Origin of the sequence: Dyadobacter sp. CY323 (assembly GCF_021390245.1) — a bacterium.
Lineage (GTDB): Bacteria > Bacteroidota > Bacteroidia > Cytophagales > Spirosomataceae > Dyadobacter.
Genome location: NZ_JAJUXH010000009.1, coordinates 115,344 through 173,014, shown reverse-complemented (window position 1 = coordinate 173,014; position 57,671 = coordinate 115,344). Strand labels below are relative to the sequence as shown.

Below are 57,671 nucleotides of genomic sequence, written 5' to 3'. Positions count from 1 at the left end.
TTTCCTTTCGCGAAGGTTCCGTAACTGTATAATCTCACGTACAGCAGTCGGTGGAGTGACAGATTCGTGGACGAAATAGCTTCTGATATCCGATTCAAGATTCAATACATAATCAGCGAGCTCGCGATCCGCCGACATCATCTGCTTCACTTGTTCCTGTTCTTCATTTGTGGCAAAACCGAGTAAATGCGATTCTAAAATTCCACTTTCGATAAATTCCTGTGTTTTCAAAGTGTGTTCTGATTATGCGTTGCGATACGATTTGAAAAAGTCATGAAAGCTCCGGAGAACTTCTGATTTGGTAATATTCAGTTTCTTGGCAACTTCATCGGGAGTAAATCCCTGACGGAAAGCAAGTTCGAATATATTTTGAGGTGATAGGGAATCGGCATCGACGGCATCTTCCTCATTTGCCGGAACCAGTGCTGTGAGCTTGCGTTTTGCTTCCACTGCCTTTGCCCTCGCCAGCTTGATCACGCATGCCGCAAAGGTAAACGGGTAACTGTTGCAGGATTGTAACTGGGGGGAAGAAAATACGCTGACCAACACTTCCTGGGCCAAATGCGGCTGTGGCAGGATCTGTAGTATGATTCCATAAGCCATAGCTCCAAATTTATCATATATTTCGAGGGAGGACAGGCTGTTATTGCTAGCTAACGGTTGTGGACTGACCCCGTTGTTTATCCTTTCTAATTCATTCATACACGACAATTAATTAAAGCACAATATTAGTGAATCGGAGAGTTTCAAGTGTCTGAGTTTTAAAGGTTGTAGACTAATAGTCGCGAAAAGTAAACCTGTGTATGGTAAATTTAATAGAATAACCTTATTAATTGCTATTGATAATTTAAAAGTCTGACATGATATCCGGGGAAATCATAAAAACGTCGAATCGAAATTGTCCGGTTTTTTGCTTTTAAACAATCTCTGTCAATCATTAAATTTGCGGGATGAAAGAGAAAATCGCAGTCATATTCGACATGGATGGCGTCATTTGCCATACCAATCCGTACCATTCAAAAGCATTCAGAGAGTTTTTCTCGAGACGCGACCTGGCGCCGACAGACGAGGAATTCGCGCAGCATATGTTTGGGAAAAGCAATAGTTATATTCTCAGCCATTTCCTTCAACGTGTTGTGGAAGGCGAAGAATTGTTGCAGATGGAGGATGAAAAAGAAAGTCTTTTCCGGCAGATTTATGAACCTTACATTAAGCCGATTGAAGGTATTGTAGAATTCATGGAGGATTTGAAACAACACGGCGTCGAACTGGGTGTTGCAACTTCCGCTCCGCACGCAAATCTGGAATTAATATTAAGTAAAGTACCGGTTCGCTCACATTTAGGTTCGATCCTGGCAAGTGAAAATGTAAAAAAGCACAAGCCGGATCCTGAGGTATATCTCACATCCGCAAAAAATCTGGGAGTAACCCCAGACCAATGCGTTGTTTTCGAAGACTCTTTTTCAGGTGTTACCGCTGCGCTGAACGCAGGAATGCGGGTAGTAGGTGTTCTCAGCTCGCATTCAGCAGATGAATTACCACCTTGTAATTTTTATGTTGAAAATTACAAAGACCTGTCTTTTGCCAAAATCCAGGAATTGTTTTGAATGCACTAAAGAGTCGTTGAATCTTTGACCTTCACATCAAACGCGCCCGTCATCACTTTTTCGTTGCGTTTTACCTGTAGGAAAATGCGGTAACGTCCATCTCTCGGAAATGCATAAGGAAACGAAATGCGGTTGCCATGCTCCATTCCGTTCATTCCAGTTCCCGTGCTGTTGTACATACCCATTTCAGTCATCAGGAATTCTTCGCGTTCCAGGGTTGACATCGCTTTTAACCGGGCGAGATGTTGATCAACACTATCTCTGAAGATCGCAGGAGATGGTCGTTTGACCACTTTTGCAGTATCGGCAATGCGGTTTTGAAAACGTGTTCCGGCTGCCATGGCAATGGAGCCAGACGGATGCAAATGGATATAAACGGAACCATCCGACCGGATCACGGCCACGTGGCCCGTCATTCCCAGGTAAGGTTCAGGCAGGCATGGGCTACCATCGGGATTAAAGATCTCAAAATTGAGCTGATACGGTTTTCCTGCCTCAAGAGCTTTGTCGGGCTTGCCTTCCCAAATGGCATAGGAGCCGTCTTTGAAAACAGTTTTAGTGCCCGGCTGGCCGCAGATCACCACATTTTCATCCATCAATGAAGCTTTTCCAGGGAGGTCGATCGGGTCGGTAACTACATAGGTATCTTCTCCGGTCAATTCGGAAGTTGTCAGGAGATTTTCGTTTGGAGCGCCGATTACCAGCGTATCTACGATCGTCTCGGCGAACCCGGAAAACTGAACAATGTCTGAGTAAGCAATGTATTTTCCTGCGGGTAACTTTGGTAAAAGTGCTTCAAATGTGACGCTGTCTTTCCGTTCGGGATGGATGTGGGCAAATGCGTCGAGCCCGGGCATACGGATCAAAAAAGTGTGCATCAGCTTTCCGTGATCAGGTATCAGCGTACTGAGCATACTTCCGCGTGACTTTTTGTCCCATTCGCGCGTGTCTATTTTTAGCTGGAAAATCCGCTGATCTGAATTATCCAAAACTGCCGCATTTCCTTTAATTGGTTTGTAAAGCCATTGTTTGTATTCAGCAGCCCAGCTATCCCACCAGCTGCTTCCGCCATATAATATCAATGTACACACAAGGACAGCAATGCCCATGTTAATCCGTTTTTTTCGCTTTTGTGAAACGGTTAGTACTTCGCCGGGTTTCAAAAGTCCGTCACCGACACTGGCCCCGATGGTAGTGATCATCAAAAGAAAAAGAATGACACCGAGTATGCTCAATCCGATCCCAAGTTGTTTGGGCATATCTCTTTCTGCGGTGGAAACAGCCACAATGGGAACAATCATCTCGCCTTTTCCATTTGCTCCCTCAATGGTGAACTGGGCGCTCGACGAGCCCCATTCCATTAACCAGATTACTCCCTGAAACTGGCCCTTCTGATCCGGTACCTGGGCAAGTTCGTCTGCAGATGGCGCACCTTTATCACCGGAATAAAAATAAACCGGACGTGCGGCAACCCGGGTAACACCGGGATTCTCGATGAATACCGAAACTTTTGCGGTACCGGGGATTACATCCGGGGGCTGAATGCTCACCAGGACTTTGTAGGGTCCGGCTTGTCCCTGCATTTGTACGCCCGAACTTCCCACGTGAGCCTGGGCAACGGAACAAATCAATAAAAGTGCGAGAGATAAAAACGTTTTCATCGTTGAATTTTATGCATCCAATTGCCCCAGGCAAGGCCAATGCGGGTGGAAATTAATGTTGCGATCAAAGCGATACCTAACCCTTTTGACAGTGTGCCGAAGTCTTCCAGCATCCACGGGCCAAATTTGTACCGGTACTCCCATTCCGGCGGATTTCCAAAATACCAATAGTGACTTCCAAAAAACCAGTTTCTCGCATAAGGTGATTCCATTAAAAAACCACCGAAAAACCATTGAACTACAAAAAATACGATGAGGAAAGCGAAGCCGAGAAGGGGTGTCAACTGCCAGTCGTTCAGGTAACCGAAACGATGTCTGAGCAAGTCCATGGCGAAGGCTGGTAAGATTAAAAGCAATGGAAACTGAAAGCCCTGATAATGATCGAAATGATTTAGAATGGGGCCGAGCTTGGGTTCGGCCGGGAATAATGGAATGATCCATAATGTGAGCAGCATCAAAATCGTGTAAACGGCGGCTACGGCAGTTATCGTCCATTTATGGTTGACAGCTTTACCGACTGCCATTAATAAGATAGGAAATGCGGCTCCCGAGAAAATGTAAAAGCTGGACCGGCGAACCCGCATTCGCCCCAATTCTTCTGATATCAGTGTATACCAGATTGTCAGCAGGAAACCGGCAGAGAGTGCAAAAAGCACGAACAAAACGGAGTTCAATGCTTTTTCCTGATTGGTGGTCATGTTTTTTAAAAACTTAACCTGATTTTTAATCGCGATCACACTGATCATCGCACCAAACTGGATGCCTATAATGCCGAGGATCAGCACGGTATGCGGCGGGGAAAGAATGGTCACATCCAGACCATAAGTGTTGTGCCACCAGTCATCAAACGGGGCCGAAGTGAGCATGGATAATGCGCCCCACACGCAGAAAAGCGAGCCGAGTGAACTGTAAAAAAAGCCCCAAATCTTAACGCTTGTTGCTTTTTCTTCTTTACTGCCCCAAAATGTCTTTCTTAAAATCTCATAACCTGAAAACAAACCTGAAACAACCGCGCCGAGGTAAATGACCAGGTGTGGAGGAGATAACAATCCGTCCCGGCCGATGCTCAAATGCCAGCAAATGTCCCAGATTAGGCCTGTGATGACGCAGAACGAGGCAAATACAGTTGCGAAAATGTACACCGGAATGCGGGGGCTACTTTTCGCGAGGTGCATTCTTGCAGTGTCCGTCGGTGGGGGAGGGCTGAGGGTCGTCGACATGATTTGATCGTCAAAATGGACGCATTGCTTTTACAAAGCGACCCTTAAAATAAGTAGAAAATAGATTATCCTCCCTAACACCGCGCGAAGTAGAAGCATGAATAAAAATGATTTCCTGCTGACCTCTCACATCGGTAACAATTCCTGCGTGTGAAACGTATCCTTCCTTACCGGCTTCGGGAACAAAAAAGAGCCAGTCTCCGGCTTTAATGTCTTCTAATTTAGCTACTTCCTGGCCAAATTCCGATTGCTGCCAGGAGATCCGCGGCACTTTTACGCCCACTTCGGAATAAACCGAGCAGATGAGCCCGGAGCAGTCAATGCCGTTTTTATCATTACCACCCGACCTATATGGAGTGCCTGTGTACGTCCGCGCGACCTGAACGACTTGTGGAATGGCAGCTGTTGAAACAGATCCCGGACGAGCATATTGAGGTTTTGTTGCGGCAGCTGGCTTGCGCACCGGGGCTTTGGCGACCGGCCTCCGGTTCGTCAACGTTTTACGTGTTCCCGGACGCGAAGAAGTGGAGCGCTCCGGCGCTTTACGCAGCGTGTCGCAGGAAAATTGAAGGATGGCAAATGAAAGAATGCAAATGATTGGTAAAAAAGAAAAGGGAATCTGCTTCTTCATGCGTAAGCGGCGAATGGAATATGTTATCTCAAAAATAGCAAGAAAATTTAGCTCAAAGGAATCAAAACGGCTGCGCTGCCTGATTATTCAACTGCTTTTGGCGTGAAAAATTGTAGCAAATGTTATGTCTCTGGCTGCTTTGTAAGTAGTTTTGCGACTGACTGTCATACCGTTTAAATCTTATTTCTGCGAATGAAAATTATTTGTGTAGGCCGGAATTACACCGAGCATATTGCTGAACTGAACAACGAAAAACCAGATGCGCCGGTTATATTCCTAAAACCTGAAACGGCGCTCGTTCGAACCGGAGATCCGTTTTTCTATCCGGATTTTTCAAAAGACGTGCATCATGAAGTGGAGCTGGTCGTGAAGATAAACCGGGTAGGCAAGAACATTGAAGAAAGGTTTGCGCACAAATATTACGACGAGATTGGTGTTGGCATCGATTTTACCGCGCGTGATCTTCAATCGGAGCTGAAAAGCAAAGGGTTGCCCTGGGAATTAGCAAAGGCATTTAATGGTTCCGCGCCGGTTTCGGAGTTTGTGCCGGTGAGTGATTATGCAGACATTCAGAATATTAATTTCAGTCTGGATATAAATGGAGAAACGCGGCAGAACGGGAATTCTTCGATGATGCTTTATCGGATCAACTACCTTATTTCGTTTGTTTCAAAATATTTTATGTTGAAAAAAGGCGACCTGATCTTCACAGGCACGCCCAAAGGTGTTTCAGCAGTGAAAGTTGGTGACAAGCTAACCGCATCCATTGAAGGCAAGAAGATGCTCGAATTATTCGTTAGATAAACCATATCGCCAAACTTCACGATAGTCCCCCAATCATACACTTTTTTCATGCATCATCACTTTCGGGCTGGTGTCCGTTTCGGTTTCATTTTGTTGGTTTTAGTAGTTTTTGGTCAATGGTCAATTGCTCAAAAACAATCTTATCCAAAAGGGTATTACCAATTTCCGATTCGTCCGGGGCTGGCTAATTCACTGGCAGGCGGCTTGGGTGACCTCCGATCCAATCATTTTCATGCCGGCTTGGACATCCGCACGCAGCAGCGGGAAGGGTTGCCTGTGTATGCGGCTGCGGAAGGGTATGTTTTCAAAGTCGCGGTGCAGCGAAGTGGTTATGGGAATGTGATTTTTCTGCGGCATCCAAATGGGCAGACCACCGTTTATGGGCATTTGTTGAAATTCGGCGGTGCATTAGGCAATTACGTCCGGGAGGAGCAATATAAAAAACAGACTTTTGAGATTGAACTGTTTCCGGAAGAAGGAAAATATGCCTTTAAAAAAGGAGAGGTTATCGCACTTTCAGGCAATACCGGAGGATCGGCCGGGCCGCATTTGCATTTCGAGATCAGAGATTCCAATAATAATTACCTCAATCCCCTGTATTTTGGATTTAATGAAATAAAAGACGTTACCCCGCCAAAATTCGTCAACCTTGCCATCCGGCCCATGGACATTAATGGTCGGGTTAATAAGCAATTTGATCGTAAAATATATACGCCGGTAAAATTGGCTGACGGTTCGTACCGGTTGACAGAGCCCGTATCAGCGACCGGATTAATTGGTATTGAAATGGTTGCTCATGACCAGATGACGGGCACCGGGTTTCGGTACGGACTTCAATGCATTGAGATAAAGATGGATGGCAGTGAGCTTTTTTCATATAACATGGAAATTTTCCCCGCCACTCCAACCCGCGATTATAATAATCTGATCGACTACGCAACAGAGCAGAAAACGGGGCAGAGGTTTTTAAAATGCTACGTCCCGGATGGCAATAACTTCAATCTCTATAAAACAGATTCGTATCGGGGGAAACTCAATATTACGGACACATTGACCCATGAAGTGCGGATCAGAATATCGGATTCGTATGAAAATTTTTCAGAGCTGATATTTAATGTAAAAGGCGAGCCGCAAAATCCGCCGCTGCCGGTGCATGACATCGAAGTAAATCCGGAATGGGTCGCAACCGATGTGCAGGAAAATACGCTTGTCGTAAAAGCGAAATATTACAAGAGCTCCATTCCATTTGCTACTTATTTTGCAGATGGTAAGGAAATAAAAAAGGAACCTGATTTCTACGCTGCAGAATCCGCCGTTTTTCTCACTGATCTGAGAGAATACCGGCCCGATTCGGTTAAAGTGAATGCGACAACCGTAAAAACCTATCTGAGAAGTCCTGTTTTTCCGGGTAGTCCGGCCAGTTACAGGTCGGATAAATGGGGGATTGATTTCCAGGCGACTAGTCTGTTCGATACGCTGTTTTTGACGGGTCAGAGAAATTTTAATGCACTTACGATCAACCATCGGGGAACTGCGTTGAATGATCACGTCAGTGTCTCTTTAATACCCGAAAAAGTGCCGGACAACAAAGAAAAAACACGTGTGTATCGCTATCTGGACGGTTACTACCGGTTTTTAGGCGGATTATGGTCCGGCGATACGATCAAATTTGACACGCGTGAACTTGGGACTTTCGTAATCCAGGAAGATACACTTCCGCCCAAAGTCAGGTTGGTAGAACATAGCCAACACAGGATCCGGGGATACATCAGCGACGCCGTTTCGGGCATTGGCCACTTTAAAGCGCTCGTTAATGGGGAATGGGTTTTATTGAATTACGATTATAAAAAAAGCTATATATGGTCTGAGAAACAGGATGATAGCCTTCCTTTCGAAGGTGAACTTATGCTTGAAGTAACAGACAGGGCAGGAAATAGCACTATCTTGCGAACAGAATTAGTAGATCCGGTTGTTGTACGTAAAAAAACCAAAGCTACTAAGCAACGCAAAAAATAAAGTATGGAACTTCAGGTGGGCGATCCGGCACCGGCATTTAAGTTAAAGAATCAGGATGGGGAAGAAGTAAAACTTTCCGATTTCAAAGGAGAAAAAGTGATTCTATACTTTTATCCAAAAGACAACACACCTACCTGTACCACACAAGCCTGCAATATCAGGGATAACTATCAGTCGCTACTTAAAAAAGGTTATAAAGTACTGGGAATAAGTACCGATGATCAGAAGTCACATGTAAGGTTTATCAAGAAATATCAGCTACCTTTTCCATTGTTGTCAGATACCGATCATGAGATGGTGAATGCATATGGCGTTTGGGGTGAAAAAACGACTTTTGGGCGTACCTATATGGGGCTATTGCGCACGACATTCGTCATAGATGAAAACGGGCTGATCCAGGAAATCATCAGGAAGGTTGAATCTAAGAATCACACTGATCAAATTTTGAGGAATAGTTAATAATAATCAGTCATTTAAGAATTCGGAATTGAGGGACATTTACATGGTTCTTCTCGTTTCGGAGCCAATTGACCAAGCATAATCAATAGAAAATAACAATGGAAATTGAACAATTAGAAAAGGTTGCTTCGCAGGTCCGCCGGGACATCGTCCGAATGGTGCATGGTTGCCAGTCGGGTCACCCGGGAGGTTCCCTGGGCTGCACAGAATTATTTGTGGCACTCTACTTTGAGCGCCTGAAATTGAAAGAGCAGGATGGAAAGCCGGTATTTGACATGAACGGCACGGATGAGGATATTTTCTTTTTATCAAATGGACATATTTCGCCGGTTTGGTACAGTGTGCTGGCGCGTCGCGGGTATTTCCCGGTTGAGGAGCTTGCTACGTTCCGTAAACTGGATTCGCGTCTTCAGGGCCACCCTACCACGCACGAACATCTGGAAGGTATCCGGATCGCATCTGGCTCACTGGGTCAGGGGCTTTCGGTTGCATTAGGCGCTGCGCAGGCAAAAAAGCTGAATGGCGATAAAGGTCTGGTGTATGTATTGATGGGCGATGGCGAGCAGCAGGAAGGTCAGGTTTGGGAAGCGGTAACATTTGCTCCACATGCGCAGGTTGATAACCTGATCGCATTCATTGATTTGAATGGACAGCAGATCGACGGCCCGACAGTGAAGGTAATGAACAACCGTGATCTTGGTAAAAAATACGAAGCTTTCGGCTGGGAAGTAATTTCCATTGAAGAAGGCAATGATATGGCTGCGGTTCTGAAAGGACTTTACGAAGCCAAAAGCCGACTGGGCCACGGCAGGCCAATTTTGGTTTTGTTGCACACGGGAATGGGCTTTGGAGTCGATTTCATGATGGGTAGCCACAAATGGCATGGTGTTGCGCCGAATGACGAACAATTAGCGGCGGCATTGGGACAGTTGGAAGAATCTTTAGGCGACTATTAAAAGAATTAACTCATAATGAAAAAATACACTTTCACTGAAAAGAAAGATACCCGTTCAGGTTTTGGTGCCGGAATGCACGTGCTGGGCCAGCAAAATCCAAATGTGGTTGCACTTTGTGCGGACCTGGTAGGCTCTTTAAAACTGGAACCGTTTATCAAGGAAAATCCGGACCGGTTTATACAATGCGGAATTTCTGAGGCGAATATGATCGGAATGTCTGCGGGTCTGACGATCGGCGGGAAAATCCCTTTTGCCACCACATTTGCCAATTTTGCAACGGGCCGGGTTTATGATCAGATTCGTCAGAGCGTAGCCTATTCGAACAAAAACGTAAAAATCTGTGCATCTCATGCAGGTCTTACCCTCGGTGAGGACGGTGCTACGCACCAGATTTTGGAAGATATCGGAATGATGAAGATGTTGCCGGGAATGACGGTAATCAATCCTTGCGATTTTAACCAGACAAAAGCGGCCACGATTGCGATTGCTGAGTATGAAGGCCCGGTTTACCTGCGTTTCGGTCGTCCGGTGATCCCTATTTTTACCGATGCTGACCAGAAATTTGAAATTGGAAAAGCATGGATGGTGAATGAAGGTACGGATGTGAGCATTTTCGCGACCGGGCACATGGTTTGGGAAGCGATCCAGGCGGGTGAGCTGCTGGAAGCGGAAGGTATCAATGCGGAAATCATTAATATCCACACCATTAAACCACTCGACGAGGAAGCTATTTTGAAATCAGTCGAAAAAACGGGTTGTGTTGTTTCAGCAGAGGAACATAACCGTATTGGTGGGCTGGGCGATAGCATTGCACAGGTTTTAGTAAAACATAGACTTGCTCCCCAGGAATATGTAGCCGTAGATGATAGCTTTGGAGAAAGCGGTACCCCGGCTCAGCTTATGGAGAAATACGGGTTGACGGCTAAACACATTGTGGAGGCTGCAAAACGCGCAATCGCGAGAAAATAGGCTACGATTTTTATACTGATCTTTAAAAAGATCCATTGACATAAGTCCTGCGGAAAGGTGAAACCAGTGTTCTTCACTCCGCAGGACTTAAGTTTTATTTGCCCTGAACAAAAAAATAAATTATTATTGACTTGCATTGATTTGGGTTTTAAAACGACGCATTGACGTTTTTTTCAATCTAAATTGAATATCAGGATAGTACGGATTAAATGTCTGACGAGGAATTATTAGCTCTTTTTGAAAATCCCGAAACGCGCCGGAACGCTTTCAACCAATTGGTGCGCAAGTATCAGCAAAAGGTGTATTGGCTGATTCGCAAGATGGTTGTGGACCACGATGATGCGAATGATATCACTCAGGATGTTTTTTTGAAAGCGTGGACTGCATTGGAAAACTTTCGCGGGGATTCCAAACTGTATACCTGGCTTTACCGGATTGCAAGTAATGAAGCGATCAATTTTCTTAACAAAAAACGCAGGAAATTTTTCGTGCCGATTTACGATGTGGAGAATGAATTGAGTGAAAAACTGGAAGCTGACCCTGATCTGAGCGGCGATGCGATACAGCTCAAACTACAGAAGGCATTATTAAAATTACCAGAAAAGCAGAGACTGGTTTTCAACCTGAAGTATTTCGAAGAATTGCCTTACGAAGAGATTTCGGAGATTACCGGAACGTCGGTTGGAGCGCTAAAAGCCTCATATCATTGGGCTACGAAAAAAATTGAGGATTTTTTAAATAATACGGATTAAACTATTGACGATTGCCTTGGTCAAACCTTTACAAGTTTGGAAATATAATTAATCATGGACAAAGAACGTATACGGCTGGATGATCTGAAAAGAAAGGTACCTTTTTCTGTACCTGAGGATTATTTTGACAAATTGCCTCAGACCATACTTTCCCGAATCCCTGCGGAGCCTGCCAAAAAACCTGTATTTGACTGGGGATGGCAAAGGTGGACGAGCCTTGCTGCGGCCATGGCGTTGATTTTGGTGCTGGTGTGGGTGACCGTCCCCGAGCGTCAGGGATCACTGGGTCAGGAACCGTTGAGCGGGATCAGCAATGCGTCGATCGTCAATTATCTGGAGGAAGAAAACATAAGTTATTACGATTTGAGCGAGCATAAGGTAGTTCAAAAAGCATTTGATACGGATTCGACGGTGCTCAATTACCTTGACGGGCTGGACGACGAGGTTCTTCGTCAGCAAATTCAGGAATCTGTTTTAGCATCAGAGACAATATGACCCTAATGAATAAATAATATGGACATTAAATTATTAGCCAATCAGTATCGTAAGGTCTTTATCATTCTGTTTGTCACTTTTAGCGCGGTAACTTCAGTTCAGGCGCAGCACAAGTCAGAAGAAGAGATAAAGAGGATTCAGGATGCAAAAGTGGCCATTATCACGAATCGCCTGAATTTGACAGCTGAACAATCGGCTGGGTTTTGGCCGATATATAATGAGTACTCTCAGAAAAGAAGGGAAATTCACCGCGCTCAAAGAAAGATCATCAATGATAAAAAGGCGGATGGGAAAACAGATGATCAGGTGTTGAATAACCTGAATGAGGTGCAGGATTTGAGACAAAAGGATATTGACCTTGAAAAGGAATATCAGACTAAGTTTTTAAAAGTGATTTCTGCGAGTCAGGTTATCGAGCTGTATAAGGCAGAGCGCACATTTAACGATATGTTGATCCAGCGGCTTAAACAGCGATAATGTAAAGACTTCTAACCTGCTTTTTCGACTTACTACAAAATAAATCCCGCAACTGGCTTTACCGGTTGCGGGATTTTTATATTAATGACCGCCTACTACTTCAACGTTGTTGATGCCTTTCGTCTGGACCGTGATATTTCTCAGCGGGGCTGAGTGTTTCTTGAAATCCTGAATGATCTCAAGTACATCATAATCAATGTTCAGCGATTTGCTGCCATCGATCACCACCGTCGAACCATCGGGCAATTTATCGAGTGTGGCACTGATGCTCCCTTTGTTGAGGAAGGTTACTTCCTCGGAAAGGATCAATGTAATCACGTCTCCGTCACGATGCTGTTCTTTAATGTAGTGGTACGAATGCTGGTAATTTTTCCTTAATATAAAGTAAATCGCCACGACCATTCCGATACCGATGCCTTTTAGCAAATCGGTGCTCAAAATTGCAACGATGGTAACAATGAAAGGGATAAACTGCTCCCTGCCAAGACTATACATTCCTTTGTATAATGAGAATTTGGACAGCTTGTAGCCAACCATCAACAGAATCGCAGCCAGGGAAGCGAGTGGAATGAAATTCAGCAAATGCGGAATAAACACCGCAGAAAGCAGCAAAATAGAACCATGAACAATAGTACTCATTCTTGTACGACCGCCAGAATCGATATTAGCGGAGCTTCGTACAATTACCTGAGTGATTGGCAGGCCGCCGATCAACCCGGAAGAGATGTTGCCCATCCCTTGTGCGATCAGCTCGCGGTTCGTAGGCGTATTTCGCTTGAATGGATCCAGCTTATCAGTCGCTTCGACCGAAAGTAATGTCTCCAGACTCGCCACAATCGCCAGCGTAACGGCAACCGTATATACTTCGACTCTTCCAAAAGCGGAAAAATCGGGTGTTTTGAAAAAAGTCAAAAACTCACTGGCGCTCGATGCTACCGGTAATTGTACAAGATGGCCGCCGGAAAGCTGCCAGGCAGGAATCAGCGCTGCGAAAGCAATGTTCAGTAAAATGCCGATCATTACAACAAACAGCGCACCGGGTATGAAGCGAAAAAGCTGGATTTTCTTCATGAACGGCCTGTCGAAAAGTATGAGCAGACCCAAAGAAATGGCAGAAATAACAATGGCGCCGATACTACTGTATTTCACAGCATTAAGCAGCTCGGTGAACGTATTCTGCCCGTCTTTCTGATCGAATGCTTCGTCTCCCATGAAGTCGGCATCATAACCTAGCGCATGAGGTATTTCCTTTAAAATAAGGGTAATACCTATGGCGGCGAGCATCCCTTTTATAACTGAAGATGGGAAGTAATAACCAATGATCCCGGCATTCAGAAAACCTGCGACTACCTGTAGCATTCCCGCGAGGACTACGGCAAGCAGAAAAGCTTCAAAGCTGCCCAGGGTATCAAGCGCGTTCAGCACGATTACAACGAGCCCGGCAGCTGGCCCGGCTACTCCAAGAGATGAACCACTGATTGAACCGACGACAATCCCGCCGATCACACCAGCAATTATTCCCGAAAAAAGGAGGTCCGAGCGCCCGGTGGATGCCAGGGCTATTCCCAGGCAAAGCGGTAATGCCACCAGATACACGACAAGCCCGGATGGGAAATCGTATTTAATATTGGACAATATATTATTCTTATTCAATGACATACGATTAATTCAGATAGTCGGAGTTATAGACTTGCTTTTTAGACTTGTTCAGATACTTTCGGCAGTTCGAATCGATAGACGTCATCCATACCGCCTGTATTGTCAACTGTGACATTCAGATCGTTCAAAATACCGTTTTTGATATCGTATACGATGCCGTGCACCTGTAGTTGCTGGCCGTTTGCCCAGGCGTTTTGTACGATGCTGGTTTTGGCGAGATCGTGAACTTGCTCGTGCACATTCAATTCTACCAGCCGGTCACTTCTCTTTTTGAGGTCGGTAATGGCATTAAGTTCATTCTGGTGCAGACGATAAACATCTTTAATATGACGTAGCCAGTTATCGATCAAGCCTACCTGCTTGTGTCCCATAGCAGTTAAAACTCCTCCACAGCCATAATGGCCGCATACGATGATATGTTGGACACCCAGTACATTTACCGAGTAATCGAGTACGCTCAGCATACTCATATCTGTGTGAATCACCATGTTAGCGATATTGCGGTGCACAAATATATCGCCGGGCTGAGTGCCGGTTATTTCGTTCGCCGGTACCCGGCTGTCTGAACAACCGATCCAAAGAAATTTGGGGCTTTGGCCGTTTGCCAAGTTGGTGAAGAAATCAGGGTTTTCTTGAGTTGTAGCTGCAACCCATTTTTTATTTTTTTCGAAAAGCTCGTTATATGAATTGATCATGATCTGTTAAAATTTTGAAATGACACGTGCGGCATCATGCATCTCCGATGAAAAATTTCATCAGGACAGGCATGCCTTAACTAGTAATGCAAAAATAAATCAGATCAATTCGGGGGGAGGCGACAAGAGATTGTAGAAAATCTCAGTATGCGCGGCAGTACTGTAAGAGAAAGAATTTTTAAGTGGAATGGCTAAGCAGAATTTACCGAAATCCACACTATGCGGGATCAACAACAGGTCGTCGCTAATCTTCTCAACTTCTGTTTTTTCATTATCACAGGTGCCAGAATCACAAAGCACTGACGACTTCTCCTTTGCCAGCAAGAGGCTGGCAACACCTGTGGCTTTACAGATTAGGAAGGCCGTGAGCAGTATGAGACAAAGGGATCTTAGCAACTTAATACAGAATTTAAAGAAACATTAGGGGAACACCCAACTGGCCTAAAACGTTCGCCCTATACGAACTTATTGTCCGGGCGAGTTACTTTTTTTACGGTTTAATGTTTGTATAACAATAAAAAAAGGGTCGTTTTAAACAACCCTCATTTATTAATTTTCCAGCCTTTTTCGTGATTTTCCAGCCAACGACCCACCAGAAAGGCGGAGCTTAGCAGAACAATATAAAAGGCAATCATTATGATGGTCATTCCCATAACTGTATTCAATTAATCTAATTAGAGACGGACAAAAATAGCTAAAAAATGACTTCGTGAAACCAGGGTAATAAAATTTTAAAGAACTCCTTTTGTCGATGGCATAAAGTCAAGTGCCTTCAAATCTCTTCTGACAGCCATTTTTATGGCCTTGGCAAACGCCTTGAAAATGGATTCAATTTTATGATGCTCATTTTGACCTTCTACTTTAATGTTCAGATTTGAAAGCGAAGTATCTGAAAATGATTTGAAAAAGTGAAAGAACATTTCTGTTGGCATTTCCCCGATTTTCTCACGCTTGAAATCCGCATCCCAAACGATCCATGGTCTACCTGAAAAATCAATCGCAACCTGGGCAAGTGCCTCATCCATAGGTAACAAGAAACCATAACGGTTAATCCCACGCTTGTCACCGATGGCCTGGCGATAAGCTTCCCCCAATGCCAATGCGGTATCCTCAATTGTATGATGCTCGTCGATGTGCAGATCACCTGCGACGCGGATCGAAAGATCTGCGCCGGAATGTCGCGCCAGCTGATCGAGCATATGATCAAAAAAACCGAGTCCGGTATGAATGTCAGACCGGCCGCTTCCATCGAGGTTAAGGTCTATTTTAATCTGCGTTTCTTTGGTATTTCGTTCAACGGAGGCGATTCTGGAAGGCAATTTTAAATGTTCGTAAATGCTGTCCCAGTCATTCGAGATTAATGAAGTTGCCGCATTCATCTGATCGGACATCCCTTCTTTTGGCAGAGAATCAGCCAAAAGAATTGCCTTTGCGCCAAGGTTTACCGCTAATTGCACGTCAGTAAGTCTATCGCCGATCACATAACTGTTAGCAAGATCGTAATCTGTTGAGAAATAGGTCGAGAGCATGCCTGTTCCTGGTTTCCGGGTTGGAAGATTGTCTTCGGGAAAGCTGCGGTCAACGTGTATTTGAGCGAATTGTATATTTTCACCGGCCAGGGTTGCAAGCATTTTGTTATGCGCAAGCCAGAACGTATTTTCTGGAAAGGAATCGGTACCCAAGCCATCCTGATTAGTTACCATAACCAGTTCGTAATCCGTTTCTTCAGCTATTTTCCGAAGGTTTGAAATTGCTTTCGGCAGAAATTCAAGCTTTTCAAGAGAATCAACCTGAAAATCGGTAGGCGGCTCAACAATGATCGTTCCGTCGCGATCAATAAATAGTACTTTTTTCATTAACTGATTTTTGGAATATATGCATTGCAGGTCCGGAAGCGAACCGGTCTGGGGTTGCAAAGTTCGCAAAGTATATGGATTTGTAAAAAAATATAAGAAATCAAGGTAATGAACAAATCGTAACTTTGTATTTTAAAATTTGTGATAAAACATGTTTACAGGAATTGTAGAGTCAATCGGTGAGGTGGTGCATATAGTGTCCGAAGGTACTAACAAGACTTTTACCCTTCAGTCGCCGATTGCGACGGAATTTAAAATTGACCAGAGTATCAATCACAATGGTGTCTGTCTTACGGTAGTCGGTGTGGAGCTTGACCATTATCGCGTGACGGCAATCGAGGAAACGCTGAGCAAAACCAACCTGGGAACGCTCTTGCCGGGCAGTAAAGTCAATCTGGAACGATGTATGCCGGCAAATGGCCGGTTTGACGGTCATATTGTTCAGGGTCACGTGGATCAAACCGGAACATGTACTTACGTTGAGGAGCGTGACGGGAGCTGGCTTTACGATTTTGAATATGATGCTTCAACCGGGAATATAACAGTAGAAAAAGGTTCTATTTGTATCAATGGCGTCAGTCTGACCGTTTTTAATTCCAGGGAGAATGCGTTTCGCGTCGCGATTATCCCTTATACCTATTCTTTTACCAATTTTCATGCTTTGAAAGCGGGTGATTCTGTGAACCTTGAATTCGATATTTTAGGAAAGTATATCAAAAGAATTCTTGGCTCATATACGGCATAGTGTATTTGGTTCTTGGAATATTACGTTTATTTTTACCCTTCATTAAGTTTCGCGCACAAGTACATTCATGGCCAAAATAAGTACACAATCCAGAAAGGACCTTCTAACACATATTGGAATTATCGTCTCGCTCCTTTTGGTTCTTTTTCTGGGATTCTTTTTTGTCTATCTCCCTTTCACAACGAACCACGGTGAGGCTATTACGGTACCAGATTTGAAAAAGAAAAGCGTCGAAGACCTTGATGACTTTCTGGGGGACCGGGATCTTCGGTATGAAGTGGATTGCACATTTGTGACGAATGTACCGGCTCTAACCATCATATCGCAATATCCGCTACCCGGCTCAAAAGTGAAGGAAGGCCGGAAGATTTACGTCACCGTAGTTTCGAGAACCGCGCCGCTGATCAAAATGCCGAAGCTGACCGACATGACGCACCGGAGTGCTCAAATGCTCCTTAAAAGTGTGGGATTGGAGGAAGGAAATATTTCCTATGTGCCTGATATGGCTCAAAATGCAGTGTTGAAACAAATGTATAATGGCAAAGAAATCCTGCCCGGACAACCCATTGCAAAAGGCGCCAAGATTGATCTGGAACTCGGTGAAGGGTTAGGGACGGCGCAGTTTGAGGCTCCTTCGGTACTTGGAATGCCACTGGATGAGGCCAAGATCGCTATAATCGGCGCAGGTCTGAAAGTAGGGCAACAAATGATCGTACAGGCTGAGGAAGGTCAGGCACCGGGATCGGTCGTGAGGCAAAATCCGGACGCCGGCAATAATGTGAGGATCGGAGATGTAATTGATCTCTGGGTCACTCCGCAAGCAGTTGAACCAACTGAGAATGAAAGTGATCAAGGGCAACAGTTTTAATTTTTTCATCAACAATAAACGTATACTGATTCTGTGGATGCTCATCCTGTTTCAGTTGCCTGCAGTTTATGCCCAGTTGAAACTGGTACCTTTGGAAGGTTTGCCCGGTGAGGACGATGGATATTCTTTTTCAGGTGAAGATCTTTTACGGACAGACGCTGCATTAACACTTCCATTTTTCGAAGATTTCTCCACGGTAAAATCCGCAACTCCGGGTACAAGAAACTGGCTCTCCGGCGGTGGGGTTTACATTAACAATACTCTTTCTGGTTCTCATCCTTCCCTGAACATCGCAACGTTTGATGGTCTGAATGCGGGAGGAACTCCTTACAATCTGGTCAATCCATTAACTCAGAATTTTACAGATACACTAACTTCTCAGCCGATTAATCTGGCTGGCAAAACCGTTGCCGATTCAGTTTATTTAAGTTTTTACTGGATGGCGAAAGGTTTGGGTGAATTGCCCGATTCCAGTGATTTTTTCCAGGTGGAGTTTCTTTCTAAAACGGCTGGTTGGGTGACGGTATGGAATCAGGCAGGCTTTAATCTTGATACCCTATTTCACCAGAAATTCATCAGGATCTCCGATCCGGGGTATTTTCATGACGCATTTCAATTTCGGTTCCGTTCCTATGGCCGCAATTCCGGGGCTTACGATACCTGGCAACTCGACTACATTTATCTTAATGCAAAACGATCTGTAAAGCAACCTTACCTATTTGATGTTGCCATGAGGAAACCTGTTTCGCCGCTTTTGAAACGATATACTGCGATGCCCCTCAGGCAGTATCGGGTTAATCCTGCATTAGCAACTTCGGATTCAGTCCGAACGGATATTGTGAATCATTTCAATAATTTCAATATCCTGACGAGCACTTTTACTATTACGGATGCGCAGAGGGGGACTGAATATTTTAGAAATGTGCAAAGATCTATTTATGTAGAATCTCTGAAATCAAAAAGCTTGTCTGTGAAACCGGCAGCGTTGAATATTAATGCGACTTTGGATAGTATTAATCTTTTAAGTAAGTTTTTCGTGATCACCACGGATACGATTCCGAATGTGAACCTTAAAACCAATGATACAATTACAGCCAGGGTCGCATTGACAGATTACTATGCTTTTGACGATGGCAGCGCAGAGTATGGGGTGCAGGTGAATCAAAAGTTGGGAAGGGTGGCAGTCCAGTATATTCTTTCAAAACCTGATACAATAGGAGGCGTCAGGATTGCTTTGGCTCCTTTCAATAAAGATATTGCTGGACAAAGTTTTACAATCCAGATCTCTAATAGTAAAAATGGGCGTCCTGATCAGGTGATTTCGCAACGGTCGGTAGCAGTCAGCTATCCAAACGTCCGAAACGGCTTTATTGATTATCAATTCGCTAATCCCGTGGCCGTGGCAGATACTTTTTACGTAGGTTGGCTGCAGATAAACGAGCAACCGGTTACGGTAGGATTTGACCGAAACTCAATACTTGGCAAGAACGCTATTTTTTACAACCTCGGAACCGAGTGGGCCAGGGAAACCTCATTGAATGGAAGCATTATGATCCGTCCCTACCTTGGAAAAAACGCGCGGGGTGTCATAACGGGTATTGAAACAAGCAGCCCGGATTACTTCTTCCCCAACCCCAGCAGCGGCATTATTAACTGGAACAGCAATTCATTAAAAAGGATTGATGTTTTCAATGTGCAGGGAAATCAGATTGACACTATTTTACCTGATGGAAATATAAAAGCAGCATCTGTTTCTCATTTAAGCGCCGGGATTTATTTCCTGAAAGCCAATGATGGGAAACGAAATTTTGTCCAAAAGATGTTAATTGTCAAATAGCATTAAAAGCAACAAATTCTACTAATATGGATATTACAGTTGAGGAATTAAAAGAGCGTCTCGAAAAGGGGGAAGATCTGCATTTTTACGATGTACGCGAAGAACATGAATATGAAGAGGATAATCTTGGGGCCATTTTAATCCCATTAGGTGAGCTCCCGGATCATCTGAACGAGCTTGAACCGCTGAAGAATGAAGAAATTATCATCCATTGCCGTTCCGGAGCGAGAAGCGGCAAAGCGGCCAAGTATCTCGAGTCTCAGGGATATTCGAATGTCCGTAATGTCTTGGGTGGAATCTTAGCCTATCGGGAACTGGAAGATTAAGTTCTAAATGGCAGTTTATAAATCTTTGTAAGCTGCCATTTACTTTATTAAGTGTTTCCGATTCGCTGCTCAATATAGGATAGCACCCCCTCATAATCGTCAGCCTGAAACCACTCAAAGTTTCCCTGATGCCGGAACCACGTTAGTTGACGTTTTGCATAACGTCGCGAATTCTGCTTCAATAGCCGCTCCATCTCAGCCCCGCCATATTCTCCGTCCAGATAGCCATAAATTTCCTTGTAACCGACTGTTTGCAGCGCATGGTGTGATCTGTAAGCAATAAGGCTTTTCGCTTCTTCAAGCAGGCCTGCACGAAGCATTTCATCCATTCTCAGATCTATTCTTTGATACAGTTCCGAACGATCACGATCCAAAGCAATGCAAATGGACTCAAAAGGTCTGGTTAAACGTTTTTTTTGCTGAAACTGGCTAATGGGAAGTCCGGTGGTCAGGTAAACTTCGAGTGCTCTTAACACTCTTTGCGGATTAGCGATTTCCTTCGTTGCCGCAAATTTCGGATCTATGGTCCGGACTTCATCCTGAAGAGTGGCGAGACCTTCGGAAGCCAGCCTTTTAGTCAGGGAATCACGCAGCCCTGGCAGAGGTTGGGGGAGGTCATCAAGACCTTCAAGTACAGCTTTTACATAGAATCCGGAGCCACCTGTCAGAATTACATAATTGTGTTTTTCGAAAAGTAATTCGAGCAATTTCAAAACATCTCTTTCGAAATCGCCCGCACTATAAGTTTCGGTAATGGAGTGTGAGTTAATGAAATGATGTGGAACCTTGTCCAGTTCATATTGAGAAGGCTTGGCAGTTCCTATATTTAGTTCGCGAAAAAACTGGCGTGAATCGGCTGAAATAATTTCTGTTTTTAATTTCTCTGCTAGCTGTATTGAGAGGGTGGTTTTCCCCACTGCGGTAGGCCCGGCAACAATGATCAGATATTTTTTTTGCTGGTTTGGCATTGTGCGGTTTTTATTTCAATTTTAGTTGCTGCAAAAATAGAACTCACGGGATAGTTGCACCACTATTTCTTATAATTGCGTATTAACTCTTACTTATAGCTTTCTTTTAATTCACAATTTAAACGTTAACAGTTATGTTCAAAAGATTATTACTTTTTGCCTGGATCGGGTTGATGGTTGTTCTGGTAAGTGGTTGCAAAGGGGAACAGGGGGACGTGGGGCCAGCTGGGCCAAAAGGAGATGCAGGCGCAGCCGGACCTGCCGGCCCAGCGGGACCAGCGGGGGCGGATGGACAAGATGGCACGGGCGGTGGGGGGGCAGCGATACTGTCGATTGGTGAAATCGGGACTACGGCAGATGGTGGAGTTGTGGGCCGAATTGGAATTGACAGCTTGTCTGCCGAAGAAGACGAATTCTATAACAGCGCTGTTGTCATGGTGTATGTGAAAGTGCAGGGTGTTTGGTGGCCTTTACCAGGTACAGTAATTTTTGATGACGAAAAGGCGAGCGACTTCACATTTATCCACGGTATCCAACAATCTACATTTTTTGTTGATATCATCAATGTGAGGTGGTACGAGGATGTGCAAACCGTCCCAATGCGCACATTTGAAGATATCCGCATTATCCTTGTGCCAGGTGCTCTTGTAAGAACCTCTGCTGAGACTGATTGGAAAGATTACAACAAAGCAGTTGAAGCACTTGGTTTGTCTGAAAGCGACGTTAAAACCGCTAAGAGATAATTTGATGAGGAAGTAATATTCGGGGAAAAAGTCAATAAATACAAAAAGCACCTCTAAAGGTGCTTTTTGTATTTATTGACTTTAGATTTATGGAATTAGTACTCCCACAAACCATGTTCCAACTCCATCAATTCCTGCTCATAGTTAAGAGATTTAATTAGTGCCTCTTTTTCTCCACTATAAATGTCCAGGAATCCCTGATCTTTTGCATTTGAGAACTTCGTAATCCGACCATAAAAAAGTCGAAGATCAAATGCGTCAGCCAGGTTTTTATTCTGAGCTGTGTTATGGGTGTTATACCAAATGTATTTCTTTGGGTCACTTCTGAAAAGCCTTTCAGCGTCTTTCCAGCGGAATGATGCAACTGGTAATTCCAGGCCAGTCGCAGTTTGTTCAGAAGGAAGAATGATAGACACTGTTTGCACATCATTGTAAAGACGTGATCTCTTCTTGTCGAATGTCCAATCTTCTCTTAACTCAATGATACTAAGTTGCTCAGGGAAATATTCTTCTTCCGTAGAAGCGACCTGGGTTTCAAACGACGTGGAATCAACTTTTGGCTGTTCCACAACCGGTGGCTCTTCCTTGGCTACCTGATTTTTGGTACCTTTTTTTGTGGTTTTCTTTTTAGGAGGTCCCCATCCATCATCTTCCTGCGCTACCTCTTTTTTAGCATCCTTTTTGGTATTACCCCATCCGTCATCGGCAGCAGCAGCTTGCTTGGCAGGGTCTGCTTTTGGTTTTGCTCCCCAGCCATCATCTGTTTTCGTCGCTTCTCCAAAACCTGCGGCAATCTCTTCCGCAGATAATCCGGCTGTCTGATTCGGAATCAGAATACGCTTATGCAATTCGTCAGCCGTAATTTTAGTAGTGCATGAATCGTTGGTGTAAGCATCGATTAAGCCAGCCTTAGCAGCTTCCAATAGGTAACGGGTGATTTCGTTGTTTTTCGAAAACATCGCTATGTTTTGCTTTTCTTTCAAATCAACCCTTCTCCAAAGCGTTCTTTTCATCATTACATCTCCGTCCGCAATCGGGCGGGATGAGAATTGATTAGCAGTCGAATCTTCCTTTTCCTGAGCAAACGCAGCCCCAGTTCCCAGCGATAGGGAGATTAAGGACCATGCAATCGTTTTTCCGTTCATTCTTGTCATAGCATACAAAGTTGTATTGTCCAATCAACGACTAAAATTGTGAATTAGTATAGCGGAACAGTTCTGTATTGATTACCCATTTCCACTTCATTCACAGCACCTTTGAAGTTCTGGCGTTCCACCTTCAAAATCGTGACTACATACCTGTCGCCAGGCTGAGCCTTCTGCGCCAGAGATGAGATAGATCCGCCTCCACCTTTCAAAGTAACACCATCAATACGCCTGTTATTTCTGGCCAGCGAAATCTCAACTTCCGAAACTCTGAATTTAGCGTCTTCCGGCGAGAAGTTCTTGAAACTCTCATCTGGAATTGCAATAACCTGGATGCTTCTTGTTCCACTTGCAGGCGCACCTTTTCTTTCATCAAAAGTGGCCCCATTCACCCGTATTTCAAGCGAAGGTTTAGGAACCTTATTCACACGGAATGGCTCCGAACCTAAAACATTGCCCGCGTTGCTAACTGTAATGTTCAACTGCGCACGATTCGGCACGATTGTAAATTTCCCTTTTTGCCCACTTTGAATAATCTCACCGCCGTCTGTTGAAAAGCTAGGAGCCCATAGTGGCCCCAAAGCTGGACTTTGAATGCTTAATTTATTAGCACAGCCAAGATACAATGGAGGCAACGTTCCGGTCTCTATCTGGTACGAAGGTTTCACTACGAAATACTCCTGATTCATTGTATAAGTAGTATCGCGGCCAGAAGGTGTTGGGATTGTAATTCTTGCCTGCAATTCACGCTTCGCTAGACCCTCTGCATTGTATCCGCCGCCTTGCGCAGTGAATTCAATAAGACCAATACCATTTTCAACTTTTACCGGAGATCCATTAAGGCTCATTTTCGGTGTGATCCCGGATGCAGATGCTGCTATGAACATTTGCCCTTTAAACTTGGTACCTGCAACTACTGTCTTCGCATCAGCACTCACCATCGCCAGAACCCGGTCGAATTTGACGTCTGCAGCTCCCACCTTACTTGCAAGATAATTAAGTACTTCACCTTCCATACGGCGAATATCTGTCTGCTTCTGGCTTAAAACGGCCAATGCAGCAGCAACGGGAGTAGATTCGAAATTTAATTCAGCAAAATCCTTATTCCTTTGTTCCTTATTACCTTTTATAACCTGATCTTCTTTTCCATCAAGTGCAAGATTTTGGAACTTGTTAGGAGATAATTGATTAAGCTGAGCAGTATAAGCATTCAGAGTTTGTTTCAACTTATATGCTCTGCCGTTTTTGCCGACACCGATCATCATTTCTGCAACCTTCGCTTCTTCTTGTGGGTTTTTTATACCACCTTCTTCATTAAGTCCGCCACCTGCCTTCGCGACAATTTCCTGTTTTACGGAGTTAATTTCGTTGGTAATGTCGGCAGAATATTTACGTACTTCTTCCGCTTGCTTAATTACAGCAACATCAGCCGCACGGTTTCCGGACTTCTCAACCGCTTTCTTTATTTTAAGTACTGTTTCTTCGTTTATTCTATTAGCTGCTCCGGAAGATAGTTCCAAAGAATTGTTCAGAAGAATGAATTTTTCTATAATGGCTGAACTTACCTGCAATGCGAGCATCGCTGTAAGTACCAGATACATCATTCCAATCATCTTTTGACGGGGTGTTTCTTTTCCACCTGCCATATTGTTCAGTAATCAGTTATCAGTGATTAAATAATTTATTGATAACAAACATTAATAATTCACTTGATGGACTTACTAGCTGCTTGTTAGGGATTATTAGGCATTACCACCGCGCATCGCTGTCAGCATATTACCGTAAATGCCGTTTAGAGATGAAATATTAGTGGTCAGTTTAGACATTTCATTTTTAAACACTTGCGATTCTTTTGTTGCATCGGCCATGTTTTCCATTGCAGCAGTCAAGTTGCCATAGAAAGCGTTCATTGCTTTCAGGTGTTTTGTTGTGTCCTGAAGCTCGAGTTCATAAACGGCATTCAGAGCACCCATATTTTTAGTGATTTGCTGGAACTGCTCGCGATAAGATTGGGCATCCTTTGTAGCATCAGCCATGGAGCTCATTGCATTAATGGCAACACCGTAAGACTTGTTCATATCATTGATCGCCGTTGAAGCATTTTTTACATTTCTTGCGTAGTCATTTGTAGCGACTGTGGCATCTGTAATGTCAGTGATCTTGCCAACTGTATCAGATAGGTTTCTAAATCCTTTACCCAGGCTGTCGAAGATTTCAGGTGAAATCTTAGCATTGTCGAGCATGTTGTCGAGCTTGGCCGTAACATTGCTGCTTTGTGTTGAACCACGCGTGATTGCTGGTCCATTGTAATCATCGGCGAGCTCCGGATAAACGCGCGTCCAATCCGGATCTTTATCGTTTGATTGAGTCAGAGTTTGTAATGCATAAAGAAGGAATATAAGTACCTCGGTACCAAGACCGGCAGTAAGTAGAGGTCCTCCAAAATCCCAGTGTTGAATCTTTGCCAACGCTCCCAAAATTACAACGGCAGCACCCGCACTATATATTGTTGGTACTAGTTTATCCCAAAAAAAATTAGGTCCGCTATTCTTAGCCATACGAATTGAAATCAGTTACAGTGAAAAATTAATGATGAATGAAAGTGTTATTTGTTTTGAATAGATCGTAAAAAAGAAGCAGTGTCTAAACGCTGCTTCTTTCATAAAAATTGTATGTTCTAGCGACGACGAGCACGCGCACCACCACGGTCGTTTACATTGTCCATTACGCAGCGGAACCCAATGAAGGCACGACGTTCGGTTTCATATTCGAAAGTACGGGTACCAGTCTGAAGATAATAAGCGATGTCTTTCCAGGATCCTCCTTTTACAACCTTACGAGGTTCGTCGGGGTTGTTATATTGTGGGTTCATATCCCAAACAATTGCGGTAGCATTGTCCGTGTACGCATCCGAAGTCCATTCAGCTACGTTACCAGCCATGTTATACAAGCCAAAGTCATTTGGATTATACGCATTTGCCGGACCTGTATATGGATATCCGTCAGCATCGTAATTACCACGCTGCGGTTTAAAGTTTGCAAGAAAGCATCCTTTCGCATTCATAGTGTAAGGATTTCCCCAAGGATACTTGGCCACAGCCCGACCGCCACGTGCCGCCCATTCCCATTCAGCTTCAGTAGGAAGACGGAAACCTGTGGAATTGAACTGTCCCTCTTTGTTTTGAAAATCATGGAGGAGATTTGTACGCCATTTTGAAAAGTATTCAGCGCCTGTCCAGCTCACACCAACAACCGGGTAAGTGTCGAAACCTGGGTGCTGGTAATAATATTCTACGAATGGATCACCGTTGGAGTAGGCAAAGTCTTTTTTCCATACCGTTGTGTCAGGGTAATATTTAGACATAATCTCTTCTTCCCCTAAAACGGACACGGAGTCAACAAGCAATGCATTAACAAACTGGCGATACTCATTGTTGGTAATTTCAGTATCATCCATAAAGAAAGAACTGATCGTCACCCGCCTGTTCATATTGTTCATCGAAGAGGCTATATCTTCATCAGCCTGGCCCATTACGAAGGATCCGGAAGGTATTACCACCATACCCGCCGGTGTTGTTTGTTTGAAACCCTTGCGGGCTGTTGCGGTGATCTCACCATTGGCAATGCCGCTTTCTTCTTTTCCTCCCTTGCCAAACTTACTCTTGATAAATCCGCAACTCTGCATGAGCATAAGAGCGGCTATCAAAAGCAGACTTTTGACTCCATCCCGATAGAACACTTTCACATTCATAGTGTTTTTGTAAAATTTGAATAATAAAATGTTAGCCTAAAAACGTCGACCAATGATATATAGTATAACCTGAATAAAAACTAAAAATCAATTTTGAGCAGTGCGATTTCAAAAAAAATCAGGAGAGAAAACCATGCCTGAAGAGTTACGAAATCAATCAATTATCGTCTTAACGTAAGAAAAACGGAAATGGTATAAGGGACATTTATTTTACAAATATAAATTAAAGTTTCGCAAAGTGGTCAACGCTTATTCTCAAGTGACTTACAAAAAAGTCACATTGCGTGCGGTCTAATGGCTTTTTTAATAATTTGAAGATGCAATGTCATTTTAGCTTGAAGTAATTAAGCTCTGATCAGAAGCGAAAGCGGGGTGTTCTTATGATTGTCTTTTTACCAAATTTCGGAGATGGTAATGCGTAAGAAAGCATCACTTCAAACGAGGAAGGCGCTTTTGCACGATCGCCTCCAATCACCATATCATACGCTCCCGAAAGTCTTAAAGATTGATCGGTTAGCAAATATACGCCGCCCATAATGATGAAGTAAGTGTCTTGCTGTCTGTAAGTTCCACCAATCCAATAACGCTTATTATAGGTGACAGTCGCACCACCTTCAACCGATACCGTACTAATGTCGGATTTTACCAGAACAATGGGTTGAATGTCCAGCAAATAACCTAATTCAATATTTACCCCGGCATTGAAATACAGCGTTCGCGGCAGGGGATTAGTCGCAGTTTCAGAACCCAGTTGATATTTAGGTTTCAGAAAATGGTTTAGAGAAACTCCCGCATAAAATGCTTCGTTTTCATATCGGGCACCCACTGCAAAATCAGGATTAATTTCTGAGATTACACCTGTCTGGATCAATGGATCATCCGGGTCGCGCGCACGCAGTTTTCCATAATCGATCGCCTGGCGGAAAAGTCCCGCACTTGCTCCGACCTGGAAATTACCGCCTGCAAAAGGGATATGATACGCTGCTGAAATTTTGAAATCCTGATCCGTTCTCGGTCCACTTTTATCATTAAGTGCATAAAAGCCTATACCGAAATTTTTGAATGGCATGCTGAATGAAAAGAGTTGCGTCGACAGCGCGCCTCCTGTATCATCTATATTGGTACCTTGGTAGCCAGCATATTGTGTCCGATGTGTTAATTGGAATTTAGTCAATCCATCAGCACCGGCCGCGGCGGGATTCAGGTAAAGCTGATTGAGCGAAAAAAGGCTGAACTGGGCATCTTTCTGAGCATCAGCAACTAGAGGAATTATCAGCAAAACGGCGAACGCCTTTATGTATTTAATACTTTTAATAGTAAACGTAAAAGTCATGCTGCTGGGTTGGTTTGAAGAACTTGCCGATAGTCTCCGGATTTAATTCATAACGCATATTGCTTAAAAAAATTGATAAAAGCATAAAAAAGCCCTGGAAAATTTCCAGGGCTTTTTTATGGGTAAAACTCGCCTAAATCTGGTTCGCTTTCCGGATATACAGGTCAAGCGCCCCGGTCATCGAAGGTGCATTTGGAAGTGGCGCCTGAATGTCACAGATCAGACCAGCATCTTCCACCGCTTTGGCAGTAGTTGGTCCGAATGCGGCGAGACGAGTGGAGTTTTGTTTGAAATCAGGGAAATTGTCAAATAAAGACTTAATTCCGGATGGGCTGAAAAATGCAATAATGTCATAGTAAACGTCTTCCAGATCTGATAGATTCGCCGAGCCCGTTTGATACATTACTGCTTCGGTGAAGCTAAATTCCTCGGTGTCAGCAAATTCGGGAATGTCGTTTTTGCGTACGTCCGAGCAAGGATACAGGAACTTCTCCTTTTTGTGCTTCCGCATAAGTTCGATCAGCTCAGCAGCCGTTTTCGTGCCTGTGAAAATCTTCCTTTTACGTATTACGATGTACTTCTGGAGATAGTTAGCCGTTTGTTCTGAAATGCAAAAATATTTCATTGTTGCAGGAACTTCGATCCGACCTTCGTTGCAAATCCTGAAAAAGTGATCGATTGCATTACGGCTTGTAAAGATGACAGCCGAATAGTCCAGAATGTTGATTTTTTGTTTTCGAAAGTCCTTGTAAGAAATTCCGTCAACTTGTATGAATGGCCTGAAATCTACCTTAATGTTGTATTTTTTAGCCAACTCATAATATGGTGAATTCTCGTCTGCGGGTCTGGATTGACTAACTAAAAGGCTTGTAACTTTCTTAAGTCTTTCCTGATCAAAATTGATGGTATCACTCATGTAAAATCCTCATTAGTTTATTCCCTTCCTTGTTTTCTTAGTTATAATGCAAATTTCATACTAACAATGAGTGGGATTATTTCAATGACGCAAAGGTAAGAAAATAAATAGAGATTAATCAATGAACCGGAAGGCTTGGTCACCACATACAAAGCGACAAATCGGGCCAGATAGAATATTGAAAAGGGTAGGAGGATGTAGGACTTTCCGTCCGCAAGCCAGTTAACATGGTTGAAGCTCAATGCGAAAACGACCAGAAACAATAGTGAATAAAACAGGTAGGAGGATTGCACTATTTTGATAAAAATAATATCGACGTGTTTATCCAGATTGAGCATATTTCCAGCAAGTACCATACAGATATACTTGGTATAGGTCAACACAAAAAAGATGATCGAGAGAATCAGGAAATCTCCAAGAATTTGCAACGTTGTCGATTTGTCGGACAAAATAGTACTGACTGCAAACAGGTTAAGTTTATTCGTGGATAGGTAAACCGCGATAAAAGCCATCAGCATGGCACTGGTAATAACAAAGAAAATAGTGGTATTGCTGTATGGCTTATTGATCTTGGCGAGCTGATCCCGCGGGTCGCTATTGAAAAACTCGATTGGATTTATCAAACGTATGAATGACAATGGGTTGAGGTTAAAGACCCAGGCATTTATGATCAGAATGAGGATTAATGCGATACCGGCAAAATTACCAAATGGCGAAGATGCGATCGGTCTAATGTTGATGAAATTGGAACGAGTAGTCGTGGAAAGTGCCTCGTCACTACTTTTTTTCTCGTGACAGAGCAGGACGGTTTTGTCCAGAATTCCGGGATTACCGTACAATGTCACCAAAAGTTCTTCTTTTTTGTAAATCCTGTAGAGGCTATCGATAGACAACTCCTGCCACGTATTTACTTCAAGCTTGTTCTGTAACGCCCCCTCAATGAAAAGATAGCTTTGATTTTCCGCTCTGACCAGTAAAGTATATCGTCGGTTTTTGAGGAGATCGATGTATAGACTCACATATTGCGTCCCCTCGTTGATGCCCTGCGAAAAAGGCACATAGTTTTTATATTGGCTATTGTATACGAGCCAATCATTCTGGTAATCGTAAACAGGAAAGAACCTGGGAGGAGGATTGACTTTCACCGCCGCCTCAGCAAATGAACCAGCAAAAAGTAATGCTGAAAAAAAAGCCCAGTAAGCTGCGGAAATGATGGACTTCATTGGTACAAAAAAGGGCGGAGTTTCCCCAGCCCTCTGATCTTTTTATACGTAAGTAATATTATTTTCTTCCTAGTGCCAGAAGCATCGTTTCTCCAATCAATGCAGGTGACTCAGCTACAAAAATACCCGATTCTTTCATAATCCGGATTTTCGCTTCGGCTGTGTCATCGGCACCACCGATAATTGCACCGGCATGACCCATACGACGTCCTTTTGGGGCAGTTTGGCCAGCTATAAACCCAACCACAGGCTTTTTGTTACCGGTTGATTTTACATAATGAGCAGCTTCTGCTTCCATGCTACCACCAATTTCACCGATCATCACAATCGCCTCAGTTTCAGGGTCGTTCATTAATAATTCAACGGCTTCTTTCGTAGTGGTACCGATAATAGGGTCGCCTCCAATACCGATCGCAGTTGTTTGTCCCAATCCGGCGCGGGTCAGCTGATCTACGGCTTCATATGTAAGTGTTCCCGATTTTGAAACCAAACCAACAGTTCCTTTTTTAAAGATAAAACCTGGCATAATACCTACTTTGCATTCCTCGGCAGTGATGATTCCAGGACAGTTTGGGCCAATCAGGCGACAGTTTTTACCTTTGATATATTCTTTCGCCTGCATCATATCCTTTGTTGGGATACCTTCTGTGATACAAACAATGACTCCAATACCAGCGTCAGCAGATTCCATGATAGCATCAGCGGCAAAGGCCGGCGGCACGAAAATGATTGATACGTCTGCTCCGGTTGCGCGCACTGCGAGATCCACGGTATTGAAAACAGGTCTTTCCAAATGAGAGAGTCCGCCTTTACCAGGAGTTACGCCACCTACCACGTTCGTACCATATTCAATCATTTGCTGGGCATGAAAGGACCCTTCTGAACCGGTAAATCCCTGAACTATAATCTTAGAATTTTTATTAACTAAAACGCTCATATTGGTAAATCAGTTTTTTTGGTAAAAGTAGAACGAAAAGCACGAAGTAGCAAAATGTAACCAGAATTTGTAAATTGCTTTTTTGACAATCTGATGGGTGTTTATGGATATACTTAACAATCCTCACATATTTTCCAACGTCGTCTTAAGTTTCACCAGCCTGTTCATTTTTTTTAAATATTTTAACCATCAACCAATCATTGCCCGCTGGCTTTGGGGGATATTTTTGGTTAGTATTTCTCTGGTTGCACTTACTGATTCTCTTGTTTATGCCGGGGCCGGATTTTTGGAAAATACCAGAACGATCTTAGTAGCCGGGGAAATGACGCTCGGGGCACTTTGCCTTGTTTCAGCATCCTGGTGCCTGATTATGCGTTATAAAGGCGGTAACTTTTTGTTATCGGCAACCATATCCCTCGGTCTGTTATTATTTTATTGCATTACCTGGTTCAAAGTCGAATATGTTGGGCTGATCATCAAATCCCTCTGCATATTGGTCACGTTACTGATCTCCTGCGTGGGACTGGCCAGCAAGCAAAAAAGCGCACTCTGGGTTGTTTTTTCCATGATGCTTCTCGCATTGTCTACAAAATCCGGGAAGTTGCCGATCCCGATGGATCCGGTAGACATCAATCATTATATGATGGTATTATCGGTAATCTGTGTCGGATTAGCCGTGCGCGACCAGTATAAAGTGCTGTTCTGACATTAGTTTTCAAACAAATGTTAATGAATTGCTTTTTAAAAAATCCGTGTCGTAAATTGCACCCATCAATTATAATCAAACAAGTTTACTAATACTCAGAATATGAAAACGACCAAGTATGGTGTAATGCTTCTTGCCGCTGTTGTGGCGTTTGGAGCCGTTACAATGAACCCTGTTGAAGCTAAATTACCAACTGGCAGAGCAGTGGTTAGCGATGTGAAGCAAGTAAAAACCATCGTGATAAAAGGAAGTGATGCAATGCAATTCGACCTGAAAGAAATCAAAGTGAAGGCCGGACAAAAAGTAAAACTTACGCTTACACATTCAGGAAAACTTCCCAAAGCTGCAATGGGACACAACTGGGTACTTTTGAAACCTGGTGTTGACATTGCTGCGTTCGGTTCGAAAGCTGCTGCTGCAAGAGAAACCGAATACATTCCTAAGTCGGAGGCGGCAAGCATTGTTGCTCATACCAAACTTGTGGGTGGCGGAGAAAGTGATACTGTTGAGTTTACAGCACCAGCAAAAGGAACATATACATTTATTTGCAGCTTTCCCGGACATTATGCATTGATGAAAGGAAGCTTCATTGTTGAGTAAGAAATAGTTTAGTCAATAAAAAACGGCGTCGGATTTTCCGACGCCGTTTTTTATTGACTGCTTGTTAGTCAGATCTCTGCCAATTGCCTTTCAATGAGATCAACGATCTCCGGGCGGTCCCATTGCGACGCGCCAATTTCTTCTGCGAGGATTTTTCCTTTGTAAATGATATAAGTTCTTGGAATTGCATTCCCATCCAATGCAGCCGGATACGGCCCGCTGAATTGATAAAATGGCAAATTATACCCTTTCCTTTCGATAAAAGGGTTTACTGTCTCGGCATCTTCGTCCGAGATAATGTAGAATGCAATTTTTTCATGCGATTTATATTTATCGTAAAGCTTTTGAATGCCAGGCATTTCCATATTACAAGGCCCGCACCATGTTGCCCACACGTTCATGAAAATCAGCTTGTTTTCATCCATTGACACCGGCTTTCCATGCAGGTCTCTCAGAGCGTCAAGGTAAACGGATGAAGATCCTTGTTGTTCGTCTGCCGATACCACGTCGGATTGCCGCACGGTAGGTTTGAAAAATGCCAAATAGACTGCCGCAAAGCCAATCACGAGCAACACGATGACAAAAAATTTCTTGGATGTCGAATTCATGAAGCGAAAATTAAGTGAAAACCTGATAAATTTTGTCTTTCGTAAGAGAGTAAAAGTACCCATATTCTGACGAAAGAGTTATAAAAACTTCTTTCAAAATAGGCGTTTCCTTTTATTGATGCTGAAACGGAATTTGAATACTTTTATGGAATAATTGTAACAAATAACGGATTTGAGGAAACGGTTTACATTCATGAAAGTTCTATTTCGGGGCATTTTTCTATTTATAACATGCTTCCTGCCCTACCAAATCATTGCGCAACGTTCAGCTGCGGAATTCTTCGAAGAAGGAAATACAAAAGCAGGTACGGGCGACTTCAACGGGGCCATGCAGGCCTACACATCGGTCATTTCAATGAATGCCGACCATGCTCCGAGTTATTTTAACAGGGGATTGGCAAAGGCAAACCTCAAAGATCACCGAGGGGCAATACTGGATTACGATAAGGCCATTGAGCTAAATCCGCGAGAGGCGCTTTACTTCCAGAGCCGCGGTGTCAGCAAAAGTTTGCAAGAGGATTTTCGCGCGGCAATTGAGGATTATTCCAAAGCGATCGAACTGAACCCGGAGGAGCCAAAAGCCTACTACAATCGTGGTGTGAGCTATGCAAAACTGAAAAACCATCGGAATGCATTAATAGATCTCGACCGCGCGCTTTCTCTTAATCCTGATGAACTTGCTGCATTATATGCGAGGGGAAATTGTAAACAGGATTTGCAGGAATATGCAGGTAGTCTTGCGGATTTTACCAGAGTGATTGAGCTGAGTCCCAAACGAACAGGGGCGTATGCCGGTCGGGGCCTTGCGAAGCTGGAACTTGGTGACTATCAGGGTGCAGTACATGATTTTACGCGGGCAATCGAACTAAGTCCGAATGACAGCGAATACTACACGAACAGAGGGTTTGCAAAAAACAGGATTGAAGATTACCAGGGAGCGATCATTGATTTTGATAAAACCATACAATTGAATCCCGATGACTATCAAGCGTATTATGGCCGGGGTTTTTCAAAAGGTAAACTCAATGACTCAAGAGGCGCGATTGCTGACCTTTCGAAATCAATAGAATTAAAAAATGCGTATGTCGGTGATCCCAAGAAGATCGTTTACTCCGGTAAAATAAACCGGGACAAACTGGATGAACTGCGGGATCAGGTGAAGGAAAACATTAAGATCGATAATCTGACGCACGAGCGGGCCGAGGCGTATTTTATGAGAGGTATCAGCAAATCGAAGGTGGGAGAAATTAAAGGTGCAATACAAGACCTGACAACTGCCGTGGAATTGAACCCTACCTACTCAAATGCATACTTTTCCAGGGCAATGATACGCTCACAAAGTGGTGATCAAATGGGCGCCGTACTCGACTTCACAAGCTCAATCAAACTTCGTTCTGACTACCCGGAAGCTTATTACCTGAGAGGCATTTTGAAAAACAGCCTTGGGGAAGTAAACGATGGTTGTATGGATCTGAGTAAAGCGGGTGAACTCGGGTATCAGCAGGCGTATAAGGTGATTTCTAGTTATTGTAATTGATTTTTGTGAGATGTGAGATGTAAAATGTGAGATGTAAAATGTGAGATGTAAAATGTGAGATGTGAGATGTGAGATGTGAGATGTGAGATGTGAGATGTAAAAGGTGAAGACTAGCCTAACATAAAATCACCTCACATTTCACATCTCACACAAAAATCCAGCTTACGCTTTTTTCAAATTCTCAGCTACTTTATCCCAATTCACTACATCCCAGAATGCTTTGATGTAATCGGGGCGCTTGTTTTGATAATGTAGATAGTAAGCATGTTCCCAGACGTCCAGGGCCAAAATAGGGGTTCCTTTGAAGTCCGACACATCCATCAATGGATTATCCTGATTTGGGGTAGAACCAACTGAAAGCTTACCACCCTTTGCAACCAGCCACGCCCATCCTGATCCGAACCGTGTAGTTGCTGCTTTGCCAAACTCTTCTTTGAACTTATCCAGCGATCCAAACTGACCGTTGATTGCATCAGCTACCGCGCCAGTCGGTCCGGCAGCCTTTTTCGGGCCCATTACTTCCCAGAAAAAAGTATGGTTCCAATGTCCGCCACCATTATTCCGGATCGCCGCGGGGGCTTTACCGATCGATTTGATGATTTCGTCCAGTGATTTTTTCTCGAATTCTGTCCCTTTTACAGCATCGTTGAGATTTTTAACATACGTTGCATGGTGTTTTCCATAATGGATCTCCATGGTCATCTTATCAATGCTGGGCTCCAATGCTCCAAAATCATAAGGAAGTGGAGCTTGTTTGAAAGGTGCAGTCTCCGCATTCAATCCAACGGAGGAAGATGCAAAGGCATTTTTAGTGAATGCGCTTACAGCAAGTGAGCCACCGGCCAGGGTTTTCAAAAAGTCTGTTCTATTCATAAAAAGAAAATTAAAGGTTAGTATCAATCATATGCCACCCGGCTTATGATGCTGCGCCCGAGCGTTATTTCGTCGGCATATTCAAGATCGCCGCCGATAGGTATACCACGGGCAATGGTGCTCATTTTGACACCCGTGGATTTCAATTTTTTCTGAAGATAAAATGCGGTAGTATCACCTTCCATTGTAGGGCTTAATGCCAGGATTATTTCTTTTACAGGCTCACTTTCTTCCGGGCTTTCAATGCGCGAAACAAGCGAATCGATCTGTAAATCAGCGGGGCCGATCCCTTCTAATGGAGATATGATACCGCCGAGCACGTGATATAAACCCTTATACTGGTTTGTTGATTCAATAGCAAGTACGTCACGCGTGTCGACTACTACACAGATAATGGATTGGTCACGCCTGGCATTGGCACAAATGTTACAAAGCCGCTCATCTGCGATATTATGGCATTTTACACAATAAGTCGTTTTGGTGCGCATATTCAAAAGCGCTTCCGAAAGAGATTTGGTTTGTTCCTCTTCTCTCTTGAGCAAATGTAATGCCAGACGTAATGCGGTTTTCTTTCCGATTCCCGGCAGACGGGAAATTTCACTAACTGCATCCTCAATGAGCCGTGAGGGGTAATTCATAAGCAGGGAAACGGAATGTTGAAAATGTAGGTACTGATCAATGGATCTCGGCCGAAATGCCTCTGCGGCAAATCTCGTTGCGCATACCGGCCAATTCTTCAAAGGTGCCTTCTTTTACAGCACATTTACCTTTATAATGAATGATAAGGGTACATTGCTCAGCCTGTTCGCTGGTATGGTTGCAAACCTCCATTAAAGTATCGATTACCCAATCGAATGTGTTGACCTCGTCATTGTAAATGACGAGCTTCATGATGTCAAGTTCAACTGTTTTTTCCAGAATTTCGACCTCCGTATCTGTGAGCGCTTGCATAACAACCAAATTTCTGTTTGATTAGCAAATCTAATTAAAAACGCAGATTATTAGAAGTTTTAAGTGCCTTTTAATCCGCTGCTCCACTCATTCAAATACCCGCTTTAATGAATCCATATATATCCCTGGTCATTCTGATTGCCTATTTTGGAATGCTCATAACGGTATCTATTTACACTTCAAGGGGAGCTGATACCAACACTTTTTTTACAGCTAACAGGCAGTCTCCGTGGTATCTCGTCGCATTTGGAATGATCGGTACCTCGTTGTCGGGAGTCACATTTGTTTCCGTTCCCGGGGCGGTTGTCAATATTCAATTTTCCTATTTTCAGGTAGTAATCGGATATATTCTCGGTTATCTGGTGATCGGGACTGTGTTAATGCCGCTTTATTACCGGCTGAACCTTATCTCCATTTATTCGTATCTCGAACAGCGTTTTGGATTTTGGTCTTATAAGACAGGATCAGGTTTTTTTCTGTTATCGAGAACAATCGGCTCGGCGGTGAGATTGTATGTGGCCGCGCAGGTTTTGCAGCTTGCATTGTTCAAGCCACTAGGTATTCCGTTTGAGGTGGCCGTAGCCATTACCATCTTTCTGATCTGGATCTATACGTTTAAAGGTGGGGTCAAAACCATTATTGTCACAGATACGTTGCAGACGTTTTTCCTGATTACTGCGGTTATCCTGACCATCATTTTAGTCTCAAATGAATTGAATCTGAGTGGTTTCGGGGATATCTGGAACAGGGTGCAGACCAGTGGATATTCCAAGATTTTTTACTGGGATACCAACGATCCCAAAAACTTCTTCAAACAGTTTTTCGCCGGCGTTTTCATCGCCATTGTTATGACGGGCCTGGATCAGGATTTAATGCAGAAAAACCTGACTTGCAAGAATATTGGAGAAGCCCAAAAGAATATGTTTTGGTTCACGATCGTTTTGGTAATCGTCAATTTCCTGTTTCTGTCGCTCGGGGCACTTCTTTACGTATATGCGGAAGCGCAAGGCATTCCTACTCCTGCGAAATCAGATGATTTTTACCCAATGCTGGCGCTGAATCATTTAGGCCTTGTAGTAGGGATCACATTCCTTTTGGGGATCACAGCCGCCACATACGCCAGCTCCGATTCAGCTCTGACTGCATTGACCACAGCTTTCTGTATTGATTTTATGGAAATAGAAAAGAGGCCAGAGGAGCAGCGATCGGTCATTAAATTTTGGGTGCATATCGGCTTTTCGGTCGTTTTCTATCTGGTTATCCTTGTCTTCAACCGGCTGAACAGCAAAGAAGTGATCACGGCTGTTTTTGATCTGGCTGGTTATACTTATGGCCCGTTGCTCGGATTATTTTCCTTTGGGGCATTTACAAAAAGACCTGTCCGGGATAGGTGGGTACCGCTGGTTTGTATCATCGCGCCCATTCTTACCTACGTCATCAATGATCATTCCGCAGAATGGTTTAATGGCTACAAATTCGGATTTGAGCGACTGATTATCAATGGACTGATTACCTTCATCGGATTATGGATTCTACATAATCCCAAACCCCTCGCGTCTGCTCAATACGCTTCGCCTAAATAGCCTGTATGAGAGCCGTGAAAAAAATAAATTCTGATTTTACTGTAACATTTCATTCGTTCGCTTTTAAATGGGAATGTTCGGTACCGAACAGCGGTGATGAATGGCTTTCGGATGCGGAAAAATGTTTGAAATATTTTTAACTCATTAAAAATCAATTGGTTACTTAGTAGATGTTTTGGTTTGATTTATAGAAAATCGAAATCTGGCACATCCTTTTTTAGTTATAGTTCAACCGGGCAGGATGCTCGGAAGCAATTATAACTAATATTAGCCATGAAAATTTCAAACGTTTCAAACCTGTTCTGCGCACTGGCGCTCACTTTGTCTCTTGCCTCTTTCACAACAGACAAAAAGAAAAGTACCGACGAAAAAGCAAATGCAGTCACATTCGATGCAGCGCTTTACAAAGTCTCTCAAACGAATAAAGTCAAATTGTCGGTAGACAAACCCGTTGATGATAAGCTGAGAGTAATCCTGAAAGACAAAGCCGGAAAAGTGTATTACAACGAGGTGTTCAGCGAAAAAGATTCAAAATACCGCCGCGTATTTGATCTGGAAGAAATGAATGACGGAACTTACTATTTCGAGTTGTACGACAAAAAGAACAAACTGGTTAAAGAAGTTGAGATCCGAAGCACGAGCGAAAAGCTTATTTCATTACAATGAGAAGCTCCGGGGACTAAATCGAGTAACCAAAAGAAAACGAGAAATCCCGGCCTTTGACCGGGATTTCTCGTTTATAATGCAAGTTCTTTTTCTGGATCCCAGAAGCATTCTTTCCAATTCTGGATCTTATCGTTCTTTATGAGAATGCCCTCACTTTCAAGTTTTTCCTGCATAAATGTAGGTGTGTCGAACAGCATCTTTGCAGTTAAAATGCCCTGACTATTTACAACCCGATGAGCTGGGATACCCTGCTGATGATAGCTGGATCCCATTGCCCAGCCGACAAGCCTGGCGCCTCGTTTCTTGCCAAGATAAGCAGCAATGGCACCATAAGATGTTGCCCGGCCTTTGGGTATTTGCCGCACTACCTCGTAAACATCATTGAAAAAGTCATTTTCCTTTTTCATTTAATTCGTTTAGTCTTGCTGCCTGTCTGTCACCAATTTCCTCGGTAAGCTGATCGTACCAACCCGGCCCGTATGCCCGGATGAGTGGCTCTTTCAAAAATTTGTAAACCGGTACCCCCAGCTCCTGACCGAAACTGCATGCCGGGCTGCAAATGCTCCACCGATCGTAATTCAATGCATGGAACTCATCGTATTTGGTTACTCTGATCGGGTACAAATGACAGGAGAGCGGCTTCTTATAATTTATTTTTCCGTCGTTATAGGCCGCCTCAATGCCACATTTTAGGATTCCCTTCTCATCGTAAATGGCATACGCGCATTCTCTTCCTTCGATGATCGGGGTTACATAGTCACCATCCCAATCCGTCGTGGATGTGCCTTCTTTGGCGATTACTTGTTTTCCGGCCTCAGAAAGGTATGGTTCAACAAATGGGTAAATTTCATCCAGAATTGCTCTTTCACCTTCATCCAAAGGCGCACCTGAATCTCCTTCTATACAACAAGCACCTTTACATTTGTCCAGATTGCAGACAAATAGCTGGTCTTCGATATCGTCACTAATACAGGTATTTTCTATGAGGATCATAAACTATTCACCTACTATTGAGGTATTTTGATTTTTTGTCCTACCATAACATTGTTTCCAGACATATTGTTTAATTTCTTGATGTCATCAATGTTTTTATGATAGGTTTGAGCAATGCGGAAGAGTGTTTCACCCGGCGCTACTGTATGCGTTTGGCTGCCGGAAACCGATCTTTCCACGTTTTCTGAAGATGCATTTTGGCCATCGGCCTGACGAACTCTGAGACGCTGCCCGGATTTCAAGCGATCCGAATCATCCAGATTATTGATTTCCAGCAATTCCTTAATGCTAAGGTTGTATGCCTTGGAAATGCTGTAATAGGTCTGGCCGCCTTGCACAACGTGGAATTCACTGTTTGGATTGGCTGTTTGCCGCGTTTCCTCCTTGATTTCTTCCGGAGTTCTAAAAGTTTCAGTAGGTTCAGCACGAGTAACCGCGACTTTCTCAGGAGCTGCTTTCTGCTCCACCTGCACGGATTGTACGGGTTCAACCTTACTATCCCTGCTCACGATCAGTTTTTCACCTTTGATCAAACCTTTGCGGACATTGCGATTATTAAGGTCAAGCAATTGCGAGAGAGTCAAATTATATTTGCTGGCAATACCAAAAAACGTGTCGCCGGATTCAACCGTATGTACAGTCGGTTTTTCAGTTGTAGGATTCTCAGTCGCAGCTTCTCTGGCGGCCCGTTCCGCAGCCGCAGCTCTCTGACGCGCATATACAGATGTCGAAGCAGTCGTTCTCGTATCGTTTGGAGTGATCACCTTGGAGGATCCATTCGCCTTCGCTACCGGCCGTTCGTCCTCGCTTGATTTGAAAGAGTCATTCGCATTATCCTGCGTAATAATCACGACACGATCATCAGTTTCAGGTTTTGTTACTGCGGTGGTGGTGTTGCCAGGCGTTTTTGCCGGTGATGAGGGAACAGTAGTCGGTACCGTTGTTGTGGCTGTCACGGCCGGCACAGATGTGGCCGTTACTGGTTCACTTTCCTTTGCGCCGCTATCTGTTTTCTCCACTAGTACGGGCGTATATTTTTTCCTGCCTGATGGCTTGTCAGGAATTGCGTTTGTGGAGGCGGCCGCGACTGCGGTCGAAGACTTTTCAGGAGCAACTGCGATATCTGAATCTTTCGGTGCAACCTTAGGCTGCGGAGGTGCTATAATCTCGATCGGCTGTTTCTTCGGCCGTTTTTTAGTTAAAAACAATACCTGTCCGGTTTGGATCGGATAGTTGCGACTGGTTGTCCGGTTGAATTTCAGCAGACTTACCAATCTCACACCGTATTGCTGCGAGACGCTGTGCCAGGTATCCCCGGGCCTCGCGGTGTGAAATGGCGTAGAAGCTTTTTTGTGTTTTTTTGCCAGATAATACACTTTTCCCGGGACCAGCGCCATGTCGGCCACCATATCGTTGTAGCGCATAAACTTCGGCATTCTCAGTCCTCTTGAATTTGCCAATGCTTTCGGTTTGTAACCTGCCACTGCTTCGATGCCCGGAAGTCCATTGATTTCATATCGTTGCGGCGCACCCGGATCCTTCGACTGATTTCCGGATTTTTTCAAAACCGGGTAACCGGTGTCTTCATAAACCGATGCAACAGCTGTTTGCGTAGCAGGCAGCGACAGTTTCTCACGTACGCTTGCTACCTGCGATATAGGTACGGGTAATGTTACGAGATATTCCCGGTCGTTCGGGATTTTATCGTCTGTAAGCCATTTGTTATAATTTTTAAGATCGGCAGAAGAAATTCCCAGCGCACTGGCTACTTCGTCCAGAGATTTCCCTTTACCGAAATCAGATTCCATCAGCACGAGCGCATTAGACGATTTATATCGCTCGATGCCTGCTTCAAGTGCTATTTTATGTGCAAAAAACCGAAGCATGTAGCGATCGGTCTTCGAAGTCAGTGTAACTTCTCGGGCGTAAGCCCAGCTGGCAGGTACTATTTTCTTTACACCGCCTGCACCCTGATAATACGAATATAATGTAGTTACCCAGTTATTAAACTGTTGATTGTTCTTTTTGAGATACCAGGCAGCAGCGTGTGTGGATGAACTGATATTCTTCCGCTCGTCTACATCGCCATCAACCCTAAGATTGAGTTCTCGGGCTGTTTCCGGCTTAAATTGCCAATATCCGACTGCATTGGAAGTAGAAACGACATCGGGCCTGAATGAACTTTCCTGCACGGCAAGGTATTTGAAATCAATGGGCACCTCCTCATCCATCAGAATGGCCTCGACAATGGGAAAATGCAGGATTGCCCGGTCCATTTTTTCCTCCCAGAACTTCTTGTTGGATATCAGACTTTTTACGTCTTCTTCAATAAGATTTTGAGCCGAACGATCAAACTTCACGGTTATTCCGCCGAACGAAACGCTCGAAGGTATTTCAGGGATGTTTTGTGCGTTGGCGGACTTGCTTGTGATCAGCAGCGAAATCCAGATGAAAGATAGGTACTTGATGTTCTTAATGAGCGTTCTGGCCATATTGTAAATGCTTGGCTTATTGATTTGATACCTAAATTTTTTGAAGAATCATTAATCCGTCACGGATCGGGAGCAGAATATTCGACACACGCCCGTCTTCGTGAACCATCCGGTTGAAATCCAATAACGCTTGAGTATCCTTGTCTGTTTTTTTTATATCCTGCTGAACGACTTTTCCGCTCCACAAAACATTATCCGCAATCAGAAAACCACCTTTCCTGACCTTGTCGAGGCAAAGGTTAAAATAGGAAGAATAATTGATTTTATCTGCATCGATAAAAACCAGATCGAACGTATCCGTGAGGGTGGGAATTATATCGAGTGCGTTGCCGATGCGGTAATCGATCTTGTCGTTGAATGCCGTTTTCGCTAAAAAACCACGTGTAAAAGTTTCCAGCTCCTCATTAATGTCGATCGTAATCAGCTTGCCGCTTTCTGTCAAACCCTCACAAAGACATATCGCGGAGTAACCCGTATAAGTCCCGATTTCAAGGATCCGGTCGGGGCGTATCATCCTGGAAATCATCGACAAGAAGCGTCCCTGCAGATGCCCTGAAAGCATGCGGGGATTGAGGACGTTTGCATGTGTCTCGCGGTTTAAAGACTTCAGCAACTCGTTCTCACCTTCCGTGTGCGCAGCTGAATACTGCTCAATTTCCTCTACCAAAAACTTCATTTTAATGCAATCAGTAACTAGTGCAATGTCTTTTGGCCATTTATAAATGGGCTACAATGCGTTCTAGATAAGTGCCGTAGCCACTTTTTACCAACGGTTTTGCAATTTCCTTAAGTTGTTCTGCAGTAATAAAGTCCATCCGGTAGGCGATCTCCTCAATGCATCCCACCTTTAAACCCTGTCTTTCTTCAATCACCTGAACGAATTGACCTGCCTGCATTAAAGATTGGAAAGTACCGGTATCAAGCCAGGCCGTGCCGCGATTCAGAACGCCGACTTTCAGTTTTCCGCGTTCCAGGTAAACCCGGTTCACATCAGTGATTTCAAGCTCGCCGCGAGGAGAGGGTGGGATGGTTTTTGCTATTTCAACAACATCGTTATCGTAGAAATACAAACCGGGTACCGCGTAATTAGACTTAGGTTCCTCCGGTTTTTCTTCAATCGAAATTACATTGTTGGATTTATCAAACTCTACAACTCCGTAACGTTCAGGATCATGTACCTGATATGCGAAAATGACGCCACCATCCGGATCATTGTTCGATTGCAAAAGTTGTGATAAACCTGATCCGTAAAAAATATTATCTCCAAGAATCAATGCAACTTTATCATCACCGATAAATTCTTCACCGATTATAAATGCCTGCGCCAAACCATCCGGACTGGGCTGAACTGCATAACTGAACTGGCAGCCAAGCCGGCTTCCGTCCCCAAGCAATTTCTCGAAATGCGGTAAATCGTGCGGAGTGGAGATGATCAGAATTTCGCGAATGCCCGCCAGCATCAGAATCGATAACGGGTAATAAATCATGGGTTTATCGTAGACGGGCATAAGCTGCTTGCTAACTGCCAGCGTCAATGGATGTAACCTTGTTCCGGAGCCTCCGGCCAATATAATGCCTTTCATGTGGTGAATTTCAAATTGAAAAAACTAGACTACGTGTCCCGGACTACGCGTCCCGGACTATCTGTCGGAGACTCATCTGTCGGAATACATTTCGTTGTAATATTTCTGGTAATTTCCAGAGGTGACATTGTGAAGCCATTCCCCATTATTGAGGTACCAGTCAACCGTTCTTTCAAGACCTTCGGCAAATTGCAGAGAAGGTTTCCAGCCCAATTCCTCGGAAAGTTTGGTAGCGTCGATCGCATAACGAAGATCATGGCCGGCGCGGTCCGTCACGTACGTGATCAGCTTTTCAGTCTCACCTTTTTCGCGGCCAAGCTTGCGGTCCATAATGCTGCAAAGCAACAATACAAGGTCAATATTTTTCCACTCGTTATGGCCCCCGATGTTATAGGTTTCGCCATTTGCACCTTTGTGAAAAATCACATCAATGGCAATGGCGTGATCTTCTACAAATAGCCAGTCACGAATATTTTCGCCTTTTCCATAAACAGGAAGTGGTTTTCCTTCGATGATATTGTGTATCATCAGCGGGATCAGCTTCTCGGGAAAGTGATTTGGGCCGTAGTTGTTGGAGCAATTGGAAATGACTACCGGTAATTTATAGGTATTCTGGTAGGCTCTTACAAAATGGTCGGAAGAGGCTTTTGATGCAGAATAAGGTGAGCGTGGATCGTATTTGGTTGTTTCCACAAAAAATGTCCCGGGATCATGAAGTTCACCATAAACTTCATCCGTGGAAACATGGTAGAAACGACGGTCTGAAAAATCCTCTTTCCATGCGTTTTTTGCCGAATTCAGCAGATTTACAGTCCCGACTACATTTGTCATTACAAAAGACATCGGATCGGTAATGGACCGATCTACATGACTTTCGGCAGCTAAGTGCACGACACCGTGAAAATCGTTTTCAGAAAAGAGTGTATCTATAAAAGCAGCGTCAACAATATCACCTTTTACAAATGTATAATTCGGTGCGTTTTCAACATCCCGGAGGTTTTCAAGATTCCCCGCGTAGGTGAGTGCATCGAGGTTATAAATCTGGTATTCTGGATGGAAATTTACAAAGCGGCGCACCACGTGTGAGCCAATAAAACCGGCTCCGCCAGTGATCAGGATTTTTTTCATTATTGTTGAGTAGTTATTTTTAATTGCCAGTTCCATGCATCGCGAAGTGCATCTGCCATGGATTTTTCAGCATGCCATTTCATTACCTGGTTTACTTTATCGGATTGCGCATAAATCTTCTCGACATCGCCCTCTCTGCGCGGGCCGATTGTGTAGTTTAATTTTACGCCATTTACTTCCTCAAAGGTTTTAATCAGTTCCAAAACGGTGTAACCTTCGCCGGTACCGACATTAAACACATCATAATAATCGCTTTCAGTTTGTGATTCGAGCAATTCAAGCGCTTTCACGTGCGCTTTGGCAAGGTCCACAACATGGATAAAATCACGGATGCAGGTACCGTCAGACGTGTCGTAATCGTTTCCGAATACAGTAAGCGATTTGCGCAGACCGGCTGCGGTTTGGGTTATATAAGGAACCAGATTGCTCGGAACGCCATTTGGCAATTCGCCGATTAAAGAACTTTCATGCGCACCGATCGGGTTGAAATAGCGGAGTGAAATGGCTTTTACACCTGATTTCGCGTGAACGTAGTCACGGATAATATCCTCTCCGATGGCTTTTGTATTACCGTAAGGCGAGTTCGCTGGTTTTCGGGGCGTATTTTCGGTTACCGGAATAGTATCAGGTTCGCCGTAGACGGTGCAGGATGAAGAAAAAACGAAGTTAGGTACCTTAAATTCCTGAGCGGCCCGCAAAAGGACCATCAGAGACATCAGGTTATTCTCGTAGTAATTCAATGGTTTGTCAACCGATTCTCCCACAGCCTTGTAAGCCGCAAAATGAATTATTCCATCAAACTTTTCTTTTTCAAACAGCTCGCGGACTTTTTCGGAATCATTGCAATCGATCTCGTAGAATGGAAAATCTTTGCCGGTTATTTTCTTAATCCCTTCCAGAACACCTGGGTTGGAATTATAAAGATTGTCGATAATGACTGGTTGAAACCCGGCTTTATCTAACTCAATAACAGTGTGCGAACCTATGAATCCAGCCCCCCCGGTAACGAGAATTTTCATGCGTTATAGTCTGATTAAGAAAAAAATTGTGGTATAGATGATGGGTAAAAAAGGCTTAGGATACGCAATTAAACGGAATTTAGGGCAGAGATGCAACAAATTCTACTCGTTTGGACTCACATTTTTTACCGGGCAAAAGTAGAAAATTTGATGTCCATAAAAAAAAATTGTTTTTATTTATCCGTTGGTTGTTAAATGTAGATTTGAGGGAAATGAACCAGAGAGAAATCAAAGCGCTGATATCGTTGCTTGATGACGAAGATCATGAAGTGAGCCAGCATGTTGAAGGAAAAATCATGTCATTGGGAGGCAATGTGATACCTTTTCTGGAAACGGAATGGGAAGAAAGTTTCAATCCGATTGTTCAGAGAAAGATTGAAGAACTGATCCACGAGCTTCAATTAACGATCATGATTGAAAGGTTGCAGGCATGGAAAAATGGGGGCGGACTGGACTTGCTCGAAGGTTTATGGATTATCGCAACCTACCATTATCCGGACCTTTCGATGGAAAAGCTGAAAACGAATATCGAACAGCTCTACTACGATATCTGGATCCAGTTTCAGGAGGAAATGAATGCGGTGGACCAGGTGAAACGCATTAACAGTATCTTTTTCGGGATCATGAACTTTGCGGCAAATACCAAGAACTTTCATTCGCCGTCGAATTCGATGATCAATGTGGTTTTAGAAAGCCGGAGAGGTAATCCCATTACATTATGCGTGATCTATTTGCTGATCGCCAGGAAGTTAGGGATGCCTGTGTATGGGGTTAACCTGCCTAATTTGTTTGTTTTGACTTATAAAAGCGAGCAGACGCAATTCTATATCAATGTATTTAACCGCGGGATTATCTTCTCAAAAACGGATATTGACCATTATATCGCGCAGCTGAACATCAAGTCAAAAGAAATTTTTTATCAGCCGTGTACCAACCTGGAAATCGTTCAGCGGGTTTTGCGCAATCTGATCTTGTCGTATGAAAAAACCAGCGAGCAGCACAAGATTCGGGAAATCGAGAAAATTTTGAAATCGACACTCGACGATCAGGATGATCATTGATCAGAGAGAAATGGCGAGGCAATGATGGTCAAACCATCTTACGTGAATGGTGGAATGCACGGTCAATGCCTCGTCTGTTAACTTGCCGATCAATCGCACATCTTCTTGCTGAAAAGCGGTGACGCGGATGGAATCCTTAAAGCTGATCTTTTTCTTTCCATACAATTTATAGAGTGCTTCTTTTGCACACCAGTACATGCACAGCAGCGATATGTCATTTGCTGCGTGATCATACTCCGGTTGTGACAAATATTTGGAAGAGGTCCGCTGCAATTTTTCGTCGCACTTTTCCATATCAATCCCGACGGCTGCCACCGGATTTAATGCAACGGCTACAAATTCAAACGTATGAGTGATGGAAATGTGGGATTCATTATTGATCAGAAATGCTTTTCCATGCTCATCCTTCTTCAACCCGACATAAGCAATGCCGAATTTTTCGGCGAGCATTTTAATTAACAGCCGGCTGGCTAGCCATTCGCGGACTTTTTGGGGATGCCTGATTTGTCCTAACTCGTCAGAAATGTATTCGTCGCCCAGTTTTTGCCGAAGTTCAGATTCCGTTTCCGTCAGTTTCCAAAGCAGCAGCGTGCAGTTCTCTTCAATCGTTTCGGAATGAACGAGGGGCATAAGAATTCTGTTTACAATTTCTATTTTTGGCTACTCAATCCCGTATTTAACACAATAGGATGAACATTCGCAAAGTAGACACTTTTTCAGGTCATAGAGATAGTGTTTACACAATTATTTCCGACCAGACTTCACAAGGATTTTATTCTGCTGGCGGCGATGGATTTGTCATCCACTGGGATCTTAATAAACCCGATCTTGGGAAACTGGTTGCCCGGGCGGGAATGTCCGTTTACGCTTTGGCATTAAATGAGCAAGATAACTCGCTCTGGATCGGACAGAATTTTGAAGGTATCCAGGTCGTTGATCCCATTGAAAAAAAAGTGGACAAAACGATCAAACTGACGACCGCAGCCATTTTTGATATTCAGTTTGTCGGTGATAAAGCATTGCTTGCATTAGGCGACGGCGTCATTATCGTGATGGATGTTCCGTCGTTTAGTATCCAAAAACACATTAAGGTTGCTAGCAAAAGCATACGCAGCATTGCGATCAATCCGGCGACCAATGAATTCGCTACGGGCGACAGTGAATGCAACGTCCATATTTTTGATCTGGAAGGTTTTCAGTTAAAAAAGACAATTCAGTCACATTCAAATTCCGTCTTTTGCGTTAAGTATTCACCGGACGGTAACTATTTGTTCACAACCGGCCGGGATGCGCATCTGAAAATCTGGGATGTAAATGATGCGTACGGGATCGTAACCGACATACCTGCACACCTTTACGCGATCAACGACATTCAGTTCAGTCCCGATCGCACGCTGTTTGCGACATGCAGCATGGACAAATCAATAAAAGTCTGGGATGCAGGTAGTTTTAAACTTAAAAAAATAATTGACCGGGCGCGTCACGCGGGGCACGGAACATCGGTCAATAAACTCCTCTGGACAACCTTTGAAAATCAGCTGATTTCCTGCAGCGACGATCGTATGATCTCCGTTTGGGAAGTCTTGAAGTAGCATACTTATAATATGGTATTATCGGTAAATACTTTGATAAATGAATCTTATATCTTTAACTTACACGACTGTTTTTAACTAAGTCACATAGCACCGATTGCATCATGAAAATATCCGCTATTGAGATACGCAAGCATACTTTTGAAAAGATTTTCAGAGGTTACGACCCGGACGAAGTAGATGCTTTCCTGAACTCTCTGTCGCAGGAATGGGAGCGGTTTTCGAGTGAGAACAACCTGCTAAAAATGCAGCTGGAATACGCGGAAAAGGAACTTAGTAAGCTAAAAGACATTGAATCGACGCTATTTCGCACATTAAAAGCAGCTGAAGATACCAGCAGGCTGATCGAGAAAGAAGCCAATGAATTAGCGGAAAAACGGATTGAAGAATCGAAGGTAACAGCGAACGATCTGGTCACTGAAGCCGAGGCCCGAACCAATCAGATTATCAGTGAAACGGAGGATAAACTGAGGCAATTTAAAGAGGATTTCGCGAGTGAAATCAAACGTCAGGAAAGGGATTTCAAAGCGATTGAAAACTTCCGCGATAACCTCATTGTCCAGCTTTCGTCCCTCGCAAATAATACTATTGATACGGTCGACCGATTTGAGCAGAAATATGATAAAGAATCCATTTTAAATAAAATGGAAGAGATCAAACAGCACGTTTCGGAGATTGAGATTCCAAAGAAAACGGTATTTGCACCAACGCTGAAACCTGCGGAAGAAATTGAAGAGGATGAGGTCATGGCAGAAGTGAACGTGGTGCTTCAGGACGATAAGCCAGAGGTTGTGTTTGAGGTGGTAGATACGGTCACTGAGCCGCAATACGAAGTTGAGCCGGAAGTCGAAGCGGTAGAAGACGAGGAACTTATAGCAGAAGCGGAGCTCGTGGAACAAGAAGTAGCGCCTATCGAGGAACCGGAGCCTGAACCGGTTGAGGAGGCAATATCTTATCGCGCAAAAGAAACGACACGAAGTGCGGCAGACGAAATGAGCGAAGTACTTGCCGAAATGCATAAGACGGCAGAAAAAGCCAGGGAGTCTTCATCTAATCCAGGCTCTGGATCAGGTATAAACCGTCCGCGAGAAAGCAATAACCAGCCGAAGAAAACAGGGGGTGGCGGCTCATTCTTTGATCAAATCTAGTCACATTGGGAACGATCAGCCTGGAAGGACTCGAATTTTTTGCCTATCATGGTTTCTATCCTGAAGAACAAAGGATTGGAAACAAGTATGCACTTGATATCACCATCACTACGGATTTTTTTGATGCAGCTCAAAATGACAAGCTGAGCGAAACCGTAAACTACGAAACGATTTATCAGATTGCGTCGAAAGTTATGAAGGAACCGGCTAAGTTGCTGGAACACATAGGGTTCACCGTAATCGAGCGAATAAGAGAGCATTATCCATCCGTCGCCAACATCACAGTAAGAGTTTCAAAATTCAATCCGCCAGTCGGGGGAGTTTGTGAGCGGGCGGTGATTACGATGGAAGGCTAGGCTTCGACTGCGCTCAGCCTGACAACTCTGGTTGTCAAACTGAGCGCAGTCGAAGTTAATATTCGTGCGGCAATTCCACATTCACCCGCTCATTCCATGGCAAACCGTGTTGGTTGAGGAGATCCATAAACGGATCGGGATTTAATTCTTCTACATTGTAAACGCCCGGTTTCATCCATTCTTCGTTGGTCAGCATCAGCATGGCGCCGATCATTGCCGGAACTCCGGTGGTATAGCTTACGGCTTGTGCACGGACTTCGCGGTAACATTCCGCATGATCGCAGTTGTTCCACACATAATAGGTTTTTTCCTCACCGTCTTTTACGCCTTTAATCTGACAACCGATTGAGGTTTGTCCCGAGTAATTTTCTCCCAGAGAATCCGGAGCAGGAAGTACTGCTTTCAGGAATTCGAGGGGAACGATATCCAGTCCGTTGAATTTGATCGGCTTAATGCTGGTCATTCCCACGTTTTCGAGCACATTCAAATGCGTAATGTAAGCTTGCCCGAATGTCATCCAGAAACGTGCGCGTTTTAGTGTTGGGAAGTTTTTTACCAATGATTCAAGTTCCTCGTGATAAAGAACATAGCTTTCTTTGGGGCCAATGCCTGGGTATTCGATCGGCTTGTGAATGGACATGGCAGGTATCTCTATCCACGCGCCATTTTCCCAATACCGGCCGGGCTGCGTAATCTCGCGAATGTTGATCTCCGGATTGAAATTCGTAGCAAATGCTTTTCCATGATCACCTGCATTACAGTCGATAATATCCAGGTAATGCATTTCGTCGAAATGGTGTTTCGCTGCGTAAGCTGTGAAAACCTGGGTCACTCCCGGATCAAAACCACAACCCAGCACCGCCATTAAACCAGCTTCTTTGAAACGCTCCTGGTAAGCCCATTGCCAGCTATATTCAAATTTGGCAACGTCTTTCGGCTCGTAATTGGCAGTATCAAGGTAATGTACGCCAGTGGCGAGACAGGCTTCCATAATGGTAAGGTCCTGGTATGGTAATGCGACGTTAATCAATAATTTGGGTTGAAAACGTTTGATCAGCAGCACAGTTTCGGAAACGATATCCGCATCAACCTGAGCAGTTTGAATGGTAACACCGTGCATTTCCTGAATCTCGGCAGCGATTTTATCACATTTAGACTTTGTCCGGCTTGCGAGAAGGATTTCAGTAAATATATTGCTGTTCAATGCACATTTATGGGCAACTACACTTCCTACACCACCTGCACCAATTATTAGAACCTTAGACATTTTGTTAGATTTGAACGGTTAAAATAGACTTGCCAGGTTTTGAAAAACTGGTAAGTCTTCTGGGTTGAATTCCGGCAAAGATAGGATTGCAGGCCAATTTTTCAATTTAAATTTCCGTTAACAAGCTTCTTTTACGAAACAAACGCGCGAAGGCGGAGTTGCAGAATGAAAGCAAGTTTTACAAAGCAATAAAAGGAAGATATCAACGCTGCAAATTTCATTAAGCGTTATGAAGTCGCTCTAAATCAAATGATTCCAAATCACATCGTATACATCAACAGCTTCCAGCTCTGGCTTTTCCAAGGCTGAATCGGTAATGCAAATCGGATAATACATGGCTGGAACATTGATACTACCGTGCGAACCTTTGATCAACGTCGCATCAAGGGGAATGACGTCCATTAAGTACCGAAAACCCATTAGTTTCCGGGCGAGTTTGTAACCAGCACGCAGTTTGATAAATGGATTTTTGGGGTCCATGAACATTTCAACAGGGTCATAACCTGGCTTTCTGTGAATATCCACTAAATGTGCATAGTCCGGGGCTTTTGCGTCATCCAGCCAATAATAATAGGTAAACCAGCTATCCGGTTTGGCGACTACTACAAGGTCACCGGAACGCTCATGATCAATGTGATAGGCTTTTTGCTGCTCTTTGTCTAATATAAGATCAATCCCCGGGATTTTTTGTAAAGCATTGATAACCTGACTTTTAACCGACGGATCATTCAAATAAACATGAGCGATCTGATGATCCGAGGTTGCAAATGCTTTCGAAACACCCGGATCGAGCAGTTCATACCAGCGTTCCGTTCTTACCGAAATCAAACCTTCATTTCTCAGAATGCGGTTGATGTGAATGGGGTTGCTGACGGGGTTAATCCCATATTCAGAAAGCAGGATAATTTTTGAATTTTTTGCCTCGTAAAATTCAATCAGCTCTTTTACAACGTCATCGATTTCATGCAGTTCTTTGCTGATCTTGGAAAAATCAGGGCCGAATTTTTGAAGACAATAATCTAAATGCGGCAGGTAAATCAATGTCAGAGTGGGATCATGCCTTTTATCAACCCACATGGAAGCGTCGGCGATCCATTTGGTGGATTTGATATTTGCGTTTGGCCCCCAAAAACTAAACAATGGAAACTGTCCCAGGTCTTGTTGAAGTTCGTCGCGCAACTCAGGCGGATACGCGTAACAATCCGGCGCTTTCACGCCGTCGGCATGGTATTGCGGGCGCGGAGTTACCGAAAAATCAGCGGTAGAATACATATTGTACCACCAAAACATTTTCGAAACGGTGAACTTAGGGTCCAGTTTCCTGGCCGCATCCCAGATCTTCTCGCCTTTTACCAGTTTGTTTGACTGTTTCCAGAATTTGATCTCAGAGTCTTCGCGATCGTACCAGCCATTTCCGACAATGCCGTTTTCGGCTGGCCACTTTCCGGTGATATAAGTGCTCTGTGAAGTAGTTGTAACAGCAGGTAAAACCGGTTTAATCGGCGTTAAATGCTTTTTTTTGAGGTAACTAAAAAGAAACGGGGTATGTTCGCCGATCAGGTTTGCGCTCAGGCCGACAATGTCAATGACTACGGTTTTATTCATGTTCAAGGATTTTCTTAACCCATTCCAGCTCTCTCACAATGGATTCGCCGATGGGTTTCTGCATATCTTCCGGAAGTACGCCCCACGTGTAAGTTTCTACTTCCAGAAATGAAGAAAAAGGACTTTGCTGATGTAAAGCCAGGGTTTTAATAATATCATCCTGCGTGGATTCGAGAACGCCGTACGAATTGATAAAAAGCGGAACATGGAAATGCACGCGCCATTCTTCCTGATTCCCATTCCAGTCTTTTATTGCGTCTTTCAGATCCGGGTAGTGTGTCAAACTGTTGTCTGCATTTCGCGCTACAACCTGGTGGAGGTAAACAGGTTCATCAAAAGTTTCGATCGCTCTGAGCTTGACTTCTTTTTCTGTATCAAAATTCACTTTCAGTGCCGAACTGACCTGAATCCGGCCCACTTTTATTCCGTGATCGTTTAAGTCAGCGATAATGTCTGCCGGATCTTCATAACCAACAGCTGCATGACAAATATCATAGCAAAGCTGAATGTGCCGTAAAGTGACCTCCCTCGCCTGGCTTGGCTCAAATCCGTGTTTTTCTAACAGATAAATCGTGCCTTCTGGTAACAACATTTCCTGGTACCAGGTGATAAAATCGGAAATGCTATCCAGCAAACCGTCTGGTTCCGGTTCAATATCCAGGTGAAGTACTTTTCCTGTTTCTTGCTCTATTTCAATGAGTTTGTCAAGCAATTGGAGCACATGTTGGGTCGCATCACGGGTTGCCTGGTATTTATCAGTATCCGATTTCCACCACAGCCGGTAGGAGAGTGGCGGAGTGGAAACGCCACCATGCATTCCATCAGGAAGTAATTCGGCCAGAATCCTGAAAAGTCGGATGGTATATTCCAATCGGTCTGTTGTCGTCCAGTCGGGTGTGTGGACGTCGTCTTTTACAACTGTATTGTGGAAACCTCCGTACGGAAAACCGTTAATGACAAAAACGTATACATTCTGCTCGTCCAGCCAGTTCTGGAATTCAGCTAATGTAGCCGGATTGCTGAGTTCAATGGAAGCTTCATTTGCAATGCGCAAACCAAGCCCGAACGCTTCTCCCGGGGCCAGTTGCTCGCGGATATAAGGAATATTTTCGCGAAGTGATTTGAAATGGTCAGCCCACTTTTCGCCGGGATGAATGTTACTGCAATAAGTCAGGTGTCCGTGCGGCGTGATCATAATGCATGAATGATTTTAGCTCCTTCCAGGTAATCGACCGAGCTTGATATAATGTCTGCATCCAGTTCGTGCACTTCCACTCCTTTTCCTATTTTTTCCAAAAGCATGATCGTCAGCCTGCCGCCCAAATGCTCCCGAAATTCCTGCAAGCCATTGCGAAGATTGATCTTGTCATTTTCAGCCAGTTTGGAATGGTAAAGCTCAAAACCCAACTTATGCAAAACGTCGAGAATGCGGTTTAGATCTGTTTCGGGAAGCATCCCGATTTTGGCAGCATATACACAATCCAATGCAATTCCGATTGCCACGGCTTCGCCATGACGAACCTGAAAATCAGTAAGATACTCCAATTTGTGTGCAGCCCAATGACCAAAATCGAGCGGACGTGAAGATCCGAATTCAAATGGATCGCCGCCGGCAATATGGTCGGTATGCATTTCGGCGCAACGGTGAATGAGATAAGACATCGCATCCTCGTCGCGACGTGCAAGCGCCGATGCGTGTTCTTCAATCCATTCAAAAAAAGCGACATCTTTAATGAGTGAAACCTTGATGGCCTCGGCAATTCCGGCCCGCCAGTCACGGTCATCGAGTGTTCTCAGAAAAGTCAGGTCATTGAAAACAGCCACGGGAGGCGCAAACGTGCCCAGGAAGTTTTTCTTGCCGTGAAAGTTGATGCTGTTTTTCACACCTACTCCCGAATCGTTTTGAGCCAGAACGGTCGTTGGAATGCGGATTAACTTAATTCCTCTGTGCGAAACTGCTGCGGCGTAACCAACCAGGTCCAGCACGGCACCACCGCCGATAGCGATGATAAACGAATGCCTGTCAATTCCATATTTGTCGACTGCTTCAACCAGCCTGTCGAAAAGTGCAGGATCATTTTTACAGGCTTCACCACCCGTAACTACGATCATTTCAGAAGCAAGTTGTATATCCGGTATGGAAGCTGAAAAATAAGAACGTATCTGTTCGGATAAATCGGCGTGATATTTTGCAAAACCCTCATCCACTATCACCAGGGCCTTTTTTTGGAAACCCTGTTCGGTAATGTCACTTAAAAAGTCTTTAAGCAGAGGATTATTTTGTTCAAATAGGTTTTTCGTGAAGAATACAGAATAGTTGTATTCCACCTTGAAACGCTGTTTTATGGGGTGCATCGAAAATGACATTGAAATGCAATAATTGGTATTGTTATTAAGACTAAAAACCTCACTCTTTCCCCATTTCTGGGTACTTTAATTACTAAGTTACTGCGAAAACCTTTGCCAGAAGCATGGATAACGGCAATAACGCTAAAACCGCAATTCCCAAGGGCAGTAACCCAAACGCCACGCACCACGAAGCATTCATTACGATCAGTGAAATGACGCCTGCTTTCACGGCTTTTCCAATCAATGGACCGATCGGATTTTGTATGGCGTTAAATAACGGTCTGCCGATCAGCCAGGTATGCAGTAATACAAATGGAATTGTATAAAGAATGTTCCCAAGCCTCTGAGCAACAGTTAGCTGCGCCACCAAAACGATCAGGTAAAGCAGCGCAGCGATGTATAATGTTCTTTTTTTTCCGCCATGTACTTCGTCCTGACTAATGAGTGTGATCGCGAAAATATAGGCAATCGGAAGAATGGCGATCAGCCCCCATTGGGATAAAGACTCGGGTATCACGCTCATTCCCAGGATCAGATTTGCGCCCCGGCACATTCCCATGGTTAATGGACCCAGGAATACGTGGTGTTTGGCAAAACGGTTGTACAAAACTGTCAACATGGCGATGACCAATGCAATCATTCCGCTCAGAAAACTGAACATCGCCGCCGCAAGAATCCCTATAAACAATAATGAGATCCCGAGCATCGTCGCTGAACGCAGTGGGACTTTGCCACTTGGGATGGGTCTTTCCGGACGTTCGATACTGTCCAGTTTTGCGTCGAAAACGTCATTCATAACCACTCCGCCGCCATAAAGTCCGAGCGTGGAAAGGACAAGATATGCGGGCGAGAAGTCTGAAAATGTAAATTGTGCAATCGCCAGTCCAGCCAGGATGTCGGCAATGGCTGTGACGAGATTGGCGGGGCGGGTTAGTTGCAGATAGGGTTTCAGGGTGCTCACTTTATTGGATAACTAATGAATCTCTGGCTGGTTCTGGCTGCTGGCCGCCTCTTAAAATGCTGTTCCCATGGAATTTTTCGGTCTGATCAATTTTTAAATCTCCCTCGAAATCAGTCACATCGATCTGTCCGCTTTTTCCAAATGCATCGATGGCGTTCTGATACGTGACCAGCCTTATCGTTTCATCCGAGATGCCGCGCATTTTCATCAGTGCGGCCGTTTTCGGGATAGCCAGCGGATCGGAAATGCCCCAATCGGCCGCGGAATTGACCATAATGCGCTCGGGTCCGTATTGCTCGACCACCTTCACCATGCGTTCGTTACCCATTTTTGTAAATGGATAAATGGTAAATGCAGCCCAGAAGCCCTGATCCAAAACACTTTTGACCGTTTCTTCATTATTATGGTCCACGATGACCCACGAAGGGTCGATGCCGTGTTCGAGCGCGATCGCCATGCTGCGCTCGGTACCTTTCTTTTTGTCGCGGTGCGGGGTATGGATCTGTACCGGCAGTTTTGCTTCTTTGGCGAGTTCGAGTTGCAGCCTGTAATATTTCTCCTCAGCAGGTGTCTGGTCATCAAAACCGATTTCACCAACTCCTACGACGCCTTCTTTATAAATATATAATGGCAAAACCTCCATTACCTGCTCGGCCAGCGATTCGTTATTCGCCTCGCGGGAGTTCAGGCCCATGGTGCAATAATGTTTTATCCCAAATTGTGAAGACCGAAAACGCTCCCAGCCGACCAGGCTGCTATAATAATCTTTAAAGCTTGAAAGGCCGGTACGCGGCTGACCAACCCAAAAGGCCGGTTCGATCAGCGCTACAATGCCTGCCTGGCGCATGGCCTGGTAGTCGTCGGTTGTCCGGGAAACCATGTGGATATGCGGGTCGAAAAAACGCATTCCTTTTATCAGGTCTTTGTAATCGTTCCAGGCGATGTCCCGGTGCGCGGGAGCTGCCATGGTTTCCTCGCTATCTTCGAAATGCGATGGATTTGGTGAAGTTTCGTTAGGATTCAGGCACATAATTATCAGTGTTCTAGTTCGGCCCAGGTGAGTTCACCTGATTTTACTGACTTTTCGAGATCGGTGTATTTGGCCAGTAAATAATGGGCGGAAGTAAGTGTGGACTCGTTGCAGGCTAATGCAGCCGCTTTTCGATCTTCCTCATTTTCAGATTCAAATAAATGCTGCATATCGGCCAGCAGCGCCGGGTTTAGATATTTTCCGGTAAGCCGCCAAACCTGCGGAGGAACACTCCGGCCGGCAGCCCAGCGTTCATGCGCAAAATCGGAAAGGGTCAATGCCAGTTTTTCATTGGACCTGTTTTCCAATCCTTCAATTAAATGGACGGGCTTGTCATTAAAGATGGTTTTGAGTACCATCTGGTTCCAGGCCAGCTCCGAGAAGTGTTTTTCAGGATAAGGATTATGTAAAGCAATGGAGTCAAATACGTAACCCATGTTGGAACGTACCGCGTCGGTTGCCCTGAAAAGCCATTGATCCGGATAAGAAAGCAACGGCAATGCCGAATACAATG

Annotated in this window: 59 protein-coding genes (2 of these 59 cut by a window edge); 23 read left to right on the top strand and 36 right to left on the bottom strand. The window is 44.2% G+C overall.

The features are described 5' to 3' along the window. Both LZG72_RS15165 and LZG72_RS15160 read right to left on the bottom strand, forming a co-directional pair. A protein-coding gene (locus LZG72_RS15165; protein WP_233873888.1) for a hypothetical protein crosses the window boundary here: on the bottom strand, positions 1-231 show its 5' portion. Its footprint begins 231 nt before the window's first position; only the first 231 of its 462 coding nucleotides appear in the window; its start codon is at positions 229-231; its stop codon lies beyond the left edge, outside the window. Between the two features lie 12 nt (positions 232-243). Next, on the bottom strand, positions 244-603 hold the full coding sequence (locus LZG72_RS15160; protein WP_233873885.1) for a hypothetical protein: 360 nt from the start codon (positions 601-603) through the stop codon (positions 244-246). Positions 604-950: 347 nt separating this feature from the next. On the opposite strand from LZG72_RS15160, the gene LZG72_RS15155 reads away from it, so the two are divergent. Beyond that, the gene (locus LZG72_RS15155) at positions 951-1,607 is read left to right on the top strand and encodes an HAD family phosphatase (RefSeq protein WP_233873882.1); all 657 of its coding nucleotides are present in this window, start codon (positions 951-953) and stop codon (positions 1,605-1,607) included. Positions 1,608-1,612: 5 nt separating this feature from the next. On the opposite strand, the gene LZG72_RS15150 is transcribed toward LZG72_RS15155, so the two are convergent. Genes LZG72_RS15150 through LZG72_RS15140 form a run of 3 tightly spaced genes read right to left on the bottom strand, consistent with a single transcriptional unit; the run spans position 1,613 to position 5,119 of the window. Further along, positions 1,613-3,268 (bottom strand): hypothetical protein, encoded by a 1,656-nt coding sequence (locus LZG72_RS15150; protein ID WP_233873879.1) that lies wholly within the window; start codon positions 3,266-3,268, stop codon positions 1,613-1,615. Continuing rightward, positions 3,265-4,488, bottom strand: coding sequence for a hypothetical protein (locus tag LZG72_RS15145; RefSeq protein ID WP_233873876.1), 1,224 nt, complete (start codon positions 4,486-4,488; stop codon positions 3,265-3,267). The genes LZG72_RS15150 and LZG72_RS15145 overlap by 4 nt, the downstream gene beginning before the upstream one ends. 10 nt (positions 4,489-4,498) lie before the next feature. Beyond that, the gene (locus LZG72_RS15140) at positions 4,499-5,119 is read right to left on the bottom strand and encodes a C40 family peptidase (protein WP_233873873.1); all 621 of its coding nucleotides are present in this window, start codon (positions 5,117-5,119) and stop codon (positions 4,499-4,501) included. Positions 5,120-5,311: 192 nt separating this feature from the next. Between LZG72_RS15140 and LZG72_RS15135 the strand changes: the two genes are divergently transcribed. From LZG72_RS15135 to LZG72_RS15100, 8 genes are all read left to right on the top strand, one after another. After that, positions 5,312-5,923 (top strand): fumarylacetoacetate hydrolase family protein, encoded by a 612-nt coding sequence (locus LZG72_RS15135; RefSeq protein ID WP_233873870.1) that lies wholly within the window; start codon positions 5,312-5,314, stop codon positions 5,921-5,923. Between the two features lie 48 nt (positions 5,924-5,971). After that, entirely contained in the window at positions 5,972-7,939 is a 1,968-nt protein-coding gene (locus LZG72_RS15130) for a M23 family metallopeptidase (RefSeq protein ID WP_233873867.1), read from the top strand. A gap of 3 nt (positions 7,940-7,942) precedes the next feature. After that, a complete protein-coding gene (gene bcp / locus LZG72_RS15125) occupies positions 7,943-8,398 on the top strand; it encodes a thioredoxin-dependent thiol peroxidase (RefSeq protein WP_233873864.1) in 456 nt (151 codons plus the stop codon). Between the two features lie 98 nt (positions 8,399-8,496). Then, positions 8,497-9,354, top strand: coding sequence for a transketolase (locus LZG72_RS15120; RefSeq protein WP_233873861.1), 858 nt, complete (start codon positions 8,497-8,499; stop codon positions 9,352-9,354). Between the two features lie 15 nt (positions 9,355-9,369). Further along, a complete protein-coding gene (locus LZG72_RS15115) occupies positions 9,370-10,323 on the top strand; it encodes a transketolase family protein (protein WP_233873858.1) in 954 nt (317 codons plus the stop codon). Between the two features lie 209 nt (positions 10,324-10,532). Beyond that, positions 10,533-11,075, top strand: a complete 543-nt coding sequence (locus LZG72_RS15110; RefSeq protein WP_233873855.1) for an RNA polymerase sigma factor — start codon at positions 10,533-10,535, stop codon at positions 11,073-11,075. Between the two features lie 54 nt (positions 11,076-11,129). After that, positions 11,130-11,570, top strand: coding sequence for a hypothetical protein (locus LZG72_RS15105; protein WP_233873852.1), 441 nt, complete (start codon positions 11,130-11,132; stop codon positions 11,568-11,570). Positions 11,571-11,588: 18 nt separating this feature from the next. Beyond that, on the top strand, positions 11,589-12,047 hold the full coding sequence (locus tag LZG72_RS15100; protein WP_233873849.1) for a hypothetical protein: 459 nt from the start codon (positions 11,589-11,591) through the stop codon (positions 12,045-12,047). A gap of 81 nt (positions 12,048-12,128) precedes the next feature. On the opposite strand, the gene LZG72_RS15095 is transcribed toward LZG72_RS15100, so the two are convergent. The 3 genes from LZG72_RS15095 to hisB all read right to left on the bottom strand — a co-directional run bounded on the left by LZG72_RS15095 (position 12,129) and on the right by hisB (position 16,257). Further along, positions 12,129-13,706 (bottom strand): SulP family inorganic anion transporter, encoded by a 1,578-nt coding sequence (locus LZG72_RS15095; protein ID WP_233873846.1) that lies wholly within the window; start codon positions 13,704-13,706, stop codon positions 12,129-12,131. A 38-nt stretch (positions 13,707-13,744) separates the two neighbouring features. Then, positions 13,745-14,401, bottom strand: a complete 657-nt coding sequence (gene can, locus LZG72_RS15090; protein ID WP_233873843.1) for a carbonate dehydratase — start codon at positions 14,399-14,401, stop codon at positions 13,745-13,747. 731 nt (positions 14,402-15,132) lie between these two features. Next, positions 15,133-16,257, bottom strand: coding sequence for a bifunctional histidinol-phosphatase/imidazoleglycerol-phosphate dehydratase HisB (hisB, locus tag LZG72_RS15085; protein WP_233873840.1), 1,125 nt, complete (start codon positions 16,255-16,257; stop codon positions 15,133-15,135). A gap of 151 nt (positions 16,258-16,408) precedes the next feature. On the opposite strand from hisB, the gene LZG72_RS15080 reads away from it, so the two are divergent. The 4 genes from LZG72_RS15080 to LZG72_RS15065 all read left to right on the top strand — a co-directional run bounded on the left by LZG72_RS15080 (position 16,409) and on the right by LZG72_RS15065 (position 20,033). Then, a complete protein-coding gene (locus LZG72_RS15080; protein ID WP_233873837.1) occupies positions 16,409-17,002 on the top strand; it encodes a riboflavin synthase in 594 nt (197 codons plus the stop codon). Positions 17,003-17,069: 67 nt separating this feature from the next. After that, positions 17,070-17,870 carry a PASTA domain-containing protein gene (locus tag LZG72_RS15075; RefSeq protein WP_233873834.1) on the top strand — a complete coding sequence of 267 codons (801 nt, stop codon included), beginning with the start codon at positions 17,070-17,072 and terminating at the stop codon, positions 17,868-17,870. Next, on the top strand, positions 17,842-19,707 hold the full coding sequence (locus LZG72_RS15070; protein ID WP_233873831.1) for a T9SS type A sorting domain-containing protein: 1,866 nt from the start codon (positions 17,842-17,844) through the stop codon (positions 19,705-19,707). The genes LZG72_RS15075 and LZG72_RS15070 overlap by 29 nt, the downstream gene beginning before the upstream one ends. A gap of 26 nt (positions 19,708-19,733) precedes the next feature. Then, a complete protein-coding gene (locus LZG72_RS15065) occupies positions 19,734-20,033 on the top strand; it encodes a rhodanese-like domain-containing protein (RefSeq protein WP_233873829.1) in 300 nt (99 codons plus the stop codon). A 47-nt stretch (positions 20,034-20,080) separates the two neighbouring features. Here LZG72_RS15065 and miaA read toward each other — a convergent pair whose 3' ends face one another. Further along, a complete protein-coding gene (gene miaA, locus LZG72_RS15060) occupies positions 20,081-21,001 on the bottom strand; it encodes a tRNA (adenosine(37)-N6)-dimethylallyltransferase MiaA (RefSeq protein ID WP_233873826.1) in 921 nt (306 codons plus the stop codon). Between the two features lie 134 nt (positions 21,002-21,135). Here miaA and LZG72_RS15055 point away from each other — a divergent pair, with 134 nt between their 5' ends. Beyond that, on the top strand, positions 21,136-21,744 hold the full coding sequence (locus LZG72_RS15055; protein ID WP_233873823.1) for a hypothetical protein: 609 nt from the start codon (positions 21,136-21,138) through the stop codon (positions 21,742-21,744). Positions 21,745-21,839: 95 nt separating this feature from the next. On the opposite strand, the gene gldN is transcribed toward LZG72_RS15055, so the two are convergent. From gldN to sucD, 8 genes are all read right to left on the bottom strand, one after another. Then, positions 21,840-22,889, bottom strand: a complete 1,050-nt coding sequence (gldN, locus tag LZG72_RS15050; RefSeq protein ID WP_233874043.1) for a gliding motility protein GldN — start codon at positions 22,887-22,889, stop codon at positions 21,840-21,842. A 53-nt stretch (positions 22,890-22,942) separates the two neighbouring features. Beyond that, positions 22,943-24,535: a gliding motility protein GldM gene (gene gldM, locus LZG72_RS15045; RefSeq protein ID WP_255701031.1), complete on the bottom strand. Its 1,593-nt coding sequence runs from the start codon at positions 24,533-24,535 to the stop codon at positions 22,943-22,945. 96 nt (positions 24,536-24,631) lie between these two features. Next, the gene (gldL, locus tag LZG72_RS15040; protein WP_233873820.1) at positions 24,632-25,447 is read right to left on the bottom strand and encodes a gliding motility protein GldL; all 816 of its coding nucleotides are present in this window, start codon (positions 25,445-25,447) and stop codon (positions 24,632-24,634) included. Between the two features lie 119 nt (positions 25,448-25,566). Continuing rightward, a complete protein-coding gene (locus LZG72_RS15035; protein ID WP_233873817.1) occupies positions 25,567-26,640 on the bottom strand; it encodes an SUMF1/EgtB/PvdO family nonheme iron enzyme in 1,074 nt (357 codons plus the stop codon). A 355-nt stretch (positions 26,641-26,995) separates the two neighbouring features. After that, positions 26,996-27,973, bottom strand: coding sequence for a type IX secretion system membrane protein PorP/SprF (locus LZG72_RS15030; RefSeq protein ID WP_233873814.1), 978 nt, complete (start codon positions 27,971-27,973; stop codon positions 26,996-26,998). Positions 27,974-28,106: 133 nt separating this feature from the next. Continuing rightward, the gene (locus tag LZG72_RS15025) at positions 28,107-28,889 is read right to left on the bottom strand and encodes a uroporphyrinogen-III synthase (RefSeq protein ID WP_233873811.1); all 783 of its coding nucleotides are present in this window, start codon (positions 28,887-28,889) and stop codon (positions 28,107-28,109) included. A gap of 41 nt (positions 28,890-28,930) precedes the next feature. After that, positions 28,931-30,112, bottom strand: coding sequence for a DUF4271 domain-containing protein (locus LZG72_RS15020; protein ID WP_233873808.1), 1,182 nt, complete (start codon positions 30,110-30,112; stop codon positions 28,931-28,933). Between the two features lie 58 nt (positions 30,113-30,170). Next, positions 30,171-31,049 (bottom strand): succinate--CoA ligase subunit alpha, encoded by an 879-nt coding sequence (gene sucD, locus LZG72_RS15015; RefSeq protein WP_233873805.1) that lies wholly within the window; start codon positions 31,047-31,049, stop codon positions 30,171-30,173. A gap of 103 nt (positions 31,050-31,152) precedes the next feature. Here sucD and LZG72_RS15010 point away from each other — a divergent pair, with 103 nt between their 5' ends. Beyond that, positions 31,153-31,755: a hypothetical protein gene (locus LZG72_RS15010; protein ID WP_233873802.1), complete on the top strand. Its 603-nt coding sequence runs from the start codon at positions 31,153-31,155 to the stop codon at positions 31,753-31,755. Positions 31,756-31,857: 102 nt separating this feature from the next. After that, on the top strand, positions 31,858-32,355 hold the full coding sequence (gene azu, locus LZG72_RS15005; protein ID WP_233873799.1) for an azurin: 498 nt from the start codon (positions 31,858-31,860) through the stop codon (positions 32,353-32,355). 68 nt (positions 32,356-32,423) lie between these two features. Here the strand turns inward: azu and LZG72_RS15000 are convergent, their stop codons facing one another. Next, positions 32,424-32,963 carry a TlpA family protein disulfide reductase gene (locus LZG72_RS15000; protein ID WP_233873795.1) on the bottom strand — a complete coding sequence of 180 codons (540 nt, stop codon included), beginning with the start codon at positions 32,961-32,963 and terminating at the stop codon, positions 32,424-32,426. A 193-nt stretch (positions 32,964-33,156) separates the two neighbouring features. Between LZG72_RS15000 and LZG72_RS14995 the strand changes: the two genes are divergently transcribed. Then, on the top strand, positions 33,157-34,500 hold the full coding sequence (locus tag LZG72_RS14995; protein WP_233873792.1) for a tetratricopeptide repeat protein: 1,344 nt from the start codon (positions 33,157-33,159) through the stop codon (positions 34,498-34,500). A gap of 162 nt (positions 34,501-34,662) precedes the next feature. Here LZG72_RS14995 and LZG72_RS14990 read toward each other — a convergent pair whose 3' ends face one another. From LZG72_RS14990 to LZG72_RS14980, 3 genes are read right to left on the bottom strand one after another with little or no spacing between them, the layout of a single operon-like run. Further along, positions 34,663-35,373: a superoxide dismutase gene (locus LZG72_RS14990; RefSeq protein WP_233873789.1), complete on the bottom strand. Its 711-nt coding sequence runs from the start codon at positions 35,371-35,373 to the stop codon at positions 34,663-34,665. Between the two features lie 23 nt (positions 35,374-35,396). Further along, complete coding sequence (gene recR, locus LZG72_RS14985; RefSeq protein WP_233873786.1) at positions 35,397-36,011, bottom strand: recombination mediator RecR; 615 nt, start codon at positions 36,009-36,011, stop codon at positions 35,397-35,399. 37 nt (positions 36,012-36,048) lie between these two features. Further along, a complete protein-coding gene (locus LZG72_RS14980) occupies positions 36,049-36,324 on the bottom strand; it encodes an ATP-dependent Clp protease adaptor ClpS (protein ID WP_233873783.1) in 276 nt (91 codons plus the stop codon). A 107-nt stretch (positions 36,325-36,431) separates the two neighbouring features. On the opposite strand from LZG72_RS14980, the gene LZG72_RS14975 reads away from it, so the two are divergent. Together LZG72_RS14975 and LZG72_RS14970 are read left to right on the top strand one after the other, a co-directional pair. Then, complete coding sequence (locus LZG72_RS14975; RefSeq protein ID WP_233873780.1) at positions 36,432-37,907, top strand: sodium:solute symporter; 1,476 nt, start codon at positions 36,432-36,434, stop codon at positions 37,905-37,907. Between the two features lie 273 nt (positions 37,908-38,180). Beyond that, positions 38,181-38,573: a hypothetical protein gene (locus tag LZG72_RS14970; RefSeq protein ID WP_233873777.1), complete on the top strand. Its 393-nt coding sequence runs from the start codon at positions 38,181-38,183 to the stop codon at positions 38,571-38,573. Between the two features lie 71 nt (positions 38,574-38,644). Here LZG72_RS14970 and LZG72_RS14965 read toward each other — a convergent pair whose 3' ends face one another. The 7 genes from LZG72_RS14965 to galE form a co-directional block, all read right to left on the bottom strand. Then, positions 38,645-38,980, bottom strand: a complete 336-nt coding sequence (locus LZG72_RS14965) for an MGMT family protein (RefSeq protein ID WP_233873775.1) — start codon at positions 38,978-38,980, stop codon at positions 38,645-38,647. Continuing rightward, positions 38,964-39,566: a DUF3109 family protein gene (locus LZG72_RS14960; RefSeq protein WP_233873772.1), complete on the bottom strand. Its 603-nt coding sequence runs from the start codon at positions 39,564-39,566 to the stop codon at positions 38,964-38,966. Before LZG72_RS14960 ends, LZG72_RS14965 begins: the two co-directional genes overlap by 17 nt. A 14-nt stretch (positions 39,567-39,580) precedes the next feature. Next, a complete protein-coding gene (locus tag LZG72_RS14955) occupies positions 39,581-42,058 on the bottom strand; it encodes a LysM peptidoglycan-binding domain-containing protein (protein ID WP_233873769.1) in 2,478 nt (825 codons plus the stop codon). 31 nt (positions 42,059-42,089) lie between these two features. Beyond that, positions 42,090-42,734 (bottom strand): O-methyltransferase, encoded by a 645-nt coding sequence (locus tag LZG72_RS14950; protein ID WP_233873766.1) that lies wholly within the window; start codon positions 42,732-42,734, stop codon positions 42,090-42,092. Between the two features lie 40 nt (positions 42,735-42,774). After that, the gene (rfbA, locus tag LZG72_RS14945; protein WP_233873763.1) at positions 42,775-43,641 is read right to left on the bottom strand and encodes a glucose-1-phosphate thymidylyltransferase RfbA; all 867 of its coding nucleotides are present in this window, start codon (positions 43,639-43,641) and stop codon (positions 42,775-42,777) included. A 72-nt stretch (positions 43,642-43,713) separates the two neighbouring features. Further along, complete coding sequence (gene rfbB, locus LZG72_RS14940) at positions 43,714-44,769, bottom strand: dTDP-glucose 4,6-dehydratase (protein WP_233873760.1); 1,056 nt, start codon at positions 44,767-44,769, stop codon at positions 43,714-43,716. After that, positions 44,769-45,788 (bottom strand): UDP-glucose 4-epimerase GalE, encoded by a 1,020-nt coding sequence (galE, locus tag LZG72_RS14935; protein WP_233873757.1) that lies wholly within the window; start codon positions 45,786-45,788, stop codon positions 44,769-44,771. The genes rfbB and galE overlap by 1 nt, the downstream gene beginning before the upstream one ends. Before the next feature lie 212 nt (positions 45,789-46,000). On the opposite strand from galE, the gene LZG72_RS14930 reads away from it, so the two are divergent. After that, complete coding sequence (locus LZG72_RS14930) at positions 46,001-46,849, top strand: transglutaminase-like domain-containing protein (RefSeq protein ID WP_233873754.1); 849 nt, start codon at positions 46,001-46,003, stop codon at positions 46,847-46,849. Here the strand turns inward: LZG72_RS14930 and LZG72_RS14925 are convergent, their stop codons facing one another. Continuing rightward, complete coding sequence (locus tag LZG72_RS14925; RefSeq protein ID WP_233873751.1) at positions 46,850-47,479, bottom strand: 4'-phosphopantetheinyl transferase superfamily protein; 630 nt, start codon at positions 47,477-47,479, stop codon at positions 46,850-46,852. Positions 47,480-47,538: 59 nt separating this feature from the next. Here LZG72_RS14925 and LZG72_RS14920 point away from each other — a divergent pair, with 59 nt between their 5' ends. The 3 genes from LZG72_RS14920 to folB all read left to right on the top strand — a co-directional run bounded on the left by LZG72_RS14920 (position 47,539) and on the right by folB (position 49,945). Continuing rightward, positions 47,539-48,441, top strand: a complete 903-nt coding sequence (locus tag LZG72_RS14920) for a WD40 repeat domain-containing protein (RefSeq protein ID WP_233873748.1) — start codon at positions 47,539-47,541, stop codon at positions 48,439-48,441. Positions 48,442-48,545: 104 nt separating this feature from the next. After that, positions 48,546-49,589 carry a DivIVA domain-containing protein gene (locus LZG72_RS14915; protein WP_233873745.1) on the top strand — a complete coding sequence of 348 codons (1,044 nt, stop codon included), beginning with the start codon at positions 48,546-48,548 and terminating at the stop codon, positions 49,587-49,589. 5 nt (positions 49,590-49,594) lie between these two features. Further along, positions 49,595-49,945, top strand: a complete 351-nt coding sequence (folB, locus tag LZG72_RS14910) for a dihydroneopterin aldolase (protein WP_233873742.1) — start codon at positions 49,595-49,597, stop codon at positions 49,943-49,945. A gap of 55 nt (positions 49,946-50,000) precedes the next feature. Here folB and LZG72_RS14905 read toward each other — a convergent pair whose 3' ends face one another. The 7 genes from LZG72_RS14905 to LZG72_RS14875 form a co-directional block, all read right to left on the bottom strand. Continuing rightward, positions 50,001-51,212, bottom strand: a complete 1,212-nt coding sequence (locus tag LZG72_RS14905; RefSeq protein ID WP_233873739.1) for a saccharopine dehydrogenase family protein — start codon at positions 51,210-51,212, stop codon at positions 50,001-50,003. A 240-nt stretch (positions 51,213-51,452) separates the two neighbouring features. Next, complete coding sequence (locus tag LZG72_RS14900) at positions 51,453-52,817, bottom strand: alkaline phosphatase family protein (RefSeq protein WP_233873736.1); 1,365 nt, start codon at positions 52,815-52,817, stop codon at positions 51,453-51,455. After that, the gene (eboE, locus tag LZG72_RS14895; protein ID WP_233873733.1) at positions 52,810-54,012 is read right to left on the bottom strand and encodes a metabolite traffic protein EboE; all 1,203 of its coding nucleotides are present in this window, start codon (positions 54,010-54,012) and stop codon (positions 52,810-52,812) included. Before eboE ends, LZG72_RS14900 begins: the two co-directional genes overlap by 8 nt. Continuing rightward, positions 54,009-55,172: a 3-dehydroquinate synthase gene (locus LZG72_RS14890; protein WP_233873730.1), complete on the bottom strand. Its 1,164-nt coding sequence runs from the start codon at positions 55,170-55,172 to the stop codon at positions 54,009-54,011. The genes eboE and LZG72_RS14890 overlap by 4 nt, the downstream gene beginning before the upstream one ends. Positions 55,173-55,257: 85 nt before the next feature. After that, entirely contained in the window at positions 55,258-56,127 is an 870-nt protein-coding gene (gene eboC / locus LZG72_RS14885; RefSeq protein ID WP_233873728.1) for a UbiA-like protein EboC, read from the bottom strand. Between the two features lies 1 nt (position 56,128). Next, positions 56,129-57,157, bottom strand: a complete 1,029-nt coding sequence (locus tag LZG72_RS14880; protein ID WP_233873725.1) for a TatD family hydrolase — start codon at positions 57,155-57,157, stop codon at positions 56,129-56,131. A gap of 5 nt (positions 57,158-57,162) precedes the next feature. Continuing rightward, positions 57,163-57,671, bottom strand: the 3' portion of a protein-coding gene (locus tag LZG72_RS14875) for an EboA domain-containing protein (RefSeq protein ID WP_233873722.1). Its footprint extends 340 nt past the window's final position; the window shows 509 of its 849 coding nt (coding positions 341-849); its start codon lies beyond the right edge, outside the window; the stop codon is at positions 57,163-57,165.

Coding starts and splice junctions, on each gene's coding strand:
- LZG72_RS14980 (WP_233873783.1), bottom strand. CDS start 36,324: ATGCAAGCGCTCACAGATACGGAGGTCGAAATTCTGGAAAAAACAGTT.
- LZG72_RS15120 (WP_233873861.1), top strand. CDS start 8,497: ATGGAAATTGAACAATTAGAAAAGGTTGCTTCGCAGGTCCGCCGGGAC.
- gldL (WP_233873820.1), bottom strand. CDS start 25,447: ATGGCTAAGAATAGCGGACCTAATTTTTTTTGGGATAAACTAGTACCA.
- LZG72_RS15115 (WP_233873858.1), top strand. CDS start 9,370: ATGAAAAAATACACTTTCACTGAAAAGAAAGATACCCGTTCAGGTTTT.
- LZG72_RS14890 (WP_233873730.1), bottom strand. CDS start 55,172: ATGCACCCCATAAAACAGCGTTTCAAGGTGGAATACAACTATTCTGTA.
- LZG72_RS15100 (WP_233873849.1), top strand. CDS start 11,589: ATGGACATTAAATTATTAGCCAATCAGTATCGTAAGGTCTTTATCATT.
- galE (WP_233873757.1), bottom strand. CDS start 45,788: ATGAAAATTCTCGTTACCGGGGGGGCTGGATTCATAGGTTCGCACACT.
- LZG72_RS14960 (WP_233873772.1), bottom strand. CDS start 39,566: ATGATCCTCATAGAAAATACCTGTATTAGTGACGATATCGAAGACCAG.
- eboE (WP_233873733.1), bottom strand. CDS start 54,012: ATGATCACGCCGCACGGACACCTGACTTATTGCAGTAACATTCATCCC.
- LZG72_RS14920 (WP_233873748.1), top strand. CDS start 47,539: ATGAACATTCGCAAAGTAGACACTTTTTCAGGTCATAGAGATAGTGTT.
- LZG72_RS14970 (WP_233873777.1), top strand. CDS start 38,181: ATGAAAATTTCAAACGTTTCAAACCTGTTCTGCGCACTGGCGCTCACT.
- rfbB (WP_233873760.1), bottom strand. CDS start 44,769: ATGAAAAAAATCCTGATCACTGGCGGAGCCGGTTTTATTGGCTCACAC.
- sucD (WP_233873805.1), bottom strand. CDS start 31,049: ATGAGCGTTTTAGTTAATAAAAATTCTAAGATTATAGTTCAGGGATTT.
- LZG72_RS14955 (WP_233873769.1), bottom strand. CDS start 42,058: ATGGCCAGAACGCTCATTAAGAACATCAAGTACCTATCTTTCATCTGG.
- LZG72_RS15095 (WP_233873846.1), bottom strand. CDS start 13,706: ATGTCATTGAATAAGAATAATATATTGTCCAATATTAAATACGATTTC.
- hisB (WP_233873840.1), bottom strand. CDS start 16,257: ATGAAAAAAGTACTATTTATTGATCGCGACGGAACGATCATTGTTGAG.
- LZG72_RS15105 (WP_233873852.1), top strand. CDS start 11,130: ATGGACAAAGAACGTATACGGCTGGATGATCTGAAAAGAAAGGTACCT.
- LZG72_RS15155 (WP_233873882.1), top strand. CDS start 951: ATGAAAGAGAAAATCGCAGTCATATTCGACATGGATGGCGTCATTTGC.
- LZG72_RS14930 (WP_233873754.1), top strand. CDS start 46,001: ATGAACCAGAGAGAAATCAAAGCGCTGATATCGTTGCTTGATGACGAA.
- LZG72_RS14880 (WP_233873725.1), bottom strand. CDS start 57,157: ATGTGCCTGAATCCTAACGAAACTTCACCAAATCCATCGCATTTCGAA.
- recR (WP_233873786.1), bottom strand. CDS start 36,011: ATGAATTACCCCTCACGGCTCATTGAGGATGCAGTTAGTGAAATTTCC.
- LZG72_RS15010 (WP_233873802.1), top strand. CDS start 31,153: ATGGATATACTTAACAATCCTCACATATTTTCCAACGTCGTCTTAAGT.
- LZG72_RS14900 (WP_233873736.1), bottom strand. CDS start 52,817: ATGAATAAAACCGTAGTCATTGACATTGTCGGCCTGAGCGCAAACCTG.
- LZG72_RS14965 (WP_233873775.1), bottom strand. CDS start 38,980: ATGAAAAAGGAAAATGACTTTTTCAATGATGTTTACGAGGTAGTGCGG.
- LZG72_RS15080 (WP_233873837.1), top strand. CDS start 16,409: ATGTTTACAGGAATTGTAGAGTCAATCGGTGAGGTGGTGCATATAGTG.
- LZG72_RS15035 (WP_233873817.1), bottom strand. CDS start 26,640: ATGAATGTGAAAGTGTTCTATCGGGATGGAGTCAAAAGTCTGCTTTTG.
- LZG72_RS15025 (WP_233873811.1), bottom strand. CDS start 28,889: ATGAGTGATACCATCAATTTTGATCAGGAAAGACTTAAGAAAGTTACA.
- LZG72_RS15110 (WP_233873855.1), top strand. CDS start 10,533: ATGTCTGACGAGGAATTATTAGCTCTTTTTGAAAATCCCGAAACGCGC.
- LZG72_RS15145 (WP_233873876.1), bottom strand. CDS start 4,488: ATGTCGACGACCCTCAGCCCTCCCCCACCGACGGACACTGCAAGAATG.
- LZG72_RS14990 (WP_233873789.1), bottom strand. CDS start 35,373: ATGAATAGAACAGACTTTTTGAAAACCCTGGCCGGTGGCTCACTTGCT.
- bcp (WP_233873864.1), top strand. CDS start 7,943: ATGGAACTTCAGGTGGGCGATCCGGCACCGGCATTTAAGTTAAAGAAT.
- LZG72_RS15020 (WP_233873808.1), bottom strand. CDS start 30,112: ATGAAGTCCATCATTTCCGCAGCTTACTGGGCTTTTTTTTCAGCATTA.
- rfbA (WP_233873763.1), bottom strand. CDS start 43,641: ATGAAAGGCATTATATTGGCCGGAGGCTCCGGAACAAGGTTACATCCA.
- LZG72_RS15140 (WP_233873873.1), bottom strand. CDS start 5,119: ATGAAGAAGCAGATTCCCTTTTCTTTTTTACCAATCATTTGCATTCTT.
- LZG72_RS14950 (WP_233873766.1), bottom strand. CDS start 42,734: ATGAAGTTTTTGGTAGAGGAAATTGAGCAGTATTCAGCTGCGCACACG.
- miaA (WP_233873826.1), bottom strand. CDS start 21,001: ATGCCAAACCAGCAAAAAAAATATCTGATCATTGTTGCCGGGCCTACC.
- gldN (WP_233874043.1), bottom strand. CDS start 22,889: ATGAACGGAAAAACGATTGCATGGTCCTTAATCTCCCTATCGCTGGGA.
- LZG72_RS15000 (WP_233873795.1), bottom strand. CDS start 32,963: ATGAATTCGACATCCAAGAAATTTTTTGTCATCGTGTTGCTCGTGATT.
- LZG72_RS15075 (WP_233873834.1), top strand. CDS start 17,070: ATGGCCAAAATAAGTACACAATCCAGAAAGGACCTTCTAACACATATT.
- LZG72_RS15130 (WP_233873867.1), top strand. CDS start 5,972: ATGCATCATCACTTTCGGGCTGGTGTCCGTTTCGGTTTCATTTTGTTG.
- LZG72_RS14905 (WP_233873739.1), bottom strand. CDS start 51,212: ATGTCTAAGGTTCTAATAATTGGTGCAGGTGGTGTAGGAAGTGTAGTT.
- LZG72_RS15055 (WP_233873823.1), top strand. CDS start 21,136: ATGTTCAAAAGATTATTACTTTTTGCCTGGATCGGGTTGATGGTTGTT.
- can (WP_233873843.1), bottom strand. CDS start 14,401: ATGATCAATTCATATAACGAGCTTTTCGAAAAAAATAAAAAATGGGTT.
- LZG72_RS15065 (WP_233873829.1), top strand. CDS start 19,734: ATGGATATTACAGTTGAGGAATTAAAAGAGCGTCTCGAAAAGGGGGAA.
- LZG72_RS15135 (WP_233873870.1), top strand. CDS start 5,312: ATGAAAATTATTTGTGTAGGCCGGAATTACACCGAGCATATTGCTGAA.
- LZG72_RS15070 (WP_233873831.1), top strand. CDS start 17,842: ATGAAAGTGATCAAGGGCAACAGTTTTAATTTTTTCATCAACAATAAA.
- LZG72_RS15160 (WP_233873885.1), bottom strand. CDS start 603: ATGGCTTATGGAATCATACTACAGATCCTGCCACAGCCGCATTTGGCC.
- LZG72_RS15150 (WP_233873879.1), bottom strand. CDS start 3,268: ATGAAAACGTTTTTATCTCTCGCACTTTTATTGATTTGTTCCGTTGCC.
- LZG72_RS14975 (WP_233873780.1), top strand. CDS start 36,432: ATGAATCCATATATATCCCTGGTCATTCTGATTGCCTATTTTGGAATG.
- azu (WP_233873799.1), top strand. CDS start 31,858: ATGAAAACGACCAAGTATGGTGTAATGCTTCTTGCCGCTGTTGTGGCG.
- gldM (WP_255701031.1), bottom strand. CDS start 24,535: ATGGCAGGTGGAAAAGAAACACCCCGTCAAAAGATGATTGGAATGATG.
- LZG72_RS14995 (WP_233873792.1), top strand. CDS start 33,157: ATGAAAGTTCTATTTCGGGGCATTTTTCTATTTATAACATGCTTCCTG.
- LZG72_RS14925 (WP_233873751.1), bottom strand. CDS start 47,479: ATGCCCCTCGTTCATTCCGAAACGATTGAAGAGAACTGCACGCTGCTG.
- LZG72_RS15030 (WP_233873814.1), bottom strand. CDS start 27,973: ATGACTTTTACGTTTACTATTAAAAGTATTAAATACATAAAGGCGTTC.
- LZG72_RS14915 (WP_233873745.1), top strand. CDS start 48,546: ATGAAAATATCCGCTATTGAGATACGCAAGCATACTTTTGAAAAGATT.